This window comes from Azospirillum sp. A29 (assembly GCF_042604625.1).
Taxonomy (GTDB): domain Bacteria; phylum Pseudomonadota; class Alphaproteobacteria; order Azospirillales; family Azospirillaceae; genus Azospirillum; species Azospirillum palustre.
This window is the reverse complement of record NZ_CP170466.1, coordinates 506860-560289: the sequence shown is the minus strand read 5'-3', so window position 1 is coordinate 560289 and position 53430 is coordinate 506860. Positions and strand designations below refer to the sequence as shown.

Genomic DNA, 53430 nt, shown 5'->3' with positions numbered 1-53430 from the left:
ACAGCACGTCGCCCTTCTTCACCCCGCCCTGCATGATGAGCGCCAGAGTTTCCGGCTGCATCAGCACGGTCGCCGCGGCGGTGGCGGTGCGTTCGGTGTCGGCCTTGTCGGAGACGTCGACCATCACCGCCTTGCCCTCGGCGTCGAAATGGGTGAAGCCGGTCATCGCACGGTCTCCGTCAAAAGCTTTTCCATGAAGACGCTGACGCCATTGTCTTGGTAGCAGGCATAGGGGCCGCGGTCGGTGAATCCGGCCTTGCGGTAGAGCGCCAGCGCCTTGGGCTGATGGATGCCCGATTCGAGCAGCAGGGCGCTCAGGCCCTCTGCCCGTGCCTGCTCCTCTAGCCGGGCGAGCAGACGCTCGCCGATGCGCTGTCCGCGGGCGGCGGGATCCACATACATCCGCTTGATCTCGCCGTAACCGGCCGGATCGACGCGGAGCGCCGCGCAGCCGACCGGAACGCCGTCCTTGCGGGCGACGAGGAAGCACAGGTCCGGTCCCTCCAGTTCGCCGATGTCGAGCAGGTGGCAGGTGTCCGCCGGATAGAGATCCAGCAGATAGCGGTCGAGCGCCGCCACCAGTGCGATCACGGCATCCTGGCGCGGGCTCTCCGCAGCGATCAGGACGTCGGCTCTCATGTCGGCCACCACCTCGGTCATCGCATCACACCGGAGCCAGCAGGGCGCGGGTGGCGGCGGTGACGTCGTCCTGCCGCATCAGCGATTCGCCTACCAGGAAGCAGCGCGCCCCGACCTTCGCCATCCGGGCCAGGTCGGCGGGGCTGTAGAGCCCGCTCTCCGCCACCAGGATGCGGTCGGCCGGAACGTTGGCGGCCAGCTCTTCCGTCGTCGCAATATCGACCGCCAAGGTCTTGAGATTGCGGTTGTTGACGCCCAGAAGCGGCGTTCTCAGCAGCAGCGCGCGGTCCAGTTCGGCGCGATCATGCACCTCGACCAGCACATCCAGGCCCTGGACGACGGCGGCGTCCTCGATCTCCGCCGCCTGGGCATCGGACAGCGACGCCATGATGATCAGGATGCAGTCGGCTCCCAGCGCGCGGGCTTCGACGATCTGATAAGGATCGACCATGAAGTCCTTGCGCAGGACCGGCAAATCCACCGCGGCACGGGCGGCCACCAGATACTCGTCCTTGCCCTGGAAATAGGGCTCGTCGGTCAGCACCGACAGGCAGGTCGCCCCGCCCTCGCGGTAGGCACGGGCCAGGGCCGGCGGGTCGAAATCGGGACGGATCAGGCCCTTGGACGGGCTCGCCTTCTTGATCTCGGCGATCAGGCCATAGCGGCCGGCCTCGACCGCGGCGCTCAGCGCCCGGATGAAGCCGCGCGGCGGGTTGCTCTCGTTGGCGGCCCTGGCGGCGGCCTCCACCTCCGACATAGGGCGGGCGGCCTTGCGGGAGGCCACCAGGGCGCGCTTGTCGTCGTTGATGCGGGTCAGAACGTCGCTCATCAGGCCACTGCCTCGTTGGTGATGGCGACCAGCCGGCGCAGGCGGTCGCGGGCGCCGCCGCTGTCGATGGCGTCGGCGGCCATGGCGACACCGTCCTTCAGCGTCGCGGCCTTGCCGGACACCAGCAGGGCGGCGGCGGCGTTCAGAAGCACGATGTCGCGGTAGGGGCTGCGCACCCCGTCGAACAGGGCGTGGATCGCCTCGGCATTGACCTGGGCGTCGCCGCCCTTCAACTCCTCGATCCGGGCGCGGGCCAAGCCGGCATCCTCCGGCGTCACCTCGAACACCGTCACCTCGCCGTCCTTCAACTGGGCGACGGTGGTGGGGCCGGTGGTGGTGATCTCGTCCAGCCCGTCGGAGCCGTGGACGACCCAGGCGGCCTCGGAGCCCAGCCGTTTCAGCACCTGGGCCAGCGGTTCCACCCATTGCTTGGAGAAGACGCCCAGCACCTGCCGCCTGGCGGTCGCCGGGTTGGCGAGCGGGCCCAGCAGATTGAAGACGGTGCGGGTGCCAAGCTCGACGCGGGTCGGGCCGACGTTGCGCATGGCGAGGTGGTGGCGCGGCGCCATCAGGAAGGCGATGCCGGCGTCCCACAGCGCCTTGCGGACCAGCGCGAAGTCGCAGTCGAGGTTGACGCCCAGCGAGCCGAGCACGTCGGCGGCACCGGACTTCGACGAGATGGCGCGGTTGCCGTGCTTGGCGACCGGCACGCCGCAGGACGACACCACCAGCGCCGCGGCGGTGGAGATGTTGTAGGTGCCGGCGCCGTCGCCGCCGGTGCCGCAGGTGTCGATGGTGCCGGGAGGTGCTTCGACCGGGATCGCCTTGGCGCGCATGACGCGGGCGGCGCCGGTGATCTCGTCCACCGTCTCGCCGCGGACACGTAGCGCCATCAGGAAGCCGCCCATCTGCGACGGGGTGGCGTTGCCGGACATGATGATGTCGAAGGCGAAGCCGGCCTCGGCCTCGGTCAGGGCGGCGCCGGTGGCGACCTTGCCCAGGATCGCCTTCATGTCGGACAGATCGCCGCTCATGCCGCGGTCTCCAGCGGCGCGCTTTCCGGGCGGGGGCGGGTCAGATCCAGGAAGTTCTGCAGGATCCTGTGGCCGTGCTCGCTCTCGATGCTCTCGGGGTGGAATTGCACGCCGTGGATCGGCAACTCGCGGTGGGCCAGCGCCATGATCAGGCCGTCGGCGGTCTCGCCGGTCACCTCCAGGCAGGCCGGCAGCGTGTCGCGCTCGACGATCAGCGAGTGGTAGCGGGTGGCGCGGAACGGGCTGGGCAGGCCGGCGAGCACGCCGCGGCCCTCGTGCCGGATGTTGTCGACCTTGCCGTGCATGGGGACCGGCGCGCGGATCACCCGGCCGCCGAAGGCCTGCCCGATGGACTGATGGCCGAGGCAGACGCCCAACAGCGGCAGGCGCGCCTTGGCGGCGGCGTCGATCAGGGGCAGGCAGATGCCGGCGCGGTCGGGATCGCAGGGGCCGGGCGACAGGACGATGCCGTCGGGGCGGAGCGCCATCGCCTCGTCAACCGTCAGGGCGTCGTTGCGGCGGACCTGCACGTCGGCGCCAAGCTCGCCCAGGTAATGGACGAGGTTGTAGGTAAAGCTGTCGTAATTATCGATGAGCAGCAGCATGCGCCTTCCGCCTTCCACCTTTGCCCGGCCACCTTCGCCCGGGTCGTCCGGGCCGTTCCGGCCCTGTTCCAACGATGGACACCCTAGCGGCTGAAAGGGCGGATTTCCAGCCTCCGCGCAGAACTTCGCCCTGGGGCCTCGCGTCCTCACCGGCAGTCGAGCTGCGGCGGCGTCTTCGGCTCGTCCAGAACGTCGCCGCGGATGTCGGTTTCCAGCGTCAGCGTGCAGCGGCGGGTCTGGCGCGGCAGGTCGGCGGCCAGCGTCGCCTCGGTGCCGCGATACCGGCAGAGCACGAAGAGCTTGCCCCTCTGAGCGGCGTCGAACTCCCAGAGCTGGACCAGGCGGCGCGCGTGCCTGGTCTCGCTGTCGGGCGCAAGCGTGGTGCGCGAGCTGCTGGCCATCTGCTGGCTGCGGTCGCCTTCGATCAGGGTGATGCCGATGAAGCTGTGGCTGTCGCGGCCCGGATAGGGCGCCCAGCCGCCCGGCGCTTCCGGCTGGGCGGTCACGCTGACGGTCGGCGGGCATTGCGGGCCGCCGGCGGCCAGTGCCGGCGAGGCGACGGCGGCCAGCAGCAGCGGGACGGTGACAAGGAACGGGCGCATCGGGCGGTCTCCGGGGACTGGTCGGGCCGTTGGAATGACGGCGCCGTTGCGGCCACCGTCTGTGTCGTTTGAGCAATTGCGGTCGCTGCGGCAGGGTGCCACTGTGCGCCGCCCCCGGTCGCAGGATGGACATCGTAACCATGGCCCGCAAGGCGCCTTCGAAAGCCCGCAAGGTTCCGCTTCCCCCCTTTCTGTCGAATCCCTTCGTCCTGGCTCTGGCGGCGGTCGCTGCGGTGTTCGCGGTGGCGATAGGCGTGGCGACGCTGACCGGTGGCCGGTCCGGCGGCGAGCAAGCCCGGCAGGCCCCTGTTCAGCAGAGTCCGGCCCAGCAGGCCCCGCCCCAGCAGGCAGCCGTGCCGCCGTCGCCCCCCTCGCTGCCGGCGGTGAAGACGGAAGCCCCGGCGCCTGCCCAGCATGCGGCGGACGGCCCGGAGCATGCGGTGCCGGAAAAGCCGGCCCAGGCGGAAACACGCCCGCCCGCCACCACCGTGGCGATGCTGCCGCCGCCGGTTCCCCCGACCCAGCCGCCGGTGCAGGCACCCTCGGGCAATGCGGCATTGTGGCGCAGGAATGCGCTGCCGGCCGAGGTTCCGCAGGGCAGGCCGATCATCGCCATCGTCATCGACGACATGGGGCTTGACCGCAAGCGCTCGTCCCGGATGGCCGGACTGCACGGTCCGCTGACGCTGTCGTGGCTGCCCTATGCCCGCGACCTGTCGGTCCAGTCGAAGGCGGCCCGCGCCAATGGGCATGAGCTGATGCTGCACATGCCGATGGAGCCCAGCGTGAAGGCCGATCCCGGTCCGAACGCGCTGCTGGTTTCGCTGGACAAGGGCGAAATCGTGAAGCGGTTCCGCGCGGCGCTGGACAGCTTCGATGGCTATGTCGGGGTGAACAACCATATGGGCAGCCGATTCACCGCCGACCGCGCGGCACTGGCGCCGGTGCTGACGGAGCTGCACCGGCGCGGACTGCTGTGGCTGGACAGCCGGACGACGCCCAACAGCGCCGGAATTGGGCTGGCGCAGGAGCTGAAGATGCCCTGGGTCGGGCGCGACGTGTTCCTCGACAATGTGGAAACGGTGGCGGCGGTGAAGGCCCAGCTGACCAAGACCGAACAGGTGGCGAAGCGCCAGGGCTACGCCGTCGCCATCGGCCACCCGCACGATGCGACAATCGAGGCTCTGGCGTCCTGGTTGCCGGATGTGCAAAAGCGTGGCTTCGTTCTTGTCCCGGTCAGCGCGGTGGTGCGGACGCACCATGCCGGCGGCTGACCCGATCCAAAGGAAGCCCGTGGCGATGCCAGTAACGATGACCGATGCGTACAAGGTGGATGGGATGACCTGCAGCGGCTGCGCCCGCTCCGTTTCGAACGCGATCACCAAGGCGGCCCCCAATGCCGCGGTGACCGTCGATCTTGCAACCGGCACCGTCGTGGTCGCCGGCGGCATCCCGGCCGAACTGGTGCGGCAGGCGGTCGAAGCGGCCGGATTCGATTTCGGCGGAGCGGCGGCCTGACTGCTCCGCTGTTGCGGCGCAACAAAACCGTTTTCTTGTTGTGGGTATTGCGGCATGCTCGGACCGGTGCGATCCGTTCCGCGAGGGTGTGATGCCGCTCTATTCCTACCGTTGCCAGTCCTGCGGCCAGGGGTTCGAGACCCTGGTCCGCTCCGGTGAGACGCCTGCCTGCCCGTCCTGCGGCGGTGCCGACCTGACCCGCCAGCTGTCGAACGTGGGGCCGGAGGGCAAGTCCGGCGCCATCCTTCGGTCCGCCCGCCGGCAGGCCTCAAGAGAGGGGCACTTCAGCAACTATTCACGGTCGGAACGGCCGAAGGTCTAGGGCCGGGCAGGGTCAGACGGCGGAGCCGGACGGGGCGGCTTCGGCCGTCACGGTCGTGGCGATCCAACTCTCCAGACGCTCGGCCGCCGCCTGCCAGTCCTGTTCCAGCATCATCGCATGGCCCATGCCCGGCATGAACACCGGCTGGGTGCCCAGCGCCATCGCGGTGGCGACGATTTCCGCGCGCGGGAACAGCAGATCCTCCTCGGCCCCCATCACCAGCACCGGCATGTCGCGCGGCGGCAGGACGGGGAAGGTGATCCAGCCGCCGATGTCGAGCAGGACGCGGCGCGATTCCTCCTGCAGGAAGCTCTCATATTTGGCCGCTTCGGCGTGCGGCATCTTGTCGGAAAACATGGCGCGGCGGATGGCGTCGGGGTTGATCGCGGTCTCGCCGAAAGCCATCAGCATCGACATCTGCTGGAACACGTAGGGCGAGCGCCAGGCCAGCCTCATGGTGGAGGTCAGCAGGCCATAGGGCGGCGCCGACGCCATCAGCACACCGGCCGGAAAGCGGCTCTTCGCCAGCGCGCGCTGCACCACCATGCCGCCCATGGAATGGCCGATCAGCACCGGGGGAGCGGACAGGCGGCCCGCTGCCTCCAGCACGTCGTCGACATAGTCGGCGATGCCGAAATCATGCAGCCGGTCGCGCCCTTCGCTGTTGCCGTGGCCGCGGAGCGAGACGGCGTGCGCCTCCCACCCGCGTTCGGCGAACCAGGGCAGGAACTTGGCGTCCCAGATCCAGGCGCCGCTGAAGGCGCCATGGACGAACAGGAGCGGCGGCATCTTGGCAGTGCCGGAGGGAGATGTTTTGGCGGGATGGCGGCTGATGATTTCCAGGTGGGACATCGGATCGCAGGTTGTTGTTGTGCGTTGCAATAAGCATGGTGGGCGAAACGGCGCCTGTCCAGACACGGTCCCGGCAACCCTGCTTTGTAAGGGCCTGCTCTGTAAGGGGACTTGGCAGCGTTTGACGCCGCCGGTGCGGTTTGCGACAGTCCAGACCCGCACCACAGAACCGGAGAGCACCCGTGCCGAATCCACCGGTCCTCGATCCCGCGACGCTGACCGCCGAGACCGGCGCCACCGACTATCCGCAGCCCTTCCGGTCGCAGGTCGCCGGCCGGCACCGGGTGGTGCTGGGCGACCCGCTGGGCTTGAGCAATTTCGGCGTCAACCTGACCACGCTGGCGCCCGGCGCCTCCTCCGCCCTGCGCCACTGGCACAGCCGGCAGGACGAGTTCGTCTATGTTGTGGAGGGCGAGCTGACGCTGGTGACCGACGCCGGCGAGACGCTGCTGACCCCCGGCATGTGCGCCGGCTTTCCGCAGGGCGTCGCCGATGGCCACCGGCTGATCAACCGCAGCGACCGGCCGGCCAGCTATCTGGAGGTCGGCGACCGCAGTGGCGGCGATGCGATCGATTATTCCGACGAGGACATGGTCTGGCGCGACGGTGCCTATCACCGCCGCGACGGGACTGTCTGGGAATGATGGGCAGGGGAAAGAGTGCCGACGTCACACTGGTGCTGGGCGGTGCGCGGTCGGGCAAGAGCCGCTATGCCGAGGGGCTGGTGACGGCGTTGGGTGGGCCGCGGGTCTACATCGCCACGTCGCAGGTGTGGGACGCCGAGATGGCCGAGCGGGTGGCGAAGCACCGCGACGACCGCGGCCCGGACTGGACGACGGTGGAGGAGCCGCGCGACCTGACCGGGGTGCTGCGCCGGCATGCCGCCGAGGGTACCAGCGTCTTGGTCGATTGCCTGACGCTGTGGCTGACCAACCTGATGATGGCCGAGGCCGACATCGCTGCGGAAACCGCGGCGCTGGTGGAACTTCTGCCGACGCTGCCCGGCCGGGTGGTGCTCGTTTCCAATGAGGTCGGGCTCGGCATCGTACCCGACAATGTGCTGGCGCGCCGCTTCCGCGACCATGCCGGCCGCCTGCACCAATCCATCGCGGCCGTGGCGCCGCGCGTCGTGCTGACCGTCGCCGGTCTGCCGATATTCGTGAAGGGAACCTCCTTATGACCGCCGAGATGGCCGATACAGACGAGCTGAACCGCCGCCATGCCGAGAAGATGAAGCGGCGCAAGGCATTGCAGGAGCGGGCGCTCGCCTCCAAGACGGTGGAGAAGGGTCTATTGATGGTCCACACCGGCAAGGGCAAGGGCAAGTCCACCGCCGCCTTCGGCCTGATGATGCGCGCCGTCGGCCACGGCATGCGCGTCGGCATGGTGCAGTTCGTCAAGGGCGCCTGGTCCACCGGCGAGACGGTGGCGCTGGAGCGCTTCGAGGATCTGGTCGATTTCCACACAATGGGCGAGGGCTTCACCTGGGACACCCAGGACCGCGCCCGCGACATTGCCGCCGCCGAAGCTGCCTGGGCCAAGGCCAAGGAACTGATGGCCGATCCGCGCTATCGCCTGATCGTGCTGGACGAGCTGAACATCGTGCTGCGCATGGATTATCTGCCGCTGGACGAGGTGCTGGCGACGCTGGCCGCCCGCCGGCCGGACCTGCATGTCTGTATCACCGGCCGCAACGCCAAGCCGGAACTGATCGCCGCCGCCGACCTCGTCACCGAGATGACGCTGGTCAAGCACCCGTTCGAGGCCGGGGTGAAGGCCCAGGCCGGCATCGAGTTCTGACGCCATGCCGTCACAGCCGATACGGTCGCAGCCGATGCGATCCCGGGCGATCATGTTGCAGGGCACCGGCTCCGACGTCGGCAAGTCGCTGCTGGTGGCCGGGCTGTGTCGGGCGCTGGTGCGGCGCGGGCTGAGCGTCCGGCCGTTCAAGCCGCAGAACATGTCCAACAATGCCGCGGTCACCGCCGACGGCGGCGAGATCGGCCGCGCCCAGGCGCTCCAGGCGCGGGCCTGCGGCGTGGCGCCCAGCGTCCACATGAACCCGGTGCTGCTGAAGCCGCAGTCGGACGTCGGCAGTCAGGTGGTGGTGCGCGGCGTGGTCGTCGGCACCGCCCGCGCCGCAGACTATCAGGCACGCAAGCGCGACCTGCTCGGCACCGTTCTGGACAGTTTCGAGCGGCTGCGGGGCGAGGCCGACATCGTTGTCGTGGAGGGGGCAGGCAGCCCGGCAGAGGTCAATTTGCGGGCCGGCGACATCGCCAACATGGGCTTCGCCACCGCCGCCGACGTGCCGGTTCTGCTGGTCGGCGACATCGACCGCGGCGGCGTGATCGCCAGTCTGGTCGGCACCCACGCACTTTTACCGAAATCTGAACAGGAGCGGATTAAGGGATTTCTGATCAACAAGTTCCGCGGCGATGTTCGTCTGTTCGATGAAGGGCTGCGGATCATCGAGAACCAGACCGGCTGGCGCGGATTCGGCGTGGTGCCCTGGCTCAGGGAGGCGGCGATCCTGCCGGCCGAGGATGCGGTGGCGCTCGACCGGCCGCGGGAAGCCGGCGACGGGGCGCTGCGCATCGCCGTGCCGATGCTGTCGCGGATCGCCAACTTCGATGATTTCGATCCGCTGGCGCAGGAGCCGGGCGTTGCCCTGACCATGGTGCGTCCGGGCCAGCCGCTGCCGGGCGATTGCGATCTGGTCATCCTGCCCGGCACCAAGGCGACCATCGCCGACCTCGCCTTCCTGCGGGCACAGGGCTGGGACATCGACCTGATGGCCCATTGGCGGCGCGGCGGCCGGGTGCTGGGCATCTGCGGCGGTTACCAGATGCTGGGCCGGCGCATCGCCGATCCCGACGGCATCGAAGGCCCGCCTGGCGAGGCGGCCGGGCTCGGGCTGCTGGATGTCGAGACGGTGTTGAAGGGGCCGAAGGTGCTGGAGGAGGCCCGCGGGACCGAGCGGCGCACCGGCGCTACGGTGGCGGGCTACGAGATGCATATGGGCCGCACGGAGGGAGCCGACCGGGCGCGGCCGATGCTGGAGCTTGCCAGCGGTGGAACCGATGGGGCGGAGTCGGCGGACGGACGGGTGGCGGGATGCTACCTGCACGGCCTGTTCACCGCCGACGGCTTCCGGTCGGCCTATCTGCGCCGGCTGGGAGGCGCCGGGTCGGATCTCGGCTATGGCGTCGCGGTCGAGCGGGCGCTTGATGCGGTCGCGGACCGGCTGGAAAGCGTCGTCGACGTGGAGGGGCTGTTGGAGGTGGCGCAGGGGTGAGGGAGGGGGCGATGCCCCCTCAGACCGCCTCCTGCTCCACCGATAACGCGCGTGGCAGCTTGAAGACGATGTTCTCGGTCGCGGTGCGCAGCTCCTCCACCGTCACGTCGAAGCGGCTGCGGGCGGCCTCGATGACCTCCTCCACCAGAACTTCCGGGGCGGACGCGCCGGCGGTGATGCCGAGGCGGGCGACGCCGGCCAGGGCGCTCCAGTCGATGTCGGCGGCGCGCTGGACCAGCTGGGCGGCCGGGCAGCCATGGGTCTTCGCCACTTCCACCAGACGCTTGGAGTTGGAGGAGTTCGGCGCGCCCAGCACCAGCAGCGCCTCCACCTTCGGCGCGATGGCCTTCACCGCCGCCTGACGGTTGGTGGTGGCGTAGCAGATGTCCTCCTTCTTCGGCCCGGCGATGGCGGGGAAACGGGCCTGGAGCGCGGCCAGGATCTCCGTCGTCTCGTCGACCGACAGGGTGGTCTGGGTGGCGTATGCGAGGTTTTCCGGGTCGCTCACCTCCAGCGTCGCGACATCGGCCACCGTCTCCACCAGCACCACGGCGCCGGCAGGCAGCTGGCCCATGGTGCCGATGACCTCGGGATGGCCGGCATGGCCGATCAGGACGATCTGCTTGCCGTCCTCGTAATGGCGTTCGGCCTCGCGGTGGACCTTGCTGACCAGCGGGCAGGTGGCGTCGAGATAGAACAGCCCACGCGCCTCGGCCGCCTGCGGCACCGATTTCGGCACGCCATGGGCGGAGAACACCACCGGGCGGCCGTCCGGCACCTCGGTCAGCTCATCGACGAAAACGGCGCCCTTGGCCTCCAGGCTTTCGACCACGAAGCGGTTGTGGACGATCTCGTGCCGCACATAGACCGGCGCCCCGAAGCGCTCCAGCGCCGTCTCGACGATCTGGATCGCCCGGTCCACCCCGGCGCAGAAACCGCGCGGTGCCGCCAGCAGGATGGTAAGGGGCTGGCGGGTTGGGGAATTGGTCGTGGTCATATGCGCTGTACCGCCCTTGCGTGGAGAAGGTCGCCCTTAGGTAATCCTGTGCTGAACGGTCACAAGGGATAGAACCGCCGCGCGGTCTTGTGCCGGTCAAGCTGGGACACTAAAGTCGCGATCCAACAGCCCGTTAACCGATCAGGCCGAACCGATGGACCGCCGCGACCGTAATATAGGAACCCCCGCCCGGAAAAGCCCGCTGGCGCCCCTCTTTGGGATGGGCCGCCCTGCGTTGCTCGCGGCCGGGGCCGTTCTGGTGCTTTCCGGCTGCTCCGGCATGGGGCTGGGGCCAACCAACCCGTCGGAAGCAGCGCTGGCCTGCCCTAAGGTCAACATCGTCCGCGACCTGCAGGAAGTGACGGTGTTCCGTCCCGGCGGCAAGGATCTGACCGATCTGGAGTCGCGCGCCGCCCTGACCGATTTCACCGGCAGCTGCGACTATACCAGCAGCGGCGTCACTGTGAACGTGAACGTCTATCTGGTGGCGGAACGCGGTCCGGCGCTCCAGGGCGCTACGGCCAAGTACCAGTATTTCGTCGCGCTGGCCCAGCCGGACGACACGCTGGTGTCGAAGGCCTATTTCGACACCGACGTGACCTTCGTCCCCGGCCAGCCGCGCGCCGGCACCCGCGAGGAACTGACGCCGAAGATCCCGCTGCCCAAGGACGCCAACGCCAAGGACTGGAAGATCTATCTCGGCTTCCAGCTGACGCCGGAGCAGCTGAACTTCAACCGGACGCAGGTGAAGAAGTAAGCGCTTCTGTCCATCGGTGCCGTCGCCTTCTCTTTTCGACCGTCGCCCCCGCCTTCGCGGGGATGACGGCCGATGAGAGGATAGGCTTGGCGCCCAATCCCTCCAATTGACAAACCTGTCCATTCGCGACAGTGTGCCGCCATCACGCCGATGATCCCTCGCGGGAGAGATCGCTTGTGAGCTTGTCGTAAATCGACAGGTCCGCAGGTGGCGCCGAAGGAGCAACCGCCCCCGGAAACTCTCAGGCAAAAGGACCGCAAGGGGATAAGGCAACTCTGGAAAGCAGCCTCGGCGCCCAGTCGCCGCGACTCACCGAAGGAGTAAACCGGGTGCCCGGCTCGACCGGACGGCGGTGAATCTCTCAGGTCCAAGACAGAGGGGGCAGCGATCCGCACCGATCCCGGTGCGGGTGCCGTAACCCTGTCGGAGGACCAGCGTGACCGAGGCCGCAACCGCTCTCAAGACCACCCCGCTGCACGCGCTCCATGTCGAGCTTGGCGCCCGCATGGTCCCCTTCGCCGGCTATGACATGCCGGTGCAGTATCCCCTGGGTATCCTCAAGGAACACCAGCACACCCGCGAGAAGGCCGGGCTGTTCGACGTGTCCCACATGGGGCAGGTCCGCCTGACCGGCGCCGATCCGGCCGCCGCCCTGGAAACGCTGGTTCCCGGCGACATCAAGGGGCTGGCGCAGGGGCGCATGCGCTACACGCTGTTCCTGAACGAGCAGGGTGGCATCCTCGACGACCTGATGGTGACCAATGCCGGCGACCACCTGTTCTTGGTGGTGAATGCCGCCTGCAAGGAGCAGGACGTCGCCCATCTGCGCGAGAAGCTGGCCGGCAAGGCCGAGGTGGAGCTGCTGGACGATCTGGCGCTGATGGCGCTCCAGGGGCCGATGGCGGCCGAGGTGATGGCCCGCTTCGTCCCGGAAGCCGCCACCATGAAGTTCATGAGCTATCTGTCCGCCACCTTCAAGGGCGTGCCGGTGATCCTGACCCGCTCCGGCTACACCGGCGAGGACGGTTACGAGATCTCCTGCGACAAGGCCGATGCGGAGATGATCGCCCGCGCCCTGCTGGGCGAAGCGGAGGTCGAGGCGATCGGGCTGGGCGCCCGCGACTCGCTGCGGCTGGAGGCCGGGCTCTGCCTGTACGGCCACGACATCGACACCACGACGACGCCGGTCGAAGGGGCCTTGGAATGGACCCTGCCGAAGCGCCGCCGCGCCGAGGGCGGTTTCCCCGGTTACGACATCATCCACCGGCAGCTGACCGAGGGCGCCGCGCGCCGCCGCGTCGGCATCCAGCCGGAAGGCCGCCAGCCGGCCCGCGAGCACACCGAAATCCAGGATGCCAACGGCACCGTCATCGGCGAGATCACCAGCGGCGGCTTCGGCCCGACCGCCGGGGCGCCGGTCGCCATGGGCTATGTCGACATCGCGAATTCCGCGGTCGGCACGCCGCTGACGCTGGTGGTGCGCGGCAAGCCGCTGCCCGCACGTGTCGCCGCCACGCCCTTCGTGCCGCAACGCTATTACCGGGGCTGATGCCCCGGCGTCGCCAATCCAAGCAACCGTTTCGAACAGGGAAACATTCAGATGAGCAAGAAATTCACCAAGGACCACGAGTGGGTTCAGGTCGATGGCGATGTCGCCACCGTCGGCGTCACCGACTTCGCCCAGGGCCAGCTGGGTGACGTGGTGTTCGTCGAGCTGCCCGAGGCCGGCCGCGTGCTGGAGAAGGGCAAGGAAGCCGCCGTCGTCGAATCGGTGAAGGCCGCCAGCGACGTTTACGCCCCGGTGTCCGGCACCGTGGTGGAGGCCAATCAGGCCCTGGTGGACGACCCGTCGATGGTCAACAGCGCTGCCGAGACCGATGGCTGGTTCTTCAAGCTGCAGCTCAAGGACGCCTCCGAACTGGATGGCCTGATGGACGAAGCGGCCTACAAGGCCTTCGTGGAGGAATCCCACTAACATGCGCTATCTGCCCCTGACCGAGGCCGACCGGCAGTCGATGCTGGAGGCCATCCGCGCAACATCGGTCGAAGACCTGTTCCGCGACGTTACAAAGGCGGCCCGTCTGGCCGGCCCGATCGGGGGCTTGCCCAACCATATGGGCGAGCTTGAGGTCGAACGGCTGCTCGGTTCCATGGCCGCCAAGAATGTGCCGGCGGGATCGGTGCCGAGCTTCCTCGGCGCCGGCGCCTACCGTCACCATGTGCCGGCCACCGTCGACCATCTGGTCCAGCGCGGCGAGTTCCTGACCGCCTACACGCCGTACCAGCCGGAGGTGAGCCAGGGCACGCTTCAGGTCCTGTTCGAATTCCAGACCCAGGTCGCGCTGCTGACCGGCATGGATGTGGCCAACGCCTCGATGTATGACGGCGCCACCTCCTGCGCCGAGGCCGTCATGATGGCCAACCGAGTCACCCGGCGGAAGAAGGCGATCCTGTCCGGCGGCCTGCACCCGCATTACCGCGACGTGACCACCACCGACGCCCGCTTCATCGGTTTCGAGGCGGTGGCTCTGCCGGCCGCCCCGACCGGCGGCGAGGATCTGCTGGCGCTGGTCGACGACAAGACGGCCTGCGTCGTCGTGCAGAACCCGGACGTGTTCGGTCATGTCCGCGACTACACCGATCTGGCCGCCGCCTGTCAGGCCAAGGGCGCCCTGCTGATCGTCGTGGTGACGGAGGCGCTGTCGCTGGGGCTGCTGACGCCGCCGGGCGACATGGGCGCCGACATCGTCGCGGCGGAAGGCCAGTCCTTCGGCAACGCGCTGAACTTCGGCGGCCCCTATGTCGGGCTGTTCGCGGTGAAGGACAAGTATGTCCGCCAGATGCCGGGCCGCCTGTGCGGCGAGACGGTGGATGCCGACGGCCGCCGCGGCTTCGTGCTGACGCTCTCCACCCGCGAGCAGCACATCCGCCGCGAGAAGGCGACCTCGAACATCTGCACCAACTCCGGCCTGTGCGCGCTGGCCTTCTCAATCCATGTCAGCCTGCTGGGCGAGGCGGGCATCACGCAGCTGGCTCAGCTGAACCATGCCAAGGCGGTCCAGATGGCCGACAAGCTGGCAACGGTTCCGGGTGTCGAGGTGCTGAACGACGGCTTCTTCAACGAATTCACCGTCAAGCTGCCGAAGCCGGCCGCAGCGGTGGTCGAGGAGCTTGCCAAGCGCCGCATCCTGGGCGGCGTGCCGGTGTCGCGCCTCTATCCGGGCGAGATGGAAGACCTTCTGTTGGTCGCCGTCACCGAGACCAACACCGACGCCGACATGGACGCCTTCGCTGCCGCTCTGAGTGAGGTTCTGGCATGAGCATGAACAACCAGGGCCGTCCGTCGGCCATTCCGGCCGGCGCCGCCTCGTTCGACGGCGTGACCGGCACCGTCACCGGCAACCGCGGTCTCCAGATCGAAGAGCTGCTGATCTTCGAACAGGACAGCGCCGGCCGCACCGGCGTCGATCTGCCGGACGTGCCGAAGGTGGCTTCGCGCCTGGGGGCGGTGAAGCCGCGCGCCAGGGTTGGGCTGCCCGGCCTCGCCGAGCCGCAGGTGGTCCGCCACTACACCCGCCTGTCGCAGAAGAACTACGCCATCGACAGCGGGTTCTATCCGCTGGGCTCATGCACGATGAAGCACAACCCGCGCCTGAACGAGAAGATGGCGCGGCTGCCGGGCTTCTCCGACGTGCACCCGATGCAGCCGGTCAGCACGGTTCAGGGCGCCCTGGAGCTGATGGACCAGCTGGCCTATTGGCTGAAGACGCTGACCGGCATGGCCGCCGTGACGCTGGCGCCCGCCGCCGGCGCCCATGGCGAGATGTGCGGCATCATGGCGATCCGCTCCGCGCATGAGGCGAAGGGCGACAGCGGCCGCACCAAGATCCTGGTGCCGGAAAGCGCACACGGCACCAACCCGGCAACCGCCGCGGCCTGCGGCTACAGCGTCGATGCCATCCCGGCGACCGCCGACGGCCGCGTCGACCTGGAGGCGCTGAAGGCCAAGCTCGGTCCCGACGTGGCCGGGCTGATGCTGACCAACCCCAACACCTGCGGCCTGTTCGAACGCGACATTGTCGCGATCGCCGAGGCGGTGCATGCGGCCGGGGCCTATTTCTACTGCGATGGTGCGAATTTCAACGCCATCGTCGGGCGGGTGCGTCCGGCCGACCTCGGCATCGACGTCATGCACATCAACCTGCACAAGACCTTCTCCACCCCGCATGGCGGCGGCGGCCCGGGGTCGGGGCCGGTGGTGTTTGCAGAGTCGCTGGCGCCTTACATCCCGGTGCCCTACGTCACCCACGGGACGAACGGCTTCGCGCTGGTCGAGACCGTCGGCGACGGCCAGGCCTTCGGCCGCATGAAGGCCTTCCACGGCCAGATGGGCATGTTCGTCCGCGCGCTGTCCTACATGCTGAGCCACGGCGCCGACGGGCTGTGGCAGGCGTCGGGCGATGCGGTGCTGAACGCCAACTACGTCATGGCGCGGCTGGAGGACGTGATGACGGCCTCCTTCGAGGGGCCGTGCATGCACGAGTGCCTGTTCGACGACCGGTTCCTGAAGGGGACGGGGGTCACCACGCTCGACATGGCGAAGGCGCTGATCGACGAGGGCTTCCACCCGATGACCATGTATTTCCCGCTGGTCGTCCACGGTGCCCTGCTGATCGAGCCGACCGAGACGGAGAGCAAGGCCAGCCTCGACCAGTTCGTCGATGCGCTGCGTGCGCTGGCCGAGCGGGCGAAGTCGGGTGACGTCGCCTACTTCCAGGCCGCTCCGCGCCTGACGCCGCGCCGTCGCCTGGACGAGACGGCCGCCGCCCGCAAGCCGGTGCTGCGCTGGACCCCGCCGGTGCCGGCGGAGGCTCTGGCGGCGGAGTAAGGACAAACAAGAAGGCCCCCCTCCCTGCACGGGAGGGGGGCCTTCTTGTTTCTACAAGTCGATTTTACCTGTCGGTCTTGCCGACGAACTTGTCGGCCTTCTTCTGATCCTCGGCGGCCTCGCGGGCCATTTCCTCGCCGATCTTCGGATCGATGCTCTTGGCTTCCTCGATCAGGTCGCGCGCCTTGCGGGGATCGCCGCCGGCGGCCCTGTCCAGCGCCTGCTCGGCCAGATCGTGGGCCTTCTTGTGTTCGGGGCTGTCTTCGTGGCGGGTGGCCATGGGGCGTTCTCCTGTGGCTTGAGCATTGAGAAACCTGTCGTTGTCCAACAGGAGCCGCCGGCCGGGGTTCCGCTCTCCGCACTGCACAAAAATTTTCTGGAAGCGGCGGAATAGGGAAGTGGGTTTGCCCGTTTGTGCGGATGTCCGGTGGCGAACGGCCACCCAGCAACAGGGCACGCGAACTCCCCATGAGCAACCCGAAGAACTCGATCCGACGCGCAGCCATCGCCGCCGCACTGCTGGCCGTGACCGCCGGCCACGCGTCCTTCTGGTCCTGGCGCAATGCGCCGACGCCTATGGAGGCGGAGCCAGGCCGTATCGAATCCGTGTCCTACTCGCCGTCGGGCCGCAGCTACGACCCGAACCACCAGCCGGTGGTGCCGCGCAAGGACATCGAGAAGGACATGACCGCCATCGCCGGCTTTGCCGACGGCGTCCGCACCTACTCGACGCTCGGCTCGCAGGGCGAGGTGCCGGAGATCGCGGTGTCCAAGGGGCTGGACGTCACGCTCGGCATCTGGCTGAGCAAGGACAAGTCCCGCAACGAGCGGGAGGTGCTGCACGGCATCGCGCTCGCCAAGGAATTTCGCGGCATCAAGCGCATCGTCGTCGGCAACGAGACGCTGCTGCGCGCCGAACTGACCGATGCCGAGCTGGCCTCCTACATCAAGCGGGTGCGCGCCGCCGTGCCCGCCAACATCAAGGTCGGCACCGCCGACGTCTGGTCGGAGATGGTCAAGGCAAATGCAACGGTGAAGGCGTCCGACTTCATGGGCGTCCACGTTCTGCCCTACTGGGAAGGCGTGCCGGTGTCCGATGCGCTGACCTGGATCCGCGACCGGCTCGACACCGTGCGCAAGGCCCATCCGGGCAAGGCGCTGTTCGTCGGCGAGGTCGGCTGGCCGTCGGGCGGTGAGAACTTCCACGACGCCTACCCGACGCCGGAGGCCCAGGCCGCCGTCGTCCGTGGGTTCGCGGCGGAAGCCAATGCGCTCGGCCTGCATTACAACGTCGTCGAGGCCTTCGACGGCATCTGGAAGTCGACCATCGAAGGCTCGCCCGGCCCGACCTGGGGCGTGCTGGACGCCGACCGTCAGCCGAAATGGTCGATGACCGGCGCTGTCGCCGCCCCCTATGGCGAGCGTGTCGCCGCAGGCGTGGCGCTCGCCGTCGGCCTCGCCCTGTCGGCCTTCGCCGTTTTCCGCCGCCGGACCAATGCCGGCTTCGCGCTCGCCGCCTCGCTGGGCGCCAACATCATCGGCTTCGCCATCGGCTCTGCCGTCGCCGGCGCCTATTCCGAATATCTGACCTTCGGTGCTGTCACCACCTGGGGCTCGGCCTTCGCGCTCGGCACCCTGATGATGAGCGTCGCCTTCGCCGATCTGGTGGACGTCGCCCGCCGGCTGCTGACCGGCCGCGCCCCGGCCCTGCTGCCGCAGGGCGTGCCCAGCATCGAGCACAAGCCGATGGTCTCGATCCACGTCGCCGCCTGCCGCGAGCAGCCGGACGTGCTGAACGCCACGCTGGCCTCGCTGTCGCGGCTCGACTACCCGAACTACGAGGTCGTCGTCCTGATCAACAACACCGTGGAGGAGCATCTGGTCCGCCCGGTGGAGGAGATGTGCCAGGCGCTGGGGCCGAAGTTCAAGTTCCACTGGTACAAGAAGATCTCCGGCTTCAAGGCCGGCGCCCTGAACGCCGCGCTGCGCCACACCGATCCGGCCGCCGAGATCGTCGCCGTGCTGGACGCCGACTACACCGTGTCGCCCGACTGGCTGTCGAAGCTGGCCCCGACCTTCGCCGATCCGTCGGTCGGCATCGTCCAGGCTCCGCAGGAACACCGCGACGGCCACGAGACGGTGCTGAAGTCGGCGATGACCGCCGAGTACCGTCCCTTCTTCGATGTCGGCATGCAGGAGGGCGTGTCGTCCCAGGCCTTCATCTGCCATGGCACGATGATCATGCTGCGCCGCTCGGCGATGGATCAGGTCGGCGGCTGGTCGGAAGCCGGCATCTGCGAGGACACCGAACTGGGCCTGCGCATCCTGTCGGCCGGCTACCGCGCCGCCTACACCGACGAGCGCCTCGGCGCCGGTCTGGCCCCGGACAACTTCATGCAGTTCCGCAAGCAGCGCGACCGCTGGGTGTTCGGCTCGACCCAGATCGTCCGCGCCCACTGGAAGAAGTTCCTGCCGGGGGCGGCCGAGCTGAGCGCGCGGCAGAAGCTGGGCTACGTCACCAACTGGATCCGCTGGTGGTCCGATGCCGTCGGCCTGTTCGCCGCCGCTGCGGCGGTGGTCTGGACCTTCGCCTCGCTGGTTCTGCCGCTGCACCTGCCGCCGGTGGCCGCCACCGCCGCCGTGCTGGGTGCCCTGGTCCTGCGCGCCGGTTCCAGCCTGTTGGCCTCGCGCTATGCCTCGGGCAACAGCTGGAAGGAAAGCCTGGGTGCCTGCGCCGTCGGCATGGCACTGTCCACCACCGTCGCCCTGGCCGTCGTCCGCGGTCTGGTCCGCAAGCACGATGCCTTCCGGGTGACCGCCAAGGGCGGCAAGCGCGCCGCCGGCCGCTTCTGCGCCAAGCCGGAAGCCTGGCTGTCGGCCGCGCTGGTCGCCTCGTCCGCCAGCGCTGCGCTGGTCAACCCGCTGGGCACCCTGTCGCTGGAACTGTGGTCGGTGCTGCTCGCCGCTATGGCGGTGCCGAACCTGATGGCCGTCGCCTTCGGCATCGGTGACATGCTTCCGGTCCGTGAAGCCAAGCCGGCCCCGGTTCCGGCCGCCCAGCAGGGCAACACGGCCGGCCAGGAGCAGGGCACGAGCCACCCGGTCGCCGCGTAAGCCTCTCCTCCTTCACTCATGCAAAAACGGCCCCTTCCCCGCCTGACCGGTGGGGGAGGGGCCGACTTTTTTGGGGGTGTAGTCGTTTTTCCTACCAAGGTGAAACTTGTCTGCAACAGCGCTTCGTGCCTACCATCGGCGGCTCAAACCGATAAAGACGCGCGAACCAACGCGCCAGCAAACCTTCGGAGGGAGATCGTCATGCACGTCGTGAAAGCGTCCGACCAGTCCCCGCCTTCGCTATTGTCAGGTGACAACCGGGTTCGACTGGAACACTGGCTGGCCGCACAGGCCGGCGCATCCCGTGTCACGGTGACGGAGGATGGACGGCTCGGCGGCGGGGCGATCTCCCTGAATCTGGCGGTGACGCTGGATATCGTCGGCGGGCCGCTGGCCGGGCGCCATGCCTGCGTGCTGCGGGCCGAGGGCGGCGGGCGTATTTCGGCCAGCATCGGCAAGCTGCGGGAATTCGTGGTGCTGCGCGCCGCCTGCGCGGCCGGGGTGATGGCGCCGGAACCGCTGTTCGGCTGCGACGATCCCGCGGTACTGGGCCATGACTTCTACATCATGCGGCGGGCCGAAGGTCTCGGTGCCGGCCATGCGGTGACGCGGTCCGACGCGGCGCAGCCGGACCTGGCGCGCGAGCTTGGGCGGCAGCTTGGCTTGCTGCACCGGATCACACCGGATACCGAGGGGCTGGAGCGGCTGGGCGAGGCGCCCGACTGTCCGGCGCAGGAGACGCTGGCGCAGTACCGCCGCTGGTTCGGCGATCTGGGGCGGCGCGATCCGGTGATCGCCTGGGGGTTGCGCTGGCTGGAGGTCAACGCGCCGCAACCGGGTGCGGTGGTGCTGTGCCATCGCGACTTCCGCACCGGCAATTATCTGGTCAAGGACGGTGCGCTGACCGCGATCCTGGATTGGGAGTTCGCTGGATTCAGCGACCCGATGGAGGACCTCGGCTGGTTCTGCTCCCGGTCCTGGCGGTTCCGCCGGCCCGACCGCGAGGCGGGCGGCATCGCCGACCGGGCGGAGTTCTATGCCGGCTATGAGGAAACCTCCGGCCGCCGCGTCGATCAGGCGCGGGTCGCCTATTGGGAGACGGCGGCCTATCTGCGCTGGGCGGCGATCGCGGTGGAGCAGGGGCTGCGCCACAGCTCCGGCGCCGAGCGCTCGCTGGAACTGGCGCTGACCGGACGGATGCTGCCGGAAATCGAGATGGACATGCTGCGCCATCTGCGCGCCATCAGCGCCATCGGCTGCGTGGCGGCGGGTGCCGTGGAGAGGGTGGCCTGATGCGCGCCAATCCCGACGCCCGCGGCCTGCTGGAGATCGCCGCTTCCACCTTCCGTGCCGACGTGCTTCCCCATGTGGCGCCGGAGGCGCGTTTCGCCGCGCTGATGGTCGCCAATGCGTTGGAGATTGCCGAGCGCGAGTTGAAGGGGTTGGACGCCGCCGGCCATTCGATGCTGGGGGCGCTCGCCTTGCTTTATGGCGAGGATGCCGACGACGCGCTGTCCGGCGACGACCTGCGCAAGCGGGTGGAAGCCTTGCAGCACCGCCTGTGCATCGAGATCGCCGCCGGCGATTTCGACCAGGAGGGGCAGGACGTGCTGATGGACTCGCTCGAGGCCATCGTCGAAGCGCGGCTGGGAATTTCCAATCCGAAGGCGTTGGGGTAAGGGCACTGGGGTGGGGCGCTTCCGGCGCCCCGCTTCGCGGTCAGGCTCTTTGCGCCTTCCGTTCGCGCTTAACCTCATACATGGCGGCATCGGCCTTCCGCAACGCTGCGTCCACGGTGACGGTGCAGGGATCGACGGCGGTGGGGCCGAAGCTAGCGCCGGAATAGTGCAGGGTGACGCCCCGCAACCCGTATTCGCCGATCAGCAGCGGCGCCAGACGGTTGCACAGGGTCTCCGCAGCTGCCTGACCCGCAGCATCTCCGGATGGACCCAGGCCGGTGACGATGAATTCGTCGCCGCCGAAGCGGCCTAGGATGTCCCCGGACCGGAGGCCTGCCGACAGGCGCTTGCCCACCTCGATCAGAAACGCATCTCCGACTTCATGGCCATGACGGTCGTTGATCGCCTTGAAGCCATCGAGATCGATGAAAGCGATCAGGACCGTCTGCCCCGTCGATTCGGCGCCGGCGAACAGACGGTCCATCTCCTTCAAAAGGAATCGCCGGTTGGGCAATCCGGTCAGGACGTCGGTGAAGGAATAGGCCTCCAACGCGCTGTTGACCGATTGCAGGTTTTCGAGAAGCTGTTCCCGTTCCACATGCAGGCCGATCAGCGAGGAGAAGAGGCGGAGAGTCTGCTCCCCCTTCGGGGTCAGCGGCTTGCGTTCGGACCCGGCCGCGCACAGCGTTCCGAAAAGCGTGCCGTCATTCAGCCGGACCGGAGTGCTGACATAGGTCTGGATGCCGAGAGCCTTGGCGGCGTCGCAATCGCCCCATAGCGTCGGCACGTCTTCGGTGTGGAACTTCCCCTCATCGAGTGCGCGCTTGCACAGCGTCCCTTCCCAAGGAACGACAAGCCCTTCAGGAATCTGCATTGTCTTGGTGTTGTAGGCAAACAGAACACGCTGTATGCCCATTTCCTGGTCGATGCAGGTCAGATAGGTGGCCTCCAGTTCCGTTACCGCTTCAAGCAGGCTCAGCAGCGGGCGGGTCAAATCCTCTACCGACCGGGCGGAAGACAGGGTTTCGGAAATCTCGGAGAAAAACTTGTCTGACATGAATGATCCGTCAACTGCGCGACAACAGATTGTCCACGAAAAGTTGTGACTGCACTTCAGGAATGGGCCACCTGCTGCTGTCCCATCCCGGATACGTTTCGTGAGCAGCCTCAACTTCATACTCTAAACAGGATAATGCCATAACCTAATGCAGCGTTCAAGTTAGGGAACCTATCTATCCTGTGCCATCAACTTCCAGGCCACTTGCGTGAGGCGTTGAAGTCCCCGTGAATGCACCGAGGGCAAGCGTTTCAGGAAATCCGATGCGGGGCGGGGAATGAACCGTATCGCAATTGCCGCCAAGCCTGCGCTCGACAGACGGGGGCGTTGCGGCCATATAATCGGTTCCTGTTCCGTACCCGTCCCCTGATCCGGATCGCCGCCCCATGGCAAGTCCCGTCCTCTCCGCCATTCCCGCCAAGCCGCTCGCGAAGCTGGAAGCCGGAAAGCAATTCGTCATCGTGTCGGACTACACGCCTGCGGGCGACCAGCCGAACGCCATCGAGGAACTGACCGGCGGACTGCGGCAGGGCGAGAAGGATCAGGTGCTGCTGGGCGTCACCGGGTCGGGCAAGACCTTCACCATCGCGCACGTCATCCAGACGGTGCAGCGCCCGACGCTGATCCTGGCGCCCAACAAGACGCTGGCGGCGCAGTTGTATGGCGAAATGAAGTCGTTCTTCCCGAACAACGCGGTGGAATATTTCGTCTCCTACTATGACTATTACCAGCCGGAAGCCTACGTCCCGCGCACCGACACCTATATCGAGAAGGAATCGTCGATCAACGAGCAGATCGACCGCATGCGCCACTCGGCGACGCGGGCCCTGCTGGAGCGCGACGACGTCATCATCGTGGCGTCGGTGTCCTGCATCTACGGTATCGGTTCGGTCGAGACCTATTCCGAAATGACGGTGGACCTGCGCAAGGGCGAGGTGATCGCCCAGCCGGAGCTGCTGCGCAAGCTGACCGAGCTTCAGTACAAGCGCAACGACGCCGCCTTCGGCCGCGGCCTGTTCCGTGTACGCGGCGACACGGTGGAGCTGTTCCCGGCCCACATGGAAGATCGGGCGTGGCGCATCTCGCTGTTCGGCGACGAGATCGAGGCCATCCACGAGATCGACCCGCTGACCGGCGAGAAGCTGGCGGCGCTGGAGGCCGTGCGCGTCTATCCGAACAGCCACTATGTGACGCCGAAGCCGACGCTCAATCAGGCGATCAACCAGATCAAGCGGGACCTGAAGGACCGGCTGGAGGAGTTCGCCGCCGAAGGCAAGCTGCTGGAGGCGCAGAGGCTGGAGCAGCGCACCACCTTCGACATCGAGATGATGGCGGCCACCGGCTCCTGCGCCGGCATCGAGAACTATTCCCGCTATCTGACTGGCCGCGCCCCCGGCGATCCGCCGCCGACGCTGTTCGAATATCTGCCGGGCGATGCGCTGCTGATCGTCGACGAGAGCCACGTCATGGTGCCGCAGATCGGCGGCATGTACCGCGGCGACTTGGTCCGCAAATCGACGCTGTCCGATTACGGCTTCCGCCTGCCCAGCGCCAAGGACAACCGCCCGCTGAAGTTCGAGGAATGGGAGGGGATGCGGCCGCAGACGGTTTTCGTTTCCGCCACCCCCGGTCCCTGGGAAATGGAGCGCACCGGCGGCGTCTTCACCGAACAGCTGGTCCGCCCGACCGGCCTGATCGATCCGCCGGTGATCATCCGCCCGACCGAGACCCAGGTCGACGACCTGATCGGCGAGTGCAAGGAGGTGGTCGCCAAGGGCTATCGCGTGCTGGTCACCACCCTGACCAAGAAGATGGCCGAGGCGCTGACCGAATATATGCACGAGGCAGGATTGCGCGTGCGCTACATCCACTCCGACGTGGAGACGCTGGAGCGCATCGAGATCATCCGTGACCTGCGGCTGGGCGCCTATGACGTGCTGGTCGGCATCAACCTGCTGCGCGAGGGGTTGGACATCCCGGAATGCGCGCTGGTGGCGATTTTGGACGCCGACAAGGAAGGCTATTTGCGGTCGAAGACCTCGCTGATCCAGACCATCGGCCGTGCCGCCCGTAACATCGACGGACGGGCGATCCTCTACGCCGACAAGATCACCGACAGCATGAAGTACGCCATCGACGAAACGGCACGACGCCGAGAGAAGCAGATGGCTTACAATCTGGAACACGGCATCACGCCGGAATCGGTGAAGAAGGCCATCGGCGACATTCTGGAAAGCGTGTTCGAGCGCGGCGACCATGTGACGGTCAAGACCGGCCTGAACTCCAACGAGCTGGTCGGGCACAACCTGAAGAGCGTCATCGCCGATCTGGAAAAACGCATGCGGGCCGCTGCCGCCGACCTGGAATTCGAGGAGGCTGCCCGTCTGCGCGACGAGCTGCGCCGGCTGGAGGCTATGGACCTGGGGCTGGAAACCCCCGGCAGTATAGGCATCAGCAGTGCCCGTCAAGGTCGCGGCATTCCGGAAGGGGCGCCGAAGAAGCAAGGCAGGCGCCGCCGCGGACCATGATCTACCTCTTATTGACCCACCCTTGTCCTGAACAGGTTGCAACACCATACTTCCGCTTCCCGTAGGATGGCGCGGGATCGCAGGAGGGTCGTGGCTTGTTCGTTCGTCGTGTCTTGATGGTGCCGCTGATTGCGCTGGCGCTGGGTGGCGTCGGCATCGGGTCGGTGTTCATCGCCGCGGCGGCGGATGCGAAATCCGCAGCGAAGCCGAACGCGGTGGCCGAACTGCCGCCGCCGTCTCTCAAGACCAGATCAGGCGATTGCGAACTGGCGGAACAGGGTAACGCCGATGCCGCGTTCCGGCTGGCACGCCGCTATCTGTTCGGCAAGGGGGTGCACAAGGACCGGCGGCTCGGCACCGCCTGGCTGCGCGCCGCCGCCTCGCGTGGACATCCGGAGGCGCGACGGCTGGTCAACTATGTGCCCGGCCGCATGGGGCGCATCCGTCCCTGGTGCCGCCCCGGCGCCGGGCCGGTGCGGGAGATGGGGCCGCCCCCGGCTGAGGTGGTGGCGCTGGTCAACGGCATCGCGCCAAAGTACGGCGTCGACCCGGCGCTGGTGCTGGCGGTGATCCAGGCGGAAAGTGCCTTCCGCACCGATGCGGTGTCGCCCAAGGACGCCGCCGGGCTGATGCAGCTGATCCCCGATACGGCCGACCGATTCGGCGTCGGCGACGTCTTCGACCCCAAGCAGAACATCACCGGCGGGGTGAAATACCTGCGCTGGCTGCTGGCCTATTTCCAGGGCGACGTGACGCTGGCGCTGGCCGGCTACAATGCCGGGGAGGGGGCGGTCGACCGCTACAAGGGCGTTCCGCCCTATGACGAGACGCGCAACTACGTCCGCATCATCCGCCGCATCTACGACAACACCCGCCATCCCTTCGACGGGTCGGTGGCGGAGCCGTCTTCGGCCATGCCGGCCATCCGTGCTGCAGCGGAACGCGCGGTCGAGGCGGAGTTGCCACGCGGCGCCAAATCGCCGAAAAAGGGATAGTCCCGTCAATCCTGAACAGGAGTGCCCGCCCGTGCCGATGTCCGAACGCAACGTCCTCGGCCTCAGCGCCGCCGGGTTCCACCGGATGGCTTACACCCAGTGGGGGCGGGACGATGCCGCGCGCACGGCGGTCTGCGTCCATGGGCTGACGCGCAACGGCCGAGATTTCGACCGGCTGGCGCTGGCCTTGGCGGATGGCTGGCGGGTGGCCTGTCCCGACGTGGTCGGGCGCGGCCGCAGCGACTGGCTGCCGGTGCCGGCGCTCTACGGCTATCCGCAATACTGCTCCGACATGGTGGCGCTGATCGCCCGCATGGGGGTGGAGACGGTCGATTGGATCGGCACCTCGATGGGCGGGCTGATCGGCATGACTCTGGCGGCGCAGGCCAACAGCCCGATCCGCCGCATGGTGATCAACGATGTCGGCCCCTTCATCGCCCAGGCCGGGTTGCAGCGGATCGCCGATTATGTCGGCAAGGATCCGGTGTTCGAGGATCTGCCGGCGCTGGAATCCTACCTGCGCTTCGTGCTGATGGGCTTCGGCACGATCGGCGACGAGTGCTGGCGCCATATGGCGCAGCACAGTGCCCGGCCGCTGCCCGACGGGCGGTTCCGCTTGGCCTACGATCCGGCCATCGGCGATGCGTTCAAGACGGCGCCCATCGGCGATGTCGATCTGTGGGCGTTGTGGGATCGTGTGCGTTGCCCGGTGCTGGTCCTGCGCGGTGCCGAGTCCGACCTGCTGAGCGCCGAAACGGCGGAGCGGATGGCGGAGCGTGGGCCAGGGGCTGCCGGTCTGGTGCGGGTGGTTGAAATTGCCAACACCGGCCACGCCCCCTCCCTAATGACGGATGAGCAGATCGCCATCGTCCGCAACTTCCTCGCGGAGAGCTGAGCGGCTCTCCGCCAAGCGGAGATCAGTTCACCCGGCGCAGCACCGTGTCGAGCCGTCCATGGCCGTCCTTGTCGAGCCAGCTGGCAGCGACACGGCCATCCGGACGCAGGCGGTAGCGCAGGATGTTGCGCCCCTTTTCGTCGAAGACCAGCTCGCCATTCTCGATCCGGCCCTTGCGGCGCACCCGTTCGGCTGGCTGGTCAGATTCCATGCCGGCGCCCAGCACATAGTCGGCATAGACGGCGTCGCCCTCGGCCTTTTCCACCGACAGGGCGACCTCGCGGCCATTGATGTAGCTGCCGTACCACATGCCCATGTAGGGGCGCAGCGTGGCGGTCGCGTCGTTGCCCCTGGCGGAGCCGGAGGAGTTCGCGGGCAGGGCGGCCTGCAGCATCTCGGCGCTCGGGCTGCGGCCCCAGGTCTCGTCGCAGGGCGGGTCGTTGGGAGTCGGCGGCTCCTCCGCGAAGCGGACGATGCAGGCGCCGAAGCGGCGGACGAACAGCCCGGTGTTGGCGGCGCCATGGCCGATCAGCAGAGACGGCTGGTCGACGATCAGGCTGCTCAGCCCGCGCTGGGTCAGGATGCTGCGGGCCGGCTCGGCGCGTCCGCCCGGATCGAAATCGTCGCCGTGGAAGAAGAACATCATCACCCGCGCCCGCCGGACCTCGCGCAGGATCGGCCAGAGCTGGGCGGCGTTCTCGCGGTAGCTGTCGAACGCCTCGGTGAAGTTGCCGAAGGCGGCCGGGGCGGTGGCGATGACGGAGTCGATGGCGTTGGTCTGGCCGGCGGCAATCAGTGAGATGAAGGCGCCGAAGGACTGGCCGGTCAGGGCGACCCGGCGATAGCCCTTGGCTTTCAGCGCCTCCGAATAGCCGGCGAGCGCACGGGCGCTGTTGGGCAGGGTGTCGCTGACCCGCATGCGGTCCAGCCGGTAGACGTCCCAGCCGGCGTCGCGCATCGCCTTCATGTAGAGCGGGGTGGGGGCTTCCGAATCTTCGGACTCCACCGAGCGGCCGTGGCTCCAGACCACCGCGCCACGGGCCTTTGCCGGACCGGCCAGTGAGGCCTCGCCGTAGGCGGATTTCAGAACGATCTGGGCCGTTGCCGGGCGGGCGACCGTCAGGCCCCCGGCGACAGCCAGTCCGATCGTCGCGACCAGTGCAAGCACAACCCCCCGAATCGTCCGCCTCATGCCCAGCGACCCCCTGAACTGCTTAGTCGCTTCAGGATTGCCGCGGTTCCTTAACGCGACCTTTCCATGGTTTTCACTGTCACGGACCGCCACATTTTGTCACAGGCGGATATCGCAAATAAGAATGACTCGCAATTAGGAAAGAGAGGCGGTAGGGTGTTCCTGCAACCGGATGAAGGAGCATCGGCATGTGCGGAACGGTGGAAGAGGGGCGGTATTCGCCTTGGACGGTGGCGGACCTGACGACCGCCGAACGGGCGCTGCTGACCGGTGTGCGCCAGTGGTTCCGTGCCGGCACCGCCGGCGCGATGGCATCGATGCGCATCGGGCTGAATGTGGCCGGCGTGCCGAACACCGCACTGCTGCCGCTGTTCGCCCTGCTCGGCACCTTTGCGGTGTCAGGTGCCCGCCGGCCGGAGATCCGCTGCCCGGCCTGCAGCCGGATCGGCATCGACGAAGCCGCCCTGCTGGATTCCCTGGCCGCGGTACAGAGCGGCGATGCGGAAATGGCGGCGCAGCTGTTCGACCGCTGGCTGCCGCCGGTCGCACTGCTCATGGCGACCGACGCGATGGTCGAACTGGGCGGCATCCTGGATGGTGCGCGTATCTTCCTGCCGCGCCGACGGGTGGCGCGTCTGGTGACGCCGGCAACCGGCCCCACCATGGGCGATATGGCGATGGCGGCCGAATAGACGTCGGCGAGATAGATAATGGCGGCGTGGGGGGTCAGTCGCCGGCCATCTTCAGGCTCCGGCTGCGGTCTGAAGGGATGCTGGCCGTGCCACCGGCTTCAGGCAGCCGTTTGTGCAGAAGCCACTGGTCGATGGCGACGCGGACCAGCCGGCCTTCCGGCGTATGGTAGAGGAACTGTCCGCGCTCCCGCCCGCAATGTTCATAGCCCAGCCGTTCGTAGAAGGGCAGCACGCCGACATTGTCGCGATCGACGCCCAGTTCGGCGAAGGGCACGCCGCGCTGGATCACCACCCGTTCGGCTGCCCGCACCAGACGGACACCGATCCCGATCCCACGAAAGGGTTCGAACACCCGTAGTGCCCATAGGGTCGCCCGGCCGTTCGGCCGCTTGCGCAGGAAATCGATGCAGATCTGGCCGACCGGGAAACCGTTGACGTCGGCCAGCAGCATGGCGCCGTCACCGCGTTCCTGAAGACGGAAAGCGCCAGCGATGATTTCGCGATGGGGTGTGTGCAGACCGTACCATTCGAGCGTCGGCAAATCCTCCTGCCTTGCCGGACGGATGGTCAGCGGCAGCCCGATCTTCTCGCTGTTCCCGCCTTCGCTGCTGTCCTCCTCTGCCGTATCCAGTCCGAAGTGAGCGGTGGTGGCTGTGCCGCAGATGCCGACGCGGCGCTGTGCTGTTGCCATGATGCCGATGCCTCGCAGGTTTTTCCCCGCACTGTGCCGCCGATGGATCGGGTGGCGGCTTCGCTGACAACCCTACACGCCATGCGGACGTTCCCACGCTGCGCGGTTGGGATAAGGCTTTCGGTGGGACACCCCTTTTCCGTGGCTTCGCACAAAACAAATAAAATTTGATGAGAATTAACAATAGGCTGTCAGCGGTAGTGTTCTGATGAGAGTTGGTCCTTACGAATGAAAGGTAGCCTACGAAAACAGCAGTGGGTTGAATGCCGGAAGTCTTATTGACGTTAGAGGACGCGGTTTGATAAATCTGCGGGCAGAGGTAAAATCTCTATCGCATGAAGAATAAGACAGTTTCACCTAAAATTTTCTTCATCGGGCGGGAGATTGAATCATGACGAGAATCGTCAATCTGGGACGTACCGGTTTATTCGTGGCGATGCGCGGTGGAGTTATGACCAGCCTGGGCGGTCACAGCCATTGGCGCAGCGCCGACGAGGTTCGCCGCGCCGCGCTGGCGGAGAATATTCCGGTCAGCGATCTTGTTGTCCGCACGCTGGCTTGAGCGGTCGCATCGCGGCCAAGCCTGGACAATGAAAAGGGCGCGTTCCTGGGAACGCGCCCTTTCTTCTAACCTGCACCGTGAAACGGATCAGCCGGCGCGGACGCGGGTCACGAAGCGCTCGACCTCGGATCTCAGGGTTCCCGACTGGCGCGACAGTTCGTTGGTCGCCTCCAGAACCTGGCGGGCCTCTTCACCGGCATTGTTGGCCGAAGCATTCACCGCGACGATGGTTTCGCTGACCTCGCGGGTGCCGATCGACGCCTGCTGCACGTTGCGGGCGATCTCCGTCGTGGCGGCGCCTTGCTCTTCCATGGCCGTGGCGATGGAGGTGGAGATCTCGTTGATGCGGGCGATGGTGCCGGAGATGGAGCGGATGGCCCCGACGGCCTCCTGGGTCGCCCCCTGAACAGCGCCGATCTGCGAATTGATCTCCTCCGTCGCCTTGGCGGTCTGGTTGGCGAGGCTCTTTACCTCGCTCGCCACGACGGCGAAGCCCTTGCCGGCCTCACCGGCACGTGCCGCCTCGATGGTGGCGTTCAAGGCAAGCAGGTTGGTCTGGCTGGCGATGTCATGGATCAGCTTAACCACCTGCCCGATGCGGCTGGCGGCATCGGCCAAGCCCTGCACGGTGGCGTTGGTCCGCTCGGCTTCGGTCATCGCGGCATTGGCGATGGCGGCCGACTGGGTCACCTGATGGCTGATTTCGCCGATTGAGGCGGTCAGCTCCTCCGCTGCCGCGGCGACGGTCTGGATGTTGACCGAGGCCTCCTCAGCGGCGGCGGCGACCTGCGTCGACTGCTCGCTGGTGGTTTCCGCCGTGCGGCTCATCGCCTGGGCAGTGCCCTGAAGCTGTTGGGCGGCACTCGCCACCGCCTGGACAACACCCTTCAACTCGCGTTCGAAGCTGTCGGCGGTGCTGCCCAGTTCCCGCGCGATGATCGCCGCGGTGTTCAGGTCGATATAGACGGAGGTGGCGAGGTCCATATCCAGGAACACCGCCTTGTTGATCGCCTGGAGAAGCTGCGACAGCTTTTCCGGCTTCTTGCGGTGGATCTGGGTCGCCAGCTCGATCAGCTTGTTCAGGGTGAAGCAATAGGCGCCGGTGTACCAGCGCGGTTCGAGCCCGATGCGCTGGTGGGTCTGGCCGATCTTCAGGACCTGATTGACATAGGCCTCGTCGAAGGTGCCGGTGAAGACGTTGCGAAGCCAATGCTGCTTCTGCAGGTCGCGGGCGCGGCCGGTCACCGCCGGATCGACCAGCATCGGTGCCACCTGCGGCACGGCGCGCAGGTAGCCGTAGAAATCTTCCAGAATTTGATCGATGCGCTGCGCCAGATAGGGCTGGAACTCCCGCAGGGTTGCCTTCGTCGCCTCGTCGATGCGCAGGAAGGTGATGCGGTTGATAATCGATTGAGTCTGGGCAGCGTTCGACATGGAGCCCTCTCCCATTTGTGATATGACTGGCGTACTAAGAATTGGCGAAAATGCAATCTTTCCCGCGGGCCGCACATCATGCGCAGGCATTCGCAACTTTGAACCTGCCACTTTGTCGCATGACATCTTTAAGCGGCAGCAATCGCAATGGTTTGCGGCCGGCTGGGATCGAAGCCGAAACGGTCCACAAAAGAAAAGGCCGGCGGGGCCATGGGCACCGCCGGCGTGAAGGTTACAGGTCTGGAGGCAACAGGCGGGCCGACAGCCCGCTGGAACGATGCGGAGCGCGGCATAGCCGGTCCCGCATATGTCCCGTCCAGCAGCGCCGCAGCCGGACGGGAAAACGATGTCGGGTCAGGCCACCATCGGGGTGGCCGGGCGGCGCAGGGCCTGTGCGGCGCTGAGCACCGCCTTCTGGAGCTTTTCGAAAGCCCGCACTTCGATCTGGCGCACCCGTTCGCGCGAAACCGAGAATTGCTGGCTCAGCGCCTCCAGGGTCGAGGGGTCGTCCTTCAGGCGGCGTTCGAAGAGGATGCGGCGTTCACGGGCATCCAACCGGTCCAGCGCCTGTCCGACCAGCCGGCGGCGCAGCGCCAGTTCGTCGGCCTCGGCCAGCATGGCGTCCTGGGTGGGCCGGTCATCGGCCAGCAGTTCCAGCCAGTTGGTTTCGCCATCGGACGAGAGGGTGGCGTCGAGCGAGCTGTCGTTGGCGGCGAGACGGCGGTTCATCTCCACCACCTCGGTCTCCGGTACGTCCAGTTCGGCGGCGATGGTGGCGACGGTCTCCGGCGACAGGTCGCCCTGCTCCAACTCGGCCATCTGGCTCTTAAGGCGGCGCAGGTTGAAGAACAGTTTCTTCTGAGCGGCGGTGGTGCCCATCTTCACCAGCGACCAGCTATGCAGGATGTATTCCTGGATCGCCGCGCGGATCCACCAGGTGGCGTAGGTGGCGAAGCGGAACCCGCGCTGCGGATCGAATTTCTGGGCCGCCTGCATCAGGCCGACATTGCCCTCTGCGACCAGATCGACCAGCGGCAGGCCATAGCCGCCGAAACCGCGGGCGATCTTGATGACGAGGCGGAGATGGCTGCCCACGAGCTGTTCCAGGGCCTGCGGATTCCCGCGCTCGCGCCAAGCGATGGCGAGGTCGCGCTCGACATCCGGGGCAAGGATCGGGAAGCGCTTCGACTCCTCGATGTAGCGGGTCAGGCTGGCGTTTTCACCGGTCAGCAGTTTCTTCAGCACGCTATTGCCTCCTCTCCAACGCTTCCCGGAACGGCCTCTTTTCCAAGGCCGGCCCGGTCGGGGCCCATGGCGGGGATCGCCCTAGAGGCGATGATCCATTGGCGGACGCAGGAATATCGTCCGTCTTTATCGGCTCTGGCCGGCTTTGGTTTGTGGTGGGGTCTGTATTTTGCTTGGCGTCTTAAGGAACTGCGTCCTTATGACACTGTTAATGTGGCCGCAGAAATGCGACCGATCAACCCTGTAAAGGGCGTGTTCCGGGTGTTTTTCGGCGTATACCCAGGCTCTTCTTCCACCCGCACCGGCAGTCTGGAGGAGGAGCCATTTCTATGACCCCTGACCTTCGGCCGGGTGACTTACGGGCGAGCGGTTCATTCCCAATCGGCCGGTCGAACTTAGGACCGGACATCATCGCCACACCGCATCTGCGAAAGGGAACGGGGGCAGGCAGTCCCCCGGTCGACCGGATTGGCGGGAGGCGGCTATGCCTCTGCGATGAGGATGGTGATAGAACCGCCCGTGGTCCCTCAACCATACCGGAACCCTAGATGGGAAGGCCGAGCCAGTTCGCCACCCGAACATTGGTCATATGACGACAATGGGCAACGGGGTAGCCCGGGCGGAGTGCGGCGGCGACGGGCAGAGCCAGGGATTGGCAAAGAAAAAGGCGCGTCCCGGAGGACGCGCCCGATCGAGCAGCGATGGATGGAAGGCCGTTATTCGGCCGCCGCACGCTTGCGGCCAAGCCCGAGCTTGGTCGCCATTTCCGAACGTGCCTTGGCGTAGTTCGGGGCAACCATCGGGTATTCCGGCGGCAGGCCCCACTTGGCGCGGTATTCGTCCGGCGTCATGTCGTAGACGGTCTTCAGATGCCGCTTCAGCATCTTCAGCTTCTTTCCATCCTCCAGACAGACGATGAATTCCGGCGTGACCGACTTCTTGATCGCGACGGCCGGGACCAGTTCGGCCTTGGCCGGGGCCGGCTTGTCGTCGCCCAAATTGCGGAAGGCGATCTGGACGCTGTTGATCAGCGTGGGCAATTCCTGAACCGGCACCGAGTTGTTGCCGACATAGGCGGCAACGACCTTGGCGGTAAGCGACTGCAGTTCGGTTTGATCGATGGTCATGGCTGCGATCCCTTGTGACGCGGATGCGGGCGGATCAGCCGTTGACCAGATCGCGCAGCTGCTTGGCCGGCTTGAACTTCGGAGCCTTGGAGGCGGCGATCGCCACGACCTCGCCGGTGCGCGGGTTGCGGCCTTCACGGGCGGCGCGCTCGGCCACCTCGAAGATGCCGAAACCGGCCAGGCGCACATCTTCGCCGCGGCCCAGCGCGCCGGAGATGCCCTCGAACACAGCCTGAACGACCTTGGCCGCGTCGGCCTTCTTGATGCCGGCGTTGGTGGCGACGGTTTCGATCAGCTCGGCCTGGTTCATGCAAAACTCCATTTGTTCGGTTTGGTTTCGGTTTTTCGGAGTTATTGGCAGAACGGCACCATCCGCACAAGAGCGAACACAGATCGGGCAACCGTTGGTGTTTTTCTTGCGCGTCATTCGTTCGCTATCTGTGGCGTTGCTGCATCAAGTACCGGGTCCGGATGGCGTTTCGTTCGCTATCGCCGCAGATTTCCAGGGCTTCGGCATCTCGGGCCCGCTGTCGGGGCTGCGACTCGCAAAGGTCAGCGAAAGACGCTGAGCGCTGCATTTGCTTTGCGGGTGGGTTCGCTCCTTTTCGCGGTCTTGACCCGTCGCAGAGCGACACCATCTGCTGGCAAGTTCGGGTCCGGGCCCCTCTGGCGATCGAGGCGTCGGTCGTGATGTCGGAACCGCTTGATCTCTCCGCTCACGCAGCGTCATCAAGTGGGTTTTGCAATGGACAGTTTGTTAGCGACTGTTTTTCTCGAATTTTTGGGAAAACCGGTCTGGATTTGGTTGGTATTCGTCGGCATTGTCCTGACCCTTCTGGTTCTGGACCTGGGTGTTTTGAACCGCCGCGACCACGTCATCGGCGTCGGCGAGAGCCTGAAGCTCTCCGCATTCTACATCGCTGTGGCGATGCTGTTCGGCGGCTGGGTCTGGTGGTCGATGGGCGGCGAAGCCGGCCTGCAGTATTACACGGGCTTTTTCGTCGAAAAGAGCCTGTCACTCGACAATGTCTTCGTCATATCGCTGATCTTCAGCTATTTCGCGGTGCCGCGTGAATTGCAGCACCGGGTGCTGTTCTGGGGCATCCTGGGCGTCATCGTGCTGCGCGGCCTGATGATCGGCGCCGGTGCGGCGCTGGTGTCGGAATTCCACTGGATCCTCTATGTCTTCGGCGCCTTCCTGCTGCTGACCGGCATCAAGATGCTGTTCGCCAAGGACGAGGAGACCAACCTGGGCGAGAATGTCGCGCTCCGGTTCGTGAAGCGCCACATCCGCGTCACCGGCCGCTTCCACGGCCATCGCTTCCTCGTCAAGGAGCCGGTGGGCGACAGCGGCGCGATGCGCTGGACGGCCACGCCGCTGCTGATGGCGCTGATCATGGTCGAACTGGCCGATCTGGTCTTCGCGGTGGACAGCGTGCCCGCGATCTTCGCCATCACCACCGACCCATATCTGGTCTATACCAGCAACATCTTCGCCATCCTGGGCCTGCGCGCGCTGTATTTCGCCCTGGCTGCGATGGTCCACCGCTTCCGCTACCTGAAATACGCCCTGGCGCTGGTGCTGGTGTTCATCGGTGGCAAGATCTTCTACACGCAGGTCTTCGGCAAGCCCGACCCGCTGATCGCGCTGGGCGTGACCTTCGCCCTGATCGGCGGTGGCGTGGTGGTGTCGCTGTGGAAGACCAGCCGCGAAAACAAGGCGGTGGCGGCCGAGTAACCGCGACGCTCGACGCTGGGGGGCGGCACGCCGGTGCCGCCCTTTCCGTCATTCTCAGAACCCCAGCTTCGCCAGTTCGGCGATGCTGTCCGCGGCATTGCGGTGGAGGATGAAGCGTCCGCCGGCCGTTTCCCAAGGCTCGCGGGCCTTCTCGCGGTCATCGACCAGGATGGCGCCGGGACTGGCGTAGCGGGCCTTGTCGCGGGCCATGCAGGTGATGACCGGGACGTCGGCCCCCAGCATGCGGGCGACCCAGCGCGTCTTCTGTTGCGGCGCCCAGCTGCCCAAAGGCAGGCCGGTCAGGATGGTCGGCCGGTGCGGCGCGCAGAAGCTCCAAAGCTCCTGCGCGTCGTGCATGAACTCCAGCGTGCCGAAGAAGTCGGCGTGCCGGGACAGCGCCTGCCACATCTCCTTCATGGCCAGCTGTTCCGGCCGCTTGCCGGTTACCGCGACGACGCCGCGGTCGAAATCGGCAAGCACGCCGTCGAGGTCGAGGAACAGTGGCGGCGCCATGTCAGGCTCCGCTAAGTTCCGTCCGTTCGCGGAACTCGTCGAGCGCCTGCGGGTTGGACAGCGCCTCCGTGTTCTTGATCGGCCGGCCGTGGACGGCGTCGCGCACCGCCAGTTCGGTGATCTTGCCCGAGCGGGTGCGCGGGATGTCGGTGACCTGCACGATCTTCGCCGGGACATGGCGGGGCGAGCAATTGTCCTTGATCCGCTTGCGGATGGTGGTGGCAAGAGCCTCGTCCAGTTTCATCCCCTCGCGCAGCACGACGAACAGCACGACGCGCACGTCGCCGTCCCATTCCTGGCCGATGCAGACCGCCTCCATGATCTCCGGCAGCTGCTCGACCTGACGGTAAATCTCCGCCGTGCCGATGCGCACGCCGCCGGGGTTGAGCACCGCGTCCGAGCGGCCATAGATCACCCAGCCGCCATGCTCGGTCTGTTCGATGAAGTCGCCATGGACCCAGATGTTGGGGAAGCGGTCGAAATAGGCGGAGCGGTATTTCGAGCCGTCCGGATCGGCCCAGAAGCCGATGGGCATGCTGGGGAAGGGGCGGGTGCAGACCAGTTCGCCCTTCTCGCCGCGGACGGCGTGGCCGTTGTCGTCGAAGGCCTCCACCGCCATGCCAAGGCCGCGCGTCTGGATCTCGCCCTTCCACACCGGAGAGATCGGGTTGCCAAGCACGAAGCAGGACATGATGTCGGTGCCGCCGCTGATCGAGGCGAGATGGAGGTCCTGCTTGATGGAGCGATAGACGAACTCGAAATTCTCCGGCATCAGCGGAGAACCGGTGGAGGCAAGGGCGCGGACGCTGGCGAGAGAATGGGTCTTCATCGGCTCCAGCCCGGATTTCTCCAGCGACTGGATGAACTTGGCCGAGGTGCCGAACAGCGTCACCTGCTCCGCATCGGCATAGTCGAACAGGATGTTGCCGGTGGGGGCGAAGGGCGAGCCGTCATAGAGGACCGGCGTCGTGCCGCTTGCCAATCCGGTCACCAGCCAGTTCCACATCATCCAGCCGCAGGTGGTGAAGTAGAACAGCCGGTCGCCGGGCTTGAGGTCGCAGTGCAGCCGGTGCTCCTTCACATGCTGAAGGATGGTGCCGCCGGTGCCGTGGACGATGCATTTCGGCTTTCCGGTGGTGCCGGACGAATAGAGGATGAACAGCGGGTGGTCGAATTCGACCCGTTCGAAGGTCGGCTCGGCCACCGGATGGGGCGCCATGAAGTCGTGGAAGCCGACGGCACCGGGGATCGCCGACAGGTCGGGCGCCGTGTCGACATAGGGAACGATGACGGTGGCGACGACGGTCGGCAGATCCTTGAGGACTTCGGCCACCTTGGCGCGGACGTCGTGGCTCTTGCCGTTGTACCAATAGGCGTCGGGGGCGAAGACCACCTTCGGCTCGATCTGGCCGAAGCGGTCGGTGATGCCCTGGATGCCGAAATCGGGCGAGCAGGACGACCACACCGCGCCCAGGCTGGTGGTGGCGATCATCGCCGCCAGCGTTTCCGGCATGTTCGGCATGATGGCAGCGACACGGTCGCCCTTGCCGACACCCTTGGCCTTCAACGCCTGCTGCAGGCGGGAGACGGTGGCCTTCAGCTCCGCCCCGCTCCAGCGGTACTTCACCTTGTCCTCGCCCCAGAAGACGACGGCATTGTCGTCCAGCGCGCCGGCCAGCAGGTTCTCGGCATAGCTGAGGCGGGCTTCCGGGAACCAGCGGGCGCCCGGCATCCTGTCGCCGTCCAGCAGATCGACGGCGCCGAGATCGCCGGTCAGCCCGGCCCACTCCCACAGGAAGCGCCAGAACCGCTCCTTCTCCGCGATCGACCAGTTGTAGAGCGCGTCGTAATCGTCCAGCCGCAGTCCGAATCGCGCATTCGCCGCCTCGCGGAAGACGGTCAGGTTGGCCTGCGCGATGCGCTCCTCACTCGGGCTCCACAGCGGAGTGTCCATTCTCGGTTCCCTCAGCGTCTCGTTTTCGACCGGCCCCAGCGGCCGGCTTTCCTGCCGGGTTGCTTGTTCGTGTCCCGGATTGCCGTGCAGCATAGCGCATGGCCGCACCGGTTGTCTGCGTCCGGGTGGGCGAAATCGGATAGGGTGAGAGAGGGCAACGGTAACGGAATCAAGGCGCTGCAAACGAAAAGGGGCGGGAAGTTTCCTCCCCGACCCCCACGTGTCACCGGTCTGTCGGATTGCCGGTCAGGCGGCTTTCTTCTTGCCGGCGCCGATCCTCGGCTCCTCGCCTTTCAGCAGGCGGCGGATGTTCGCCTCATGCCGGATGAAGACCAGCACGGCGATGAACAGGCAGAGCCCGCCAACCAGCGGTCCGCCGAAATACCAGCCGGTCAACGGGCTGAGGCCGAGAGCCGTCAGCGCCGACAGCGACGAGATGCGGAACAGCGCCGCCATGACGATCCAGGTCAGGCAGGCCAGCAGCCCGACCGGCCAGCACACGGCCAGCAGGACGCCGATTGCCGTGGCGACGCCCTTGCCGCCCTTGAAGCCCAGCCAGACCGGGAAGCTGTGGCCCAGCATGGCGCCGCCGGCGGCCAGAACCGCCGCTTCCGGTCCGGCCCACCACAGGGCCAGCAGAGCCGCGATGGCGCCCTTGCCGCTGTCGAGCAGCAGGGTCGCCAGCGCCAGCGGCTTGTTGCCGGTGCGCAGCACATTGGTGGCGCCGATGTTGCCGGAGCCGATCTGGCGGATGTCGCCCAGACCGGCCATCCGGGTCAGCACCAGCCCGAAGGGGATCGAGCCCAGCAGGTAGCCCAGCAGGGCGGCAAGCACGAGGGTCGGCACCGGATCAGCCCTCCGCCTGCCAGACGGTGCGGCCGTCGACGATGGTGCGCAGCGGCCGGCCCTGGACCGGACGGTTCTCGAAGGGTGAGTTCTTCGACTTCGACTTGAAGCGGCTGACGTCGATCTGCCACGGCACGTCGACATCGAAGACGACCAGATCGGCCGGCCCGCCCTTGACAATTCGGCCCAGGGGCAAATCGAGGATGGCCGCCGGGTTGGCGGTGACGCAGGCCAGCGCCTTCAGAAGCGGCATCCTGCCCTTGTGCACCAGTTCCAGCGTCAGCGGGAACAGGGTCTCCAGCCCGATGACGCCGGGGGCGGCCTGGGCGAAGGGCAGGCGCTTCTGGTCCTGGTCCTGCGGCACATGGTCGGATGCGATGGCGTCGATGGTGCCGTCGGCCAACCCCTCGACGATGGCGCGGCGGTCCATCTCGCCACGCAGCGGCGGCGACACCTTGGCATAGGTGCGGTAATCGCCGACGTCGGTCTCGGTCAGGGCGAAATAGTGCGGGGCGGTGTCGCAGGTCACCTTCAGCCCGCGCGCCTTGGCGCGGCGGATCAGGTCGACGGATTCGCCGGTGGTGATGTGGGCGAAGTGCAGGCGCCCGCCGGTCAGCTCGGCCAGCCGCAGGTCGCGCTCGATCATGATGATCTCGGCCTCGCGCGGGATGCCGACGAGGCCGAGGCGGGTGGCGATCTCGCCGGAATTCATCATGCCGCCCGACGCCAGCGAGGGCTCTTCGGGGTGCTGGACGATCAGCTTGCCGAAAGTCTTGGCGTAGCTGAGTGCCCGGCGCATGGTCTTGGCGCTGACGATGGCCTTGATGCCGTCGGTGAAGGCGACCGCGCCGGCTTGGCCGAGCAGGCCCATCTCGGTGATCTCGTTGCCGTCGGTGCCGCGGGTGGCGGAGCCATAGGCGAAGACCTTGACCAGCTTCACCTCGCGGGCACGCCGCGCGATGAACTCGAGACCGGCGACCTCGTCCAGCACCGGGTCGGTGTTGGGCAGCAGCGCCATGGCGGTGATGCCGCCGGCAGCCGCGGCGCGGGACGCGCTCTTGATCGTGTCCTTTTCCTCCTCACCCGGCTCGCCGATCAGCACCCGCATGTCGACGAGGCCGGGGGCGAGGCACTGGCCGGCGAGGTCGATCACCTCCGCACCCTCGGGTGTGGAGTCGTTGAACAGGCCGGGGCCGAAATCGGCGATGGTCTCGCCATCGATCAGCAGGTCGCCGCGCTGGTCGAGGCCCGTCGCCGGATCGAGCAGGCGGGCGTTGCGGTAGACGGTACGCGCACTCATCAGACGGCTCCCGCAAGGTCGGACTGGCGGCGTTCACGGGTCAGCAGGTCGAGCACGGCCATGCGGACGGCCACGCCCAGTTCCACCTGATCGAGGATCATCGAGCGCTTGAGATCGTCCGCAACCTCCGAATCGATCTCCACGCCGCGGTTCATCGGACCGGGGTGCATGATGACCGCGTCGGGCTTCGCCACCTCCAGCTTCTCGTAATCGAGGCCGTAGAAGTAGAAGTATTCCCGGGTGGAGGGGACGTACTGTCCGCTCATCCGCTCGGTCTGCAGGCGCAGCATCATCACCACGTCGGCATCGCGCAGGCCGGCCTTCATCGAATGATGGACCTCGACGCCCAGCCGTTCGATCTGCGACGGCAGCAGGGTCGGCGGCGCCACGCAGCGCACCCGGGCGCCCATGGCGTTCAGCAGGTGGATGTTGGAGCGCGCGACGCGGCTGTGCAGGATGTCGCCGCAGATCGCCACGATCAGCCCGTCCAGCCGGCCGAGGCGGCGGCGGATCGCCAGCGCGTCGAGCAGGGCCTGGGTCGGGTGTTCGTGGTGGCCGTCGCCGGCGTTGATGACCGAACAGTTGACCTTGTCGGCCAGCAGCTTGACGGCACCTGAATCGGCATGGCGCACCACCAGCGCGTCGAGGTGCATGGCGTTCAGCGTCATCGCCGTGTCGATCAGGGTCTCGCCCTTCTTCACCGAGCTGCTGTCGGTCGACATGTTGATGACGTCGGCCCCCAGCCGCTTGCCGGCCAGCTCGAAGCTGGTGCGGGTGCGGGTGGAGTTCTCGAAGAACAGGTTCACCTGCGTGCGGCCGTCCAACAGGTTGGACTTCTTCACGGGGCGGCGGTTCTGCTCGACATAGCCATCGGCGAGGTCGAGAATCTGGGTGATCTCGCCGGCCCGCAGCCCCTCGATTCCGAGAAGGTGGCGGTGCGGGAAGACCGTGTCGGGGGGCGGGTTCGCGCTCATGGCCGCGGACTATAGGAGCGGTCCGTTACGCCCGCAAGCCGCTCCATGCGAAGGGTTTCACACCGCTCCCGCCTCTTCGAACAACCAGTCGTAGAAGGCCTTCACCTTGGGCCGGGAAAAGTAATGCTGCGGTGCCACGACGTAATAGGCGAGGCTTCCCGGCAGCCGCACATCGAACAGGCGGACCAGCCGCCCAGCGGCGATGTCGTCGGCTACCAGCACGCCGCGGGCGAGCGCAATGCCGTGGCCATTGATCGCCGCCTGAAGGGTGAAGGACGAATCGTCGAACCGCAGGCCGCGTTCGGTGTCCACCCCCTCGATCCCCGCCACCCGGCACCACACCGCCCAGGAAATGTTGTAGTCGTCGTGCAGCAGCGTGTGGTGCCGCAGATCCTCCGGATTCACCAGCGGCCGCTTGCCGGATAACAGAGACGGATGGCCGACCGGGAAGATGTCCTCGGTCAACAGCCGCTCCACCCGCAGATCCGGCCACAGCCCGTTGCCGAAGCGGATCGCCAGATCGACGTCGTGACGGGCGAAATCGACCACCTGCGCCGTGCTGTGGACCCGCACATCCATTTCGGGATGACGCTTTTGGAAGCGGACCAGCCGCGGCACCAGCCATTTGGACGCGAAGCTGGGCATGGTGGAGATGGTCAGCGTGCCGCTGCTGTCGGCGCGGATCAGCCGGTCGGTCGCCTGGGACAGCGTGTCCATCGCCTCGCGCACCGGCGGCAGATAGTTCTGCCCGGCCTCGGTCAGCGCCAGCGCCCGGTTCATTCGGCGAAACAGCGGTAATCCGAGCCACTCCTCCAGCGCCTTGATCTGGTGGCTGACGGCGGCCTGCGTCACATGCAGTTCCTCGGCGGCTTTTGTGAAGGAAAGATGGCGGGCGGCGGCTTCGAAGGCGCGCAGCGCGTTCAGCGGGGGCAGGCGGCGGGACATGGGGCGGTTCTGGACCGGAGGTGGATTCGGATTAGCAAAGCTAATCGATTCTATGAGAAAGCGTCGTTTGTCAGCAAGCCTTCCGTGCCCCATCCTCAGTTTCACAAGCGATCACACTGAACGGAGCGGCGAGGCTGAGGCCCCGCTCCCCATCCAGCGAAGGAAATCGGATCATGGCAAAGGGAACGCAGTCGCAGTTTTCCGCCGCAGAGCTGTTCGTCCGCAAGCCGGTGCAAGCCAACCCCGGTCTGGGCGAGCGCGTGGTGTCGCTGTTCGACCGCCTCGCCACCTGGAACGAGCGCCGCCGGCAGCGCCGGGCGCTGGAGGCCTTGCCCGATCACCTGCTGTCGGACATCGGCATTTCCCGTGCCGACGCCGACCATGAGGCCGAGAAGCCGTTCTGGCGGGGTTGAGCGATGACCGACTCGACGGCAGGGGGAGAGCGGGTCTGGACCGGCGGTTGCCTGTGCGGCGGCGTGCGCTATGCCATCGACACGCACCCGGAGCCGATCTCCTTCTGCCACTGTTCACAGTGCAGGCGCCAGCATAGCCATGTCGGCGCCTACACCGGTCTGCCGCGTGCGGCGTTGCGTCTGCTGAACGACGCCACGCTGACATGGTATGGCTCTTCCGACCGGGCGCGGCGCGGCTTCTGTGCGCGTTGCGGTGCCGGGCTGTTCTGGGAGGCGCTCGACCAGGGCGATGCCGAGGATGGACCACGCATCACCGTGACCGCCGGCAGCCTGGACGATGCGTCGGGGCTCCGGGTCGAGCGCCACATCTTCGTCGACCACAAGGGCGCCTATTACGACATCGGCGACGACGGCGTCGAACGCCGGGCCAGCACGGGAGAGACGGTGGAATGAGCGAACAGGGCAGGGCACTTTCCGGGGGCTGCCTGTGCGGCGGCGTGCGTTTTCTGCTGGCCGAGCGGCCGGACGGGGTGGTGACCTGCCATTGCGGCCAGTGTCGCCGTTTCCATGGTCATATCGGCGCCTACATCACCGTGCCGCGCGACACCGTCACCTTCGATGCAGATGCGACCCTGTCCTGGTATCGCTCCTCCGACATCGCGGAGCGCGGCTTCTGCGGCCGGTGCGGATCGTCGCTGTTCTGGAAGGGCGACGGCAAAAGCGAGATCGAGATCGCCGCCGGCAGCCTGGATCAGCCGACCGGTTTGACGACGCTCCGCCATGGCTATGTCGCCGGCAAAGCCGATTATTACGAGATCACCGACGGGCTGGAGCAGTTTCCGGGTTCGTCGGAACCGGAATAGACGGGCCGGGATTTCAGGCACGGAAAGTTGCCGAGGAAAGTTGGTAAGGACATTTGTTTGTGGACGGCCGCATTCCTGCCGGGTGCGCGTTTCCGTCGCAGGTGTGTTGCGGAGCCTGCAGGTGCCTTTTCATTTGACCCTGAGTGGCTGGGGTGAGAATGATTTTCAGAAGCAAAAGGCCCACCAGCCCCTGAGGTTTTCCGCGAATGCGCCGTGTTTCCCTGCTGTCTGCAGCCTGCGCCATCGCCATTTCCGGCGCGGCTTTCCTGAGCGTCGCTCCGGTCCGGGCCGACGATGCGATCACCATCGTCATCAAGGACCACAAGTTCGAACCGGCCGAGGTCAAGGTGCCTGCCAACAAGCGGGTGACCCTGCTGGTCGACAACCAGGACGCCACGTCGGAAGAGTTCGAAAGCGGCGAGATGAAGGTCGAGAAGATCGTCGGCGGGCGCAAGCAGATCAAGGTCATGGTCGGTCCGTTGAAGCCGGGGCGCTATCCCTTCTTCGGCGAATTCCACGAGGCGACGGCGCAGGGCGCCGTGATCGCCGAGTGACGCAGTCTTAAGACCGTTCGATGCAGTCTTAGGGCGCAGTCTTAAGCGAGAGACCGCCCCGTATCGGAGACGACTATGCTCGCCAGTCTGATCATCGTCTTTCGCGAGGTCCTCGAAGCGGGCCTTATCGTCGGCATCGTGCTGGCCGCCACCCAGGGGGTGGCCGGGCGCGGCCGGTGGATCGCTCTCGGCATCGTCGGCGGCATCGTCGGGTCCTGCGTCGTCGCCGCCTTCGCCGACGGCATCAGCTCGCTGTTCGCCGACACCGGGCAGGAGCTTTTCAACGCCACCGTCCTGCTGATCGCCGTCGTCATGCTGGCCTGGCACAATGCCTGGATGGCACAGCATGGCCGCGAGCTGGCGCGCGACATGAAGGCGGTCGGCCATGCGGTACAGAGCGGCGAGAAGTCGCTGGCGGCTCTGGCCATTGTCATTGGCGTCGCCGTTCTCCGCGAAGGGTCCGAGGTCGTGCTGTTCCTGACCGGCATCCTGGCGTCGGAAGAGGGCGGCATCGCCACCGTGGCCGCCGGCGGGCTGGGCGGTATGGCGCTGGGCGCGCTGGTCTCCGTCCTTCTCTATGTCGGGCTGTTGCAGATCCCGACGCGTCACTTGTTCGCCACCACCACCTGGCTGCTGACGCTGCTGGCCGCCGGCATGGCCGCCACCGCGGTCAATTTTCTGGCGCAGGGCGGCATGCTGAATGCGGGCGGGACGGTGCTGTGGGACAGCTCGGGCATTCTGCGCGACAACAGCCTGATCGGGCAGGCGCTGCATGTTCTGGTCGGCTACACCGACCGTCCGACCGAGGCGCAGCTGATCGCCTACGTCGGCGTGGTCGTCGGCATCCTGCTGCTGACCCGTTGGGCGGCCGGCAATTCGCCGTCGAACCGGTCGCGGGTTGCGTCCGCAGCGGAATGATCAATAGCATGAAGGTGTAGGGCCGGGCCGACGGTCAAGCGTCTGGCCTTGCCCGTTGAAATCGCGTCATAGTGCCGCTGCGACAGTCGAGCGGCGGGGAATATGGCGGAGCTTGTGACGTTGGTTGTGCTGCTGGCGGCGATGGTGGTCGCCGTGCCGGTGGCAAAGAGATTTGGGTTCGGCGCGCCGCTGGGTTATCTCGCCGCCGGACTGGCGGTGGGGCCTGCGGGCCTTGGGCTGGTGACCAATGTGGGGGCGATTGCCCACGCCTCGGAACTCGGCGTCGTCATGCTGCTGTTCCTGATCGGGCTGGAGTTGCGGCCCGCCCGCCTGTGGGTCATGCGGAAATCGGTGCTGGGGCTTGGCGGTGCGCAGGTCGCCGTCACCGGTGCGGTAATCGCCGGACTGTGCGGTCTGGGGCTGGGGTTGCCCTGGCCGACCTCGGCGGTGCTGGGTTTCGGCTTCGCCCTGTCCTCCACCGCCATGGCGCTGCCGATGATGGCGGAGCGCGGGCTGCTCGCCAACCAGTCGGGGCGCAGCGCCTTTTCCATCCTGCTGTTCCAGGATCTTGCGATCATCCCGGCGGTGGCTCTGCTGCCGCTGCTGGGCAATGGCTCCGTTCCGCATGCCGATGGCGCTTGGCTGGCCGTGGCGAAGGCGGTGGTCGCGGTGGCGCTGGTGTTGATCGGCGGGCGCTATCTGCTGCGGCCGATCTTCAATGCGGTGGACCGTGCCGGCGCACCGGAGATCTTCACCGCCACCACCTTGCTGGTCGTCATCGGCACCGCCGTGCTGATCCAGGAGGCCGGGCTGTCGATGTCGCTGGGCGCCTTCATGGCCGGCGTCCTGCTGTCGGATTCGGAATACCGGCACGAGGTGCAGGCCGACATCGAGCCGTTCGAAGGTTTGCTGCTGGGGCTGTTTTTCGTCTCGGTCGGTATGGGGGCGGATGTGCCCACCCTCTTGGCGCATCCGATCCGCTTTCTTGGTCTCGCCGTGGCGCTGTTGGTGGTGAAGGGGCTGGTGATGCTGGTTCTGGCCCGCGTTGCCGGAGTGCCGTGGGTCGGATCCATGCGGATGGCGACGGTGCTGAGCCAGGGCGGCGAGTTCGGCTTCGTCCTGTTCGGGCTGGCGGTCGGCGGCGGTGCGATGGCGGGGGAGCAGGCGTCGGCGGCCATGCTGGTGGTCACCCTGTCGATGCTGGCAACCCCCTTCCTGTTCGCGGCGGAAGAGCGCTGGTTCGCGCCGCGCCTGATGAGCGGCAAGCCCAAGCGCCCCTTCGACACCCCGCCCGACGAGAATCCGCCCGTCATCATCTGCGGCTTCGGCCGGGTCGGGCAGGTGGTCGGCCGTGTGCTGCGGATGCGTGGCATCGCCTTCACCGCGCTGGAGAGCAGTGCGGCGCAGGTCGACTTCGTCCGCAAGTTCGGCAGCAAGGCCTATTACGGCGACCCGACGCGCGTCGAGCTTCTGCGTGCCGCCGGGGCGGAGAAGGCCAGGGTGCTGGTGGTGGCGCTGGACGACATGGAGCAGTCGCTGCGGGTGGTGGAGATGGCCACGCGCCATTTCCCCAACCTGACCATCTTCGCCCGCGCCCGCAACCGCCGCCATGTCCACCATCTTATGGACCGCGGCGTCACCCACATCGTGCGCGAGACCTTCGACAGCAGCATCCGGCTGACCGGCGACGTGCTGCGCCAGATGGGCATGGCAGAGGGCGAGGTCTCGCGGACGCTCGACACTTTCCGCGCCCATGACGAGCGGACCCTGATCCGCCAGCATGCCGTCCACAATGACGAGACCAAGCTGATCCAGACCTCCCGCGATGCTGCCGCCGAGCTTCAGTCGCTGTTCGAGGCGGACCGCGAGGATGCCGTGCAGGGAGAGGCGGAACCGAGAACCGCCAGCGCCTAGAGTCTGTCCGATGGTTATTGAAGCATCAGACAGACTCTAACCTTTTGGTTTTCCGTGTGATTCACGCTTCAAGCGATTCCGCTTGAACCGATCACACTCTAACCGATCAGCAGGCTGTCGTCGCTGATCTCCGCCCCGCCGCGCTGTCTGGCGAACAGCGCGAGCAGGTGCGGCACGTCCAGCCCGGCGCGCTCCTCCCCCGCCACGTCCAGCACGACGCGGCCTTCGTGCAGCATCAGCGTGCGGTCGCCATAGTCGAGCGCCTGCCGCATCGAATGGGTGACCATCAGCGTGGTCAGGCGGTTGTCGCGGACGATGCGGCGGGTCAGATCCAGCACGAAGTCGGCGGTGGCGGGATCGAGTGCCGCGGTGTGCTCGTCCAGCAGCAGGATCTTGGAACCGGCGAGAGTCGCCATCAGCAGGCTGACCGCTTGGCGCTGGCCGCCGGACAGCAGGCCCATGCGGTCGTGCAGTCGGTTCTCCAACCCCAGCCCCAGCGCCGCGATGCGGTCGCGGAAGCCCTTGCGGCGGTCGCCGCCCAGCGCCGGCGCCAGACCGCGGCGTCGTCCGCGGGCGGCGGCGAGCGCCATGTTTTCCTCGATGGTCAAGGTGGCGCAACTGCCGGCCATCGGATCCTGGAAGACGCGGGCGACCAGACCGGCGCGGCGCGGCGTGTCCCAGCGGGTGACGTCGGTGCCGTCGATGGAGATGCGCCCCTGCTCCGCCAGCACGTCGCCGGCCAGCGAGCCGAGGAAGGTCGATTTTCCGGCGCCGTTGGAGCCGATGACGGTGACGAACTCGCCTTCGGGAATGGTCAGGTCGACGCCGCGCAGCGCATGCTTTTCCAGCGGCGTGCCGCGCCCGAAGGTGACGTGGATGTCTTCGACGACGATCATCGGGCGGCTTTCGTGCTGCGGCTGGCCTTCGCCTTCAGGCGCGGCAGGATCAGGGCGACGGCGACCAGCACCGCGGTCACCAGATTGAGGTCGGAGGCCTGCAGCCCGATGGCGTCGGCCGACAGCGCCAGCTGGACCGCGAGACGATAGAGGATTGAGCCGGCGACGCAGCCGACCAGCGCCAGGGCCAGCGCGCGGGCGGGCAGCACCGTCTCGCCGACGATCACGGCGGCCAGCCCGACGACGATGGTGCCTATGCCGGTGGTGACGTCGGCGAAGCCGTTGGTCTGAGCGAACAGGGCGCCGGCCAGACCGGTCAGGGCGTTCGACAGGGCGATGCCGGCATAGACATGGGCATCGGTGTCGACCCCCTGCGCCCGCGCCATCCGCGCATTGACACCGGTCGCCCGCATCGCCAGCCCGAATTCGCTGCCCAGGAAGCGGGCGAGCAGCAGCACGACCGCCGCGACGATGACGCCGACCACCAGCGGACGGACGATGTGGTCGGGAATCCCCAGCCCATAGAAAGGCGTCAGAACGGTGTCCTGCATCAGCAGAGCGACGTTCGGCCGGCCCATGACCCGCAGGTTGACCGAGAACAGCGCGATCATCGTCAGGATGCTGGCGAGCAGATGCAGGATCTTGAAGCGGACGTTCAGCGTCGCCGTGATCAGCCCGGCCGCAGCACCGGCAAGTGCCGCCGCGAGGCTGGCGAGCCATGGGTTGACCCCGGCGATCAGAAGCACCGCGCAGACGGCCGCCCCCAGCGGAAAGCTTCCGTCCACCGTCAGGTCGGGGAAGTCCAGGATGCGGAAGGACAGATAGACGCCGATGGCGACCAGCGCATAGACGAGGCCGATCTCGATGGCGCCGAAGAGGGCGATTTCAGTCATTGCGGTGCTTTTGAAAGGGCTTGGCGAGGGAGCATGCCGCTCCCCCTGACGATCGCTTACTGCCCGACAACCTTCGTCGCGCGCTTCACCACCGCCTCGGGCAGGGTGACGCCCATGGCGGCGGCGGACTTGGGATTGACGAACAGGTCGGTGCCCTTGGCGAGCGCCACCGGGATGTCGCCCGGCTTCTCGCCCTTCAGGACGCGGGCGACGATGGCGCCGGTCTGCTTGCCGACCTGGAAATAATCGAAGCCGACCGAGGCGACCGTGCCGCGGGCGACGCTGTCGGTGTCGGCGGAGAAGATCGGCAGCTTCGCCTGCTGGCCGACCGCGATCACGCTTTCCAGAGCGGAGACGACGGTGTTGTCGAGCGGGATGTAAACGGCGTCGGCCTTGCCGACGAGGCTGCGCACCGCCTGCTGGGCATCGGACGACTTCGGCACGGAGGCCTCGACCACGCTCAGCCCAGCCTTGGCCGCCTCGTCCTTCAACGCCTTGACCAGCACGATGGAGTTGGGCTCACCGGGGTTGTAGAGCACGCCGATGCGCTTGACCTGCGGCAGGATCTCGCGGATCAGCGCCACATGCTCGCCCACCGGGGCCATATCGGACAGGCCGGTGATGTTGGCGCCGGGCTTGTCCATCGACTTCACCATTTGGGCCGAGATCGGATCGGTCACCGCGGTGAAGACAACGGGGATGTCACGGGTCGCTGCCGCCACCGCCTGTGCCGACGGCGTCGAGATCGGGACGATCACGTCAGGGCGGGAGCCGGCGAACTGGCGGGCGATCTGGGCGGCGGTGGCCGGATTGCCCTGCGCGCTCTGATATTCGACCTTCAAGGTCTGGCCCTGGACGAAGCCGGCGTCCTTCAGCGCCTCCACGATGCCGTCGCGGGTGGCGTCGAGCGCCGGATGCTGGACGATGGCGGTGATGGCGACGGTCTTGCTCTGCGCCATGGCCGAAACCGGCGCGGCGATCGGACCGACGAAGGCGGCGAGTGCCGCCGCGGCGCACAACAGGCGGGTGAAGGACATGGCTTGGGACTCTCCGCAACGCAAAGGTCTTCCCCTAGACCGCGCGGGCGCCGCCGTCAACTCGGCAGCAGGGGCGTCCGGGCCAGGATATGGCGGCATGCCGGCCTTGCCCGCAATCGGGAGTGTGGTTTGCCGGAGAAGAGCCTATATTGTGGGCAACACGGAAGGAGTGGCCATGATCGCAGGGACCGGAACGGCTCCGTCGAAGTTTCTCGCCTCCTTCCGCGGCCTGATCGGCTGCTGCCCCAATTGCGGGCGTGGCCGGCTGCTGCGGAATTTCCTCAAGCCGGTCGACCAGTGTTCGGCCTGCGGCGAGGCCTATGGCCATCTGCGCGCCGACGACGCGCCGCCATGGATGACGATCCTGATCGTCGGCCACATCGTCATTCCCGCCCTGCTGTCGGTCGAGCAGACCTATGAGCCGCCGACCTGGGTGCATCTGACGATCTGGCCGTCGCTGACCCTGCTGCTGACGCTGCTTCTGCTGCCGCGCTGCAAGGGGTTGGTGCTGGGGCTGCTGTGGAGCACCGGCGCGCCGGGGTCGGAGCGTGGCTAAAGCTTCGGCTGACGCTGAAACGGAAAACGGCACCGTGCGGTAAGGCACGGTGCCGCGTCTCATCACATCTTGAACTCTGCTTGCCGTCAGCGTGCGCTCGGCAGGGCGCTGCCGTGGCCGGCGCGGGCGCCAGACAGGCTGGCGCGCAGCTTGCCGAACAGCTCGCGCAGGTACTCGGCGCGCATCTGGCGGGCGGCCAGCATGATTTCGTCGTGGCTGCGGGGATCGCGGACTTCGTTGAAAGACGTGTTCATGGCTCTGGGAATCTCCACGTGAGGTGAGAGACGTCCACTCCCTTTGGCATTGTTTGCTTTGTGGAGTTCAAGATAGGGCAGAGCCGCTGTCCCATGAAGCGCGGTCCGTGCAACGCCGACCGACGTTTTCCGTATCAGCTTCGTCAATCAACGGAGGTGCGAACTATTGCCGCAGGACACGGTTCGCAGCTGACTGCGGGCAACAGTTCGCACCTCCGGTCATTCGCGGTCGCGTGCGCCGTCCACCGCAACGTTGCGGTCGGAGACGATGCGGTCGTTGGCACGTTCCCCCGCCTGCCCCTGCGGACGGTCGGGCTGGCGCGGCGGCAGCGGGCCGGTACCCAGACCGCCGGCCTCCTCGCTGCCGGGGATGCCGAAATCCTCGTCGGGCTGGTCGATCGGACCGCCGGCACCGGGGCCGATGATGCGCTGGAAGCCTTCGATCTCCTCGTCCACATCCAGATGATCGCGCGTCTCGCGGATATCCAACGGGATGTCGCGCTCGTCGATACCGCCGCTGTCGGTGGGGCCGGTGGCGTTGCCGGCCTTGCGGCTGTCGATGTTGCGGTCATTGGTGGCCATGGCGCTCTCCGGTCTTCTGTGTCGAGGTTCCGCATTCCTCAACAGGGCGGAAGGGCACTTGTCACCGACCGCACGTCGAACCAGCCGCCGACGCTGTGGCGCAGATCGTGCCGCCGGTCCTGTTCCGGTGCCGGGGCGATGTCCCACAGCCAGGACATGTCGGGGGCGGGAAGGGCGAGGCCCCAGGTCGAATCCTCCACCTCGGTCACGGTGCCGCCATGGATCCAGGAGGTGTCCATGTCGGTGAACAAAGCCGCATGTTCGGCGATGGCGGTCAGCCAGCACAGATGGCCGTGGACCATGCGCAGCGCGAAGGCCATCCGGTCCGCCGCCGGGATCTTCGGGGCGCGGCGCTCCACCGCCTCCAGCGGCAGCAGGGGCAACTGGGACAGTAGGTTGCAGGACAAGGCAAAGCGGAAGGGGCTCCCCTCCGGAATCGGCGCGACGAAGCCGGTCGGCAGCGGGCCGCGGCTGTCGAGCGACGCTGCAAGCGGGGCCAGGGCGCCGCTGACGTCCATCTCGACCAGCCGGACGTTGGGCAAGGGGGCGACCCTGCGGCGGACGGCGCGGCTGTGCAGGATGTCGACCAGCACCACCTCGTCGAAGCGGGCCGTCAGCCTTTCAAGCGGGATTTCGATCAGCAGTCCGGAACCGGCGACCAGCGCCCGTCCGCCCGGGGTCGCCCATTCCATCGCCTGTTCGACGAAGCGGTGGCAGGCGGCGACGTGCGGCGCCCACGCCCGTCTTTGCCGCCGGTGGCGGGCGCCCAGCGCCACCATCTCCGAAAGATAGCCGAACCTGCGGGCCAGCGGCGGGCAGGGGGTGGTCAGATATTCGAAGGCTTCGCGCAACATCGCCGGCCAATTCCCTCCCGTCTGTCTCTTCCTGGCGCCTCGCTTTTTGGCCGTCTCACCCCTTGACCCGCGAGAGTGGCAAGGTACCTATGGCGCCATGGTCGAGATCAAGAGGAAAGCGGCTCTCGTCACCGGGGCCGGCAAGCGCATCGGGCGGGCCATCGCGCTCGATCTGGCGGGGCAGGGGTGGGACGTCGCCGTCCATTACCGAAGCTCCCGCGCGGAGGCCGATGCCGTCGTCGCGGAGATCGAGCGGGCGGGCGGACGCGCCATGGCCTTCGCCGCCGATCTGGACCGCGAGGCGGAGGTGAAGACCCTGGTGCCGGCGGTGACGGAGCAGCTCGGTCCGCTGACCCTGCTGGTCAACAACGCGTCCCGGTTCGAACGCGACGAGGTCGCCGACGTGACCCGCGAATCGTGGGACGCGCATATGGAGGCGAACCTGCGGGCTCCCTTTGTGCTGTCGCAGGACTTCGCGTCGCGGTTGCCGGAGGGCGAGAGCGGGCTGATCGTCAACATCATCGACCAGCGCGTCTGGAACCCCACGCCGCACTTCGTATCCTACACCCTGTCGAAAATGGGGCTGTGGGCGCTGACCCGGACGATGGCGTTGGCGCTGGCCCCACGAATCCGCGTCAACGGCATCGGTCCCGGCCCGACCCTGCGCAACGACCGCCAGACGGTGGAGGAATTCGCCGAACAGTGGGACTCGACCCCGCTGCGGCGCGGCACCACGCCGGAGGAGGTCTGCGCCGCCATCCGCTTTCTGATCGCCGCCCCGGCGATGACCGGACAGATGATCGCGCTGGACGGTGGGGAGCATCTGGGATGGGCGCAGCCGGCGCATGGCTTCGTGCCCACCGAATGACGGTGTGTTACAGCGCGTAAACATGGGAAGACGCGCCCGCCCGGCGCCGGACGACAGGCATGACGGAAGCGGGGGCGAGGAAAAGGACCGCGCGTTTTACACAGGTGCCCCACCCGGCGCAAGAGGCGCCTGCGCCGCAGCGACGATTTTGTGTCAGCGCGTCAATTCCCGCCCTTGACTTGACCCTGTCATAGTAAAATCAATGGCTTAGCAAAAATGCTTAAAAAATAGGCAGTGGCATGCGATCCGTTGCGGCGCCTAGCTCCGGACGGGCTACTCCCTCCGTTATCGACAAACTTATCCACAGGTTTCGTGGATATTCTTCCGGAGGGGTGAGTCGATCCACATGCGACCTGTATGTGCCCAACAGTTGACCCGCGGCGGCCGCTCGACGACATTCTGGTCATGTCCGAAACGCATTCCTCAGACCCCCTGGATTCCCCCTCGGCCGACGATGCCGCAGATGGTTTCGCTGAAGATCGCCTGGCTGAAGACGGTTTGACCGATCTGACCGCCCCGACCGACGCAGTGCCGGTGGGGGAAGGTGCTGCCGCGCGCCCGAAGCGGCGTCCGGCCGACATCAACCGGGGTGTCGAGATCATTCGGGAGCATCTGAAGACCCTGCCGCAGACCCCGGGCGTCTATCGCATGCTGGCGGGCGACGGGGCGGTCCTGTATGTCGGCAAGGCGCGCAACCTGAAGCGCCGGGTGACCAACTACACCCAGGTGGGGAAGTTGCCGGTCAGGCTCCAGCGCATGGTCGCGGAGACCGAGACGATGGAGTTCGTCAACACCCACACCGAGGTGGAGGCGCTGCTTCTCGAATCGAACCTGATCAAGAAGCTGATGCCGCGCTACAACGTGTTGTTGCGAGACGACAAGACGTTTCCGCACATCATGATCACAAAGGACCACGACTATCCGCAGCTGACCAAGCACCGCGGTGCCCGTGGGCGCGATGCCGATTATTTCGGTCCCTTCGCCTCGGCCGGAGCGGTGAACCGCA

Annotated in this window: 59 protein-coding genes and 1 riboswitch (2 of these 60 cut by a window edge); of the genes, 31 read left to right on the top strand and 28 right to left on the bottom strand. The window is 66.9% G+C overall.

Features of this window, described 5'->3' with window-relative positions; all coding sequences use genetic code 11:
- The 6 genes from moaC to ABNQ38_RS17480 all read right to left on the bottom strand — a co-directional run.
- Positions 1-166, bottom strand: partial view of a cyclic pyranopterin monophosphate synthase MoaC gene (gene moaC / locus ABNQ38_RS17505; RefSeq protein WP_377809501.1) — the beginning only. It extends 326 nt beyond the left edge of the window; only the first 166 of its 492 coding nucleotides appear in the window; the start codon lies at positions 164-166; the stop codon falls past the left edge of the window.
- Positions 163-660, bottom strand: coding sequence for a GNAT family N-acetyltransferase (locus ABNQ38_RS17500; RefSeq protein ID WP_377809500.1), 498 nt, complete (start codon positions 658-660; stop codon positions 163-165). The genes moaC and ABNQ38_RS17500 overlap by 4 nt, the downstream gene beginning before the upstream one ends.
- A gap of 4 nt (positions 661-664) precedes the next feature.
- On the bottom strand, positions 665-1468 hold the full coding sequence (gene trpC, locus ABNQ38_RS17495; RefSeq protein WP_377809499.1) for an indole-3-glycerol phosphate synthase TrpC: 804 nt from the start codon (positions 1466-1468) through the stop codon (positions 665-667).
- On the bottom strand, positions 1468-2502 hold the full coding sequence (gene trpD, locus ABNQ38_RS17490) for an anthranilate phosphoribosyltransferase (RefSeq protein ID WP_377809498.1): 1035 nt from the start codon (positions 2500-2502) through the stop codon (positions 1468-1470). Before trpD ends, trpC begins: the two co-directional genes overlap by 1 nt.
- Complete coding sequence (locus ABNQ38_RS17485) at positions 2499-3107, bottom strand: anthranilate synthase component II (protein WP_377809497.1); 609 nt, start codon at positions 3105-3107, stop codon at positions 2499-2501. The genes trpD and ABNQ38_RS17485 overlap by 4 nt, the downstream gene beginning before the upstream one ends.
- 146 nt (positions 3108-3253) lie before the next feature.
- Complete coding sequence (locus ABNQ38_RS17480; protein WP_377809496.1) at positions 3254-3709, bottom strand: STY0301 family protein; 456 nt, start codon at positions 3707-3709, stop codon at positions 3254-3256.
- Between the two features lie 125 nt (positions 3710-3834).
- On the opposite strand from ABNQ38_RS17480, the gene ABNQ38_RS17475 reads away from it, so the two are divergent.
- The 3 genes from ABNQ38_RS17475 to ABNQ38_RS17465 all read left to right on the top strand — a co-directional run bounded on the left by ABNQ38_RS17475 (position 3835) and on the right by ABNQ38_RS17465 (position 5549).
- Complete coding sequence (locus tag ABNQ38_RS17475; protein ID WP_377809495.1) at positions 3835-4983, top strand: divergent polysaccharide deacetylase family protein; 1149 nt, start codon at positions 3835-3837, stop codon at positions 4981-4983.
- A gap of 25 nt (positions 4984-5008) precedes the next feature.
- Complete coding sequence (locus ABNQ38_RS17470) at positions 5009-5227, top strand: heavy-metal-associated domain-containing protein (RefSeq protein ID WP_377809494.1); 219 nt, start codon at positions 5009-5011, stop codon at positions 5225-5227.
- A 91-nt stretch (positions 5228-5318) separates the two neighbouring features.
- Positions 5319-5549 (top strand): zinc ribbon domain-containing protein, encoded by a 231-nt coding sequence (locus tag ABNQ38_RS17465; protein ID WP_377809493.1) that lies wholly within the window; start codon positions 5319-5321, stop codon positions 5547-5549.
- Positions 5550-5561: 12 nt separating this feature from the next.
- Here the strand turns inward: ABNQ38_RS17465 and ABNQ38_RS17460 are convergent, their stop codons facing one another.
- Positions 5562-6338 (bottom strand): alpha/beta hydrolase, encoded by a 777-nt coding sequence (locus ABNQ38_RS17460; protein ID WP_377809492.1) that lies wholly within the window; start codon positions 6336-6338, stop codon positions 5562-5564.
- A gap of 245 nt (positions 6339-6583) precedes the next feature.
- On the opposite strand from ABNQ38_RS17460, the gene ABNQ38_RS17455 reads away from it, so the two are divergent.
- Genes ABNQ38_RS17455 through ABNQ38_RS17440 form a run of 4 tightly spaced genes read left to right on the top strand, consistent with a single transcriptional unit; the run spans position 6584 to position 9699 of the window.
- Entirely contained in the window at positions 6584-7045 is a 462-nt protein-coding gene (locus ABNQ38_RS17455) for a cupin domain-containing protein (protein ID WP_377809491.1), read from the top strand.
- The gene (gene cobU / locus ABNQ38_RS17450; RefSeq protein ID WP_377809490.1) at positions 7042-7581 is read left to right on the top strand and encodes a bifunctional adenosylcobinamide kinase/adenosylcobinamide-phosphate guanylyltransferase; all 540 of its coding nucleotides are present in this window, start codon (positions 7042-7044) and stop codon (positions 7579-7581) included. Before ABNQ38_RS17455 ends, cobU begins: the two co-directional genes overlap by 4 nt.
- On the top strand, positions 7578-8201 hold the full coding sequence (gene cobO, locus ABNQ38_RS17445) for a cob(I)yrinic acid a,c-diamide adenosyltransferase (protein WP_377809489.1): 624 nt from the start codon (positions 7578-7580) through the stop codon (positions 8199-8201). Before cobU ends, cobO begins: the two co-directional genes overlap by 4 nt.
- Before the next feature lie 34 nt (positions 8202-8235).
- Positions 8236-9699 (top strand): cobyric acid synthase, encoded by a 1464-nt coding sequence (locus ABNQ38_RS17440; protein WP_377809488.1) that lies wholly within the window; start codon positions 8236-8238, stop codon positions 9697-9699.
- A 19-nt stretch (positions 9700-9718) separates the two neighbouring features.
- Here ABNQ38_RS17440 and ispH read toward each other — a convergent pair whose 3' ends face one another.
- On the bottom strand, positions 9719-10696 hold the full coding sequence (gene ispH, locus ABNQ38_RS17435; RefSeq protein WP_098739949.1) for a 4-hydroxy-3-methylbut-2-enyl diphosphate reductase: 978 nt from the start codon (positions 10694-10696) through the stop codon (positions 9719-9721).
- Positions 10697-10931: 235 nt separating this feature from the next.
- Between ispH and ABNQ38_RS17430 the strand changes: the two genes are divergently transcribed.
- The 5 genes from ABNQ38_RS17430 to gcvPB all read left to right on the top strand — a co-directional run bounded on the left by ABNQ38_RS17430 (position 10932) and on the right by gcvPB (position 16341).
- Complete coding sequence (locus ABNQ38_RS17430; RefSeq protein WP_377809487.1) at positions 10932-11453, top strand: hypothetical protein; 522 nt, start codon at positions 10932-10934, stop codon at positions 11451-11453.
- 151 nt (positions 11454-11604) lie between these two features.
- Positions 11605-11720, top strand: a riboswitch (glycine riboswitch).
- Between the two features lie 169 nt (positions 11721-11889).
- Entirely contained in the window at positions 11890-13002 is a 1113-nt protein-coding gene (gene gcvT / locus ABNQ38_RS17425) for a glycine cleavage system aminomethyltransferase GcvT (RefSeq protein ID WP_377809486.1), read from the top strand.
- Between the two features lie 51 nt (positions 13003-13053).
- The gene (gene gcvH / locus ABNQ38_RS17420) at positions 13054-13428 is read left to right on the top strand and encodes a glycine cleavage system protein GcvH (RefSeq protein ID WP_377809485.1); all 375 of its coding nucleotides are present in this window, start codon (positions 13054-13056) and stop codon (positions 13426-13428) included.
- Between the two features lies 1 nt (position 13429).
- On the top strand, positions 13430-14773 hold the full coding sequence (gene gcvPA, locus ABNQ38_RS17415) for an aminomethyl-transferring glycine dehydrogenase subunit GcvPA (protein ID WP_377809484.1): 1344 nt from the start codon (positions 13430-13432) through the stop codon (positions 14771-14773).
- The gene (gcvPB, locus tag ABNQ38_RS17410; protein WP_377809483.1) at positions 14770-16341 is read left to right on the top strand and encodes an aminomethyl-transferring glycine dehydrogenase subunit GcvPB; all 1572 of its coding nucleotides are present in this window, start codon (positions 14770-14772) and stop codon (positions 16339-16341) included. Before gcvPA ends, gcvPB begins: the two co-directional genes overlap by 4 nt.
- A gap of 64 nt (positions 16342-16405) precedes the next feature.
- Here gcvPB and ABNQ38_RS17405 read toward each other — a convergent pair whose 3' ends face one another.
- Positions 16406-16621 (bottom strand): hypothetical protein, encoded by a 216-nt coding sequence (locus ABNQ38_RS17405; protein ID WP_377809482.1) that lies wholly within the window; start codon positions 16619-16621, stop codon positions 16406-16408.
- Between the two features lie 188 nt (positions 16622-16809).
- Between ABNQ38_RS17405 and ABNQ38_RS17400 the strand changes: the two genes are divergently transcribed.
- From ABNQ38_RS17400 to ABNQ38_RS17390, 3 genes are all read left to right on the top strand, one after another.
- Positions 16810-19455, top strand: coding sequence for a glycosyltransferase (locus tag ABNQ38_RS17400; RefSeq protein ID WP_377809481.1), 2646 nt, complete (start codon positions 16810-16812; stop codon positions 19453-19455).
- 201 nt (positions 19456-19656) lie between these two features.
- Positions 19657-20748 carry a phosphotransferase family protein gene (locus tag ABNQ38_RS17395; RefSeq protein ID WP_377809480.1) on the top strand — a complete coding sequence of 364 codons (1092 nt, stop codon included), beginning with the start codon at positions 19657-19659 and terminating at the stop codon, positions 20746-20748.
- Positions 20748-21134: a DUF6285 domain-containing protein gene (locus tag ABNQ38_RS17390; RefSeq protein ID WP_377809479.1), complete on the top strand. Its 387-nt coding sequence runs from the start codon at positions 20748-20750 to the stop codon at positions 21132-21134. Before ABNQ38_RS17395 ends, ABNQ38_RS17390 begins: the two co-directional genes overlap by 1 nt.
- Positions 21135-21174: 40 nt before the next feature.
- Here the strand turns inward: ABNQ38_RS17390 and ABNQ38_RS17385 are convergent, their stop codons facing one another.
- The gene (locus tag ABNQ38_RS17385; protein ID WP_377810093.1) at positions 21175-22191 is read right to left on the bottom strand and encodes a GGDEF domain-containing protein; all 1017 of its coding nucleotides are present in this window, start codon (positions 22189-22191) and stop codon (positions 21175-21177) included.
- 386 nt (positions 22192-22577) lie between these two features.
- Between ABNQ38_RS17385 and uvrB the strand changes: the two genes are divergently transcribed.
- The 3 genes from uvrB (at position 22578) to ABNQ38_RS17370 (ending at position 26609) form a co-directional block, all read left to right on the top strand.
- Positions 22578-24719 carry an excinuclease ABC subunit UvrB gene (gene uvrB / locus ABNQ38_RS17380; protein ID WP_377809478.1) on the top strand — a complete coding sequence of 714 codons (2142 nt, stop codon included), beginning with the start codon at positions 22578-22580 and terminating at the stop codon, positions 24717-24719.
- A 95-nt stretch (positions 24720-24814) separates the two neighbouring features.
- Positions 24815-25714 carry a lytic transglycosylase domain-containing protein gene (locus tag ABNQ38_RS17375; protein ID WP_377809477.1) on the top strand — a complete coding sequence of 300 codons (900 nt, stop codon included), beginning with the start codon at positions 24815-24817 and terminating at the stop codon, positions 25712-25714.
- A gap of 37 nt (positions 25715-25751) precedes the next feature.
- Entirely contained in the window at positions 25752-26609 is an 858-nt protein-coding gene (locus ABNQ38_RS17370) for an alpha/beta fold hydrolase (RefSeq protein WP_377810092.1), read from the top strand.
- A 22-nt stretch (positions 26610-26631) separates the two neighbouring features.
- Here ABNQ38_RS17370 and ABNQ38_RS17365 read toward each other — a convergent pair whose 3' ends face one another.
- Positions 26632-27801: an alpha/beta hydrolase gene (locus ABNQ38_RS17365; RefSeq protein WP_377809476.1), complete on the bottom strand. Its 1170-nt coding sequence runs from the start codon at positions 27799-27801 to the stop codon at positions 26632-26634.
- A gap of 188 nt (positions 27802-27989) precedes the next feature.
- Between ABNQ38_RS17365 and ABNQ38_RS17360 the strand changes: the two genes are divergently transcribed.
- On the top strand, positions 27990-28493 hold the full coding sequence (locus ABNQ38_RS17360; RefSeq protein ID WP_109051747.1) for a hypothetical protein: 504 nt from the start codon (positions 27990-27992) through the stop codon (positions 28491-28493).
- Positions 28494-28527: 34 nt separating this feature from the next.
- Here ABNQ38_RS17360 and ABNQ38_RS17355 read toward each other — a convergent pair whose 3' ends face one another.
- Positions 28528-29184, bottom strand: coding sequence for a GNAT family N-acetyltransferase (locus ABNQ38_RS17355; protein WP_377809475.1), 657 nt, complete (start codon positions 29182-29184; stop codon positions 28528-28530).
- A gap of 391 nt (positions 29185-29575) precedes the next feature.
- On the opposite strand from ABNQ38_RS17355, the gene ABNQ38_RS17350 reads away from it, so the two are divergent.
- Positions 29576-29746: a hypothetical protein gene (locus ABNQ38_RS17350; protein ID WP_158285618.1), complete on the top strand. Its 171-nt coding sequence runs from the start codon at positions 29576-29578 to the stop codon at positions 29744-29746.
- 87 nt (positions 29747-29833) lie between these two features.
- Here ABNQ38_RS17350 and ABNQ38_RS17345 read toward each other — a convergent pair whose 3' ends face one another.
- Positions 29834-31180, bottom strand: a complete 1347-nt coding sequence (locus ABNQ38_RS17345; RefSeq protein WP_377809474.1) for a protoglobin domain-containing protein — start codon at positions 31178-31180, stop codon at positions 29834-29836.
- 354 nt (positions 31181-31534) lie between these two features.
- Positions 31535-32425 carry an RNA polymerase sigma factor RpoH gene (gene rpoH / locus ABNQ38_RS17340; RefSeq protein WP_377809473.1) on the bottom strand — a complete coding sequence of 297 codons (891 nt, stop codon included), beginning with the start codon at positions 32423-32425 and terminating at the stop codon, positions 31535-31537.
- A 66-nt stretch (positions 32426-32491) separates the two neighbouring features.
- Between rpoH and ABNQ38_RS17335 the strand changes: the two genes are divergently transcribed.
- Positions 32492-32758: a hypothetical protein gene (locus ABNQ38_RS17335; RefSeq protein WP_377809472.1), complete on the top strand. Its 267-nt coding sequence runs from the start codon at positions 32492-32494 to the stop codon at positions 32756-32758.
- Positions 32759-33141: 383 nt separating this feature from the next.
- Here the strand turns inward: ABNQ38_RS17335 and ABNQ38_RS17330 are convergent, their stop codons facing one another.
- Both ABNQ38_RS17330 and ABNQ38_RS17325 read right to left on the bottom strand, forming a co-directional pair.
- Positions 33142-33552 (bottom strand): MucR family transcriptional regulator, encoded by a 411-nt coding sequence (locus ABNQ38_RS17330; RefSeq protein WP_109096302.1) that lies wholly within the window; start codon positions 33550-33552, stop codon positions 33142-33144.
- A 34-nt stretch (positions 33553-33586) separates the two neighbouring features.
- Positions 33587-33862 carry an HU family DNA-binding protein gene (locus ABNQ38_RS17325; RefSeq protein ID WP_012974184.1) on the bottom strand — a complete coding sequence of 92 codons (276 nt, stop codon included), beginning with the start codon at positions 33860-33862 and terminating at the stop codon, positions 33587-33589.
- 435 nt (positions 33863-34297) lie between these two features.
- Between ABNQ38_RS17325 and ABNQ38_RS17320 the strand changes: the two genes are divergently transcribed.
- Complete coding sequence (locus ABNQ38_RS17320; RefSeq protein WP_377809471.1) at positions 34298-35290, top strand: TerC family protein; 993 nt, start codon at positions 34298-34300, stop codon at positions 35288-35290.
- Positions 35291-35344: 54 nt separating this feature from the next.
- Here ABNQ38_RS17320 and ABNQ38_RS17315 read toward each other — a convergent pair whose 3' ends face one another.
- From ABNQ38_RS17315 to ABNQ38_RS17290, 6 genes are all read right to left on the bottom strand, one after another.
- Positions 35345-35803, bottom strand: a complete 459-nt coding sequence (locus ABNQ38_RS17315; protein ID WP_377809470.1) for a hypothetical protein — start codon at positions 35801-35803, stop codon at positions 35345-35347.
- A gap of 1 nt (position 35804) precedes the next feature.
- Complete coding sequence (locus tag ABNQ38_RS17310; protein WP_377809469.1) at positions 35805-37757, bottom strand: acetoacetate--CoA ligase; 1953 nt, start codon at positions 37755-37757, stop codon at positions 35805-35807.
- A gap of 246 nt (positions 37758-38003) precedes the next feature.
- Positions 38004-38603 (bottom strand): glycerol-3-phosphate 1-O-acyltransferase PlsY, encoded by a 600-nt coding sequence (plsY, locus tag ABNQ38_RS17305; protein WP_377809468.1) that lies wholly within the window; start codon positions 38601-38603, stop codon positions 38004-38006.
- Between the two features lie 4 nt (positions 38604-38607).
- Positions 38608-39903, bottom strand: coding sequence for a dihydroorotase family protein (locus tag ABNQ38_RS17300; RefSeq protein ID WP_377809467.1), 1296 nt, complete (start codon positions 39901-39903; stop codon positions 38608-38610).
- Positions 39903-40877, bottom strand: a complete 975-nt coding sequence (locus ABNQ38_RS17295) for an aspartate carbamoyltransferase catalytic subunit (protein WP_098739924.1) — start codon at positions 40875-40877, stop codon at positions 39903-39905. The genes ABNQ38_RS17300 and ABNQ38_RS17295 overlap by 1 nt, the downstream gene beginning before the upstream one ends.
- A gap of 57 nt (positions 40878-40934) precedes the next feature.
- Positions 40935-41822, bottom strand: a complete 888-nt coding sequence (locus ABNQ38_RS17290; protein ID WP_377809466.1) for a transcriptional regulator GcvA — start codon at positions 41820-41822, stop codon at positions 40935-40937.
- A gap of 173 nt (positions 41823-41995) precedes the next feature.
- On the opposite strand from ABNQ38_RS17290, the gene ABNQ38_RS17285 reads away from it, so the two are divergent.
- From ABNQ38_RS17285 to ABNQ38_RS17260, 6 genes are all read left to right on the top strand, one after another.
- Positions 41996-42235, top strand: coding sequence for a DUF1127 domain-containing protein (locus ABNQ38_RS17285; RefSeq protein WP_377809465.1), 240 nt, complete (start codon positions 41996-41998; stop codon positions 42233-42235).
- A gap of 3 nt (positions 42236-42238) precedes the next feature.
- Complete coding sequence (locus ABNQ38_RS17280; protein WP_377809464.1) at positions 42239-42688, top strand: GFA family protein; 450 nt, start codon at positions 42239-42241, stop codon at positions 42686-42688.
- The gene (locus ABNQ38_RS17275; protein WP_377809463.1) at positions 42685-43098 is read left to right on the top strand and encodes a GFA family protein; all 414 of its coding nucleotides are present in this window, start codon (positions 42685-42687) and stop codon (positions 43096-43098) included. Before ABNQ38_RS17280 ends, ABNQ38_RS17275 begins: the two co-directional genes overlap by 4 nt.
- Before the next feature lie 206 nt (positions 43099-43304).
- Positions 43305-43652: a cupredoxin domain-containing protein gene (locus ABNQ38_RS17270; RefSeq protein ID WP_377809462.1), complete on the top strand. Its 348-nt coding sequence runs from the start codon at positions 43305-43307 to the stop codon at positions 43650-43652.
- A 75-nt stretch (positions 43653-43727) separates the two neighbouring features.
- Complete coding sequence (locus tag ABNQ38_RS17265; protein WP_377809461.1) at positions 43728-44570, top strand: FTR1 family protein; 843 nt, start codon at positions 43728-43730, stop codon at positions 44568-44570.
- A gap of 102 nt (positions 44571-44672) precedes the next feature.
- Positions 44673-46484: a monovalent cation:proton antiporter-2 (CPA2) family protein gene (locus tag ABNQ38_RS17260; protein WP_377809460.1), complete on the top strand. Its 1812-nt coding sequence runs from the start codon at positions 44673-44675 to the stop codon at positions 46482-46484.
- A 98-nt stretch (positions 46485-46582) separates the two neighbouring features.
- Here ABNQ38_RS17260 and ABNQ38_RS17255 read toward each other — a convergent pair whose 3' ends face one another.
- Genes ABNQ38_RS17255 through ABNQ38_RS17245 form a run of 3 tightly spaced genes read right to left on the bottom strand, consistent with a single transcriptional unit; the run spans position 46583 to position 49310 of the window.
- Positions 46583-47380 carry an ABC transporter ATP-binding protein gene (locus ABNQ38_RS17255; RefSeq protein WP_376959183.1) on the bottom strand — a complete coding sequence of 266 codons (798 nt, stop codon included), beginning with the start codon at positions 47378-47380 and terminating at the stop codon, positions 46583-46585.
- On the bottom strand, positions 47377-48273 hold the full coding sequence (locus ABNQ38_RS17250) for an ABC transporter permease (RefSeq protein ID WP_377809459.1): 897 nt from the start codon (positions 48271-48273) through the stop codon (positions 47377-47379). The genes ABNQ38_RS17255 and ABNQ38_RS17250 overlap by 4 nt, the downstream gene beginning before the upstream one ends.
- 56 nt (positions 48274-48329) lie before the next feature.
- Complete coding sequence (locus ABNQ38_RS17245; protein WP_377809458.1) at positions 48330-49310, bottom strand: ABC transporter substrate-binding protein; 981 nt, start codon at positions 49308-49310, stop codon at positions 48330-48332.
- A 175-nt stretch (positions 49311-49485) separates the two neighbouring features.
- Here ABNQ38_RS17245 and ABNQ38_RS17240 point away from each other — a divergent pair, with 175 nt between their 5' ends.
- Entirely contained in the window at positions 49486-49866 is a 381-nt protein-coding gene (locus ABNQ38_RS17240; protein WP_098739913.1) for a DUF983 domain-containing protein, read from the top strand.
- An 86-nt stretch (positions 49867-49952) separates the two neighbouring features.
- Here the strand turns inward: ABNQ38_RS17240 and ABNQ38_RS17235 are convergent, their stop codons facing one another.
- From ABNQ38_RS17235 to ABNQ38_RS17225, 3 genes are all read right to left on the bottom strand, one after another.
- Positions 49953-50120 (bottom strand): RSP_7527 family protein, encoded by a 168-nt coding sequence (locus tag ABNQ38_RS17235; RefSeq protein ID WP_377809457.1) that lies wholly within the window; start codon positions 50118-50120, stop codon positions 49953-49955.
- 219 nt (positions 50121-50339) lie between these two features.
- Positions 50340-50702, bottom strand: a complete 363-nt coding sequence (locus ABNQ38_RS17230) for a hypothetical protein (protein WP_377809456.1) — start codon at positions 50700-50702, stop codon at positions 50340-50342.
- Positions 50703-50740: 38 nt separating this feature from the next.
- Complete coding sequence (locus ABNQ38_RS17225; protein ID WP_377809455.1) at positions 50741-51556, bottom strand: hypothetical protein; 816 nt, start codon at positions 51554-51556, stop codon at positions 50741-50743.
- A 97-nt stretch (positions 51557-51653) separates the two neighbouring features.
- Here ABNQ38_RS17225 and ABNQ38_RS17220 point away from each other — a divergent pair, with 97 nt between their 5' ends.
- On the top strand, positions 51654-52424 hold the full coding sequence (locus ABNQ38_RS17220; protein ID WP_377809454.1) for an SDR family oxidoreductase: 771 nt from the start codon (positions 51654-51656) through the stop codon (positions 52422-52424).
- A 357-nt stretch (positions 52425-52781) separates the two neighbouring features.
- Positions 52782-53430, top strand: partial view of an excinuclease ABC subunit UvrC gene (uvrC, locus tag ABNQ38_RS17215; protein WP_377809453.1) — the start only. Its footprint extends 1418 nt past the window's final position; the window shows 649 of its 2067 coding nt (coding positions 1-649); it begins with the start codon at positions 52782-52784; its stop codon lies off the right edge, out of view.

Bases quoted from the DNA above. Each gene is read 5' to 3' on its own strand.
- ABNQ38_RS17350 (WP_158285618.1), top strand. From the start codon at position 29,576: ATGACGAGAATCGTCAATCTGGGACGTACCGGTTTATTCGTGGCGATG.
- ABNQ38_RS17320 (WP_377809471.1), top strand. From the start codon at position 34,298: ATGGACAGTTTGTTAGCGACTGTTTTTCTCGAATTTTTGGGAAAACCG.
- cobU (WP_377809490.1), top strand. From the start codon at position 7,042: ATGATGGGCAGGGGAAAGAGTGCCGACGTCACACTGGTGCTGGGCGGT.
- ABNQ38_RS17270 (WP_377809462.1), top strand. From the start codon at position 43,305: ATGCGCCGTGTTTCCCTGCTGTCTGCAGCCTGCGCCATCGCCATTTCC.
- ABNQ38_RS17285 (WP_377809465.1), top strand. From the start codon at position 41,996: ATGGCAAAGGGAACGCAGTCGCAGTTTTCCGCCGCAGAGCTGTTCGTC.
- gcvPA (WP_377809484.1), top strand. From the start codon at position 13,430: ATGCGCTATCTGCCCCTGACCGAGGCCGACCGGCAGTCGATGCTGGAG.
- ABNQ38_RS17250 (WP_377809459.1), bottom strand. From the start codon at position 48,273: ATGACTGAAATCGCCCTCTTCGGCGCCATCGAGATCGGCCTCGTCTAT.
- ABNQ38_RS17225 (WP_377809455.1), bottom strand. From the start codon at position 51,556: ATGTTGCGCGAAGCCTTCGAATATCTGACCACCCCCTGCCCGCCGCTG.
- ABNQ38_RS17440 (WP_377809488.1), top strand. From the start codon at position 8,236: ATGCGATCCCGGGCGATCATGTTGCAGGGCACCGGCTCCGACGTCGGC.
- ABNQ38_RS17325 (WP_012974184.1), bottom strand. From the start codon at position 33,862: ATGAACCAGGCCGAGCTGATCGAAACCGTCGCCACCAACGCCGGCATC.
- ABNQ38_RS17280 (WP_377809464.1), top strand. From the start codon at position 42,239: ATGACCGACTCGACGGCAGGGGGAGAGCGGGTCTGGACCGGCGGTTGC.
- ABNQ38_RS17370 (WP_377810092.1), top strand. From the start codon at position 25,752: ATGTCCGAACGCAACGTCCTCGGCCTCAGCGCCGCCGGGTTCCACCGG.
- ABNQ38_RS17310 (WP_377809469.1), bottom strand. From the start codon at position 37,757: ATGGACACTCCGCTGTGGAGCCCGAGTGAGGAGCGCATCGCGCAGGCC.
- gcvPB (WP_377809483.1), top strand. From the start codon at position 14,770: ATGAGCATGAACAACCAGGGCCGTCCGTCGGCCATTCCGGCCGGCGCC.
- ABNQ38_RS17240 (WP_098739913.1), top strand. From the start codon at position 49,486: ATGATCGCAGGGACCGGAACGGCTCCGTCGAAGTTTCTCGCCTCCTTC.
- ABNQ38_RS17265 (WP_377809461.1), top strand. From the start codon at position 43,728: ATGCTCGCCAGTCTGATCATCGTCTTTCGCGAGGTCCTCGAAGCGGGC.
- ABNQ38_RS17255 (WP_376959183.1), bottom strand. From the start codon at position 47,380: ATGATCGTCGTCGAAGACATCCACGTCACCTTCGGGCGCGGCACGCCG.
- ABNQ38_RS17385 (WP_377810093.1), bottom strand. From the start codon at position 22,191: ATGTCAGACAAGTTTTTCTCCGAGATTTCCGAAACCCTGTCTTCCGCC.
- ABNQ38_RS17465 (WP_377809493.1), top strand. From the start codon at position 5,319: ATGCCGCTCTATTCCTACCGTTGCCAGTCCTGCGGCCAGGGGTTCGAG.
- ABNQ38_RS17405 (WP_377809482.1), bottom strand. From the start codon at position 16,621: ATGGCCACCCGCCACGAAGACAGCCCCGAACACAAGAAGGCCCACGAT.
- trpC (WP_377809499.1), bottom strand. From the start codon at position 1,468: ATGAGCGACGTTCTGACCCGCATCAACGACGACAAGCGCGCCCTGGTG.
- ABNQ38_RS17460 (WP_377809492.1), bottom strand. From the start codon at position 6,338: ATGCCGCCGCTCCTGTTCGTCCATGGCGCCTTCAGCGGCGCCTGGATC.
- ABNQ38_RS17390 (WP_377809479.1), top strand. From the start codon at position 20,748: ATGCGCGCCAATCCCGACGCCCGCGGCCTGCTGGAGATCGCCGCTTCC.
- ABNQ38_RS17260 (WP_377809460.1), top strand. From the start codon at position 44,673: ATGGCGGAGCTTGTGACGTTGGTTGTGCTGCTGGCGGCGATGGTGGTC.
- ABNQ38_RS17355 (WP_377809475.1), bottom strand. From the start codon at position 29,184: ATGGCAACAGCACAGCGCCGCGTCGGCATCTGCGGCACAGCCACCACC.
- ABNQ38_RS17220 (WP_377809454.1), top strand. From the start codon at position 51,654: ATGGTCGAGATCAAGAGGAAAGCGGCTCTCGTCACCGGGGCCGGCAAG.
- ispH (WP_098739949.1), bottom strand. From the start codon at position 10,696: ATGACCACGACCAATTCCCCAACCCGCCAGCCCCTTACCATCCTGCTG.
- ABNQ38_RS17235 (WP_377809457.1), bottom strand. From the start codon at position 50,120: ATGAACACGTCTTTCAACGAAGTCCGCGATCCCCGCAGCCACGACGAA.
- ABNQ38_RS17315 (WP_377809470.1), bottom strand. From the start codon at position 35,803: ATGGCGCCGCCACTGTTCCTCGACCTCGACGGCGTGCTTGCCGATTTC.
- ABNQ38_RS17400 (WP_377809481.1), top strand. From the start codon at position 16,810: ATGAGCAACCCGAAGAACTCGATCCGACGCGCAGCCATCGCCGCCGCA.
- trpD (WP_377809498.1), bottom strand. From the start codon at position 2,502: ATGAGCGGCGATCTGTCCGACATGAAGGCGATCCTGGGCAAGGTCGCC.
- ABNQ38_RS17480 (WP_377809496.1), bottom strand. From the start codon at position 3,709: ATGCGCCCGTTCCTTGTCACCGTCCCGCTGCTGCTGGCCGCCGTCGCC.
- uvrB (WP_377809478.1), top strand. From the start codon at position 22,578: ATGGCAAGTCCCGTCCTCTCCGCCATTCCCGCCAAGCCGCTCGCGAAG.
- ABNQ38_RS17360 (WP_109051747.1), top strand. From the start codon at position 27,990: ATGTGCGGAACGGTGGAAGAGGGGCGGTATTCGCCTTGGACGGTGGCG.
- ABNQ38_RS17500 (WP_377809500.1), bottom strand. From the start codon at position 660: ATGACCGAGGTGGTGGCCGACATGAGAGCCGACGTCCTGATCGCTGCG.
- ABNQ38_RS17295 (WP_098739924.1), bottom strand. From the start codon at position 40,877: ATGAGCGCGAACCCGCCCCCCGACACGGTCTTCCCGCACCGCCACCTT.
- ABNQ38_RS17470 (WP_377809494.1), top strand. From the start codon at position 5,009: ATGCCAGTAACGATGACCGATGCGTACAAGGTGGATGGGATGACCTGC.
- ABNQ38_RS17300 (WP_377809467.1), bottom strand. From the start codon at position 39,903: ATGAGTGCGCGTACCGTCTACCGCAACGCCCGCCTGCTCGATCCGGCG.
- ABNQ38_RS17245 (WP_377809458.1), bottom strand. From the start codon at position 49,310: ATGTCCTTCACCCGCCTGTTGTGCGCCGCGGCGGCACTCGCCGCCTTC.
- ABNQ38_RS17335 (WP_377809472.1), top strand. From the start codon at position 32,492: ATGGCGGGGATCGCCCTAGAGGCGATGATCCATTGGCGGACGCAGGAA.
- ABNQ38_RS17275 (WP_377809463.1), top strand. From the start codon at position 42,685: ATGAGCGAACAGGGCAGGGCACTTTCCGGGGGCTGCCTGTGCGGCGGC.
- cobO (WP_377809489.1), top strand. From the start codon at position 7,578: ATGACCGCCGAGATGGCCGATACAGACGAGCTGAACCGCCGCCATGCC.
- gcvH (WP_377809485.1), top strand. From the start codon at position 13,054: ATGAGCAAGAAATTCACCAAGGACCACGAGTGGGTTCAGGTCGATGGC.
- ABNQ38_RS17365 (WP_377809476.1), bottom strand. From the start codon at position 27,801: ATGAGGCGGACGATTCGGGGGGTTGTGCTTGCACTGGTCGCGACGATC.
- ABNQ38_RS17485 (WP_377809497.1), bottom strand. From the start codon at position 3,107: ATGCTGCTGCTCATCGATAATTACGACAGCTTTACCTACAACCTCGTC.
- ABNQ38_RS17475 (WP_377809495.1), top strand. From the start codon at position 3,835: ATGGACATCGTAACCATGGCCCGCAAGGCGCCTTCGAAAGCCCGCAAG.
- ABNQ38_RS17230 (WP_377809456.1), bottom strand. From the start codon at position 50,702: ATGGCCACCAATGACCGCAACATCGACAGCCGCAAGGCCGGCAACGCC.
- ABNQ38_RS17290 (WP_377809466.1), bottom strand. From the start codon at position 41,822: ATGTCCCGCCGCCTGCCCCCGCTGAACGCGCTGCGCGCCTTCGAAGCC.
- ABNQ38_RS17345 (WP_377809474.1), bottom strand. From the start codon at position 31,180: ATGTCGAACGCTGCCCAGACTCAATCGATTATCAACCGCATCACCTTC.
- ABNQ38_RS17395 (WP_377809480.1), top strand. From the start codon at position 19,657: ATGCACGTCGTGAAAGCGTCCGACCAGTCCCCGCCTTCGCTATTGTCA.
- ABNQ38_RS17330 (WP_109096302.1), bottom strand. From the start codon at position 33,552: ATGACCATCGATCAAACCGAACTGCAGTCGCTTACCGCCAAGGTCGTT.